Source organism: Pseudomonas sp. VEM90 (genome assembly GCF_054611535.1).
Genome location: NZ_JBTRAR010000018.1, coordinates 1 through 57,671, shown reverse-complemented (window position 1 = coordinate 57,671; position 57,671 = coordinate 1). Strand labels below are relative to the sequence as shown.

The following is a 57,671-nucleotide window of genomic DNA, read 5'->3' as shown; positions in this document are numbered from 1 at the left end:
GTAGGCCATCAGGTAAGCCTCTCGCCGGATGGTCGCCGCCAACGCTTCCAGCATTTGCTGCTGATGCGGCAGCCAGCTTTGCACCGTCTGGTTGATGCGCGCCTGCACGCTTGGCTCGAACAGCGTCACCTGCTCGTGAATGCGCTCACTGTGAAAGCGTTCACGGGTCGCCACCAGTTGCGTCAACCCGGCCGTACCGATAGCGCCACCCAGGTTGCGCAACATCGAGAACACCGCTGAGGCTGAGCCGGCTTCACGCTTGTCCAGCCCGGCCACCGCCAGCACTGATAACGCGACCATGATGAAAGGCTGGCCAATACCGCGTACCACCGTGGACGGGATGATGACGTTGTCGGCACTGTCGGCGCTCAGGCTAGCCCCCAGCCAGCAGCCCAGCGCCATGATCAAAAAGCCGCTGGCGACCATGAACTTGGCACTGGTCCAGCCCATCAGCCTGGGCATCAACGGCGCCAGCAGCAACTGCACCACGCCATAGGCGATCAGCGCCACGCCCACGTCGTGTGCGCTGAACCCCTGCAACTGCGACAGGTAGTTGGGCACCAGGAATACCAGGCCGAACGTGGCAGCGCCAAAGATGAACATCGCCACGCTGGCAACCCCGAAGTTGTAGTGCCCGAGCAAGCGCAGGTTGATGAACGCGCGCTGGCCGAACAGCTGGGTCACCACGAACACCATCAACGCAATGGCGGCGACCACGCTCATGCCGACAATGAGCGGAGAGCCGAACCAGTCCAGCCGACCGCCTTCTTCCAGCACGATCTGCAAGCCGCCCAGGCCGATCACCATGGCCGCGATACCCAGCCAATCACCTTTTCGTAGCAGTTCGAGCTTCATCGGTTTGGCCTCGATCGACCAGGCGATGGCAAGCAGCAGGGCAATGCCGGGGAAAAGTTGCAGATAGAAGATCCAGCGCCATGAATGGGCATCGGTCAGCCAGCCGCCAATCGACGGCCCGGCGGCCTGCGCCACGCTGTTGGCCAGGCTGAACAGTGCCATACCCATGGCCATCTTGCTGGCCGGCAGTTCGGTGATGATCAGCTGGAAGGACAGGGGAATCAGCACCGCGCCCGCAGCACCCTGGATCACCCGAAGTACAATCATCGCCTCCAGGTTGGGCGCCCAGGAACAGGCCACCGAGGCGATCAGAAAGATGAGCGAGCCGGTCCACATGACCCGACGCAGCGAGAACACGTCCACCAACCATGCAGTCAGCGGAATCATCACGATTTCTGCCACCAGGTAGGCGGTGGAGATCCATGAGCCTTCCTCGAAGCTTGCACCCAGCGAGCCGCGGATTTCCGGCAGTGCGGCGCTGGTGACATGCACGTTCATACCCGCCATGAAGCAGCCGAACAGGCCGCCAAGCACCGCCACCCAGGCACGCAGCGAGACCGTTTGCTCAGTGCGCATCGGCAACCTCTGCAGGGCGTGTGTCGACTGTACTCACCACCGACATGCCGGGCAGTACCTGCGGGCCATCCAGCGGTTTGTCGAGCAAAATGCGCACAGGGAAACGCTGGACGATCTTGGTGAAGTTGCCTGTGGCGTTGTCCGACGGCAGCAATGCGAAGACATTGCCCGAGGCTGGCGAAAAACTGGCCACATGGCCCTGCAGTGGCTGGCTGGCGAAGCTGTCTACACGTATTTCTACCGGTTGCCCGGGGCGCATGCGGGCCAGTTGGGTTTCCTTGTAGTTGGCCACCACATAGGCCTGCTGCAGCGGCACCACGGCCAGCAGTGGTTGGCCCGGCACCACGTACTGGCCGGTGCGCACCCGGCGTTGGCCGACCACGCCGGTGATCGGCGCACGAATCACGGTGTCCTGCTCGTCCTGCTCGGCGAGCCGTTGGTGGGCCTGGGCACCTGCCAGCGCCGCTGCGCGTTGTTGCAACTCGGCCTCGGCCTGGACTGACCGGGCCTTGGCCATGGCCAGTTGTGAGCGCTGTTGGCGCAGCGCGGCCCGGGCACCTTGCAGCGCGGCTTGTGCCTGGGTGGCATGGGCACTGGCGGTTTCCAGACGCTGCATGGTCGCTGCGTCGTCACGCACCAGGCCACGGTAGCGTTGGACATCCAGTTCACTGCGGCGTTGTTCGGCGGTGGCGCTGCGCACGACGGCCTCAGCCTGCAGGATGGCTTGCTGTTGCTGGTCGATGCGTGCGGTCGCTACCTGTTGGCTGGCTTGGGCGGCGGCCAGTGCCGCCTGTGCGGCGGTCACGCCAGCCTGGGCCTGGTCGAGGCGGGCGCGGTAGTCGCGGTTTTGCAGGCGCACCAGCACATCACCGGCTTTCACCGGCTGGTCGTCAGCCACCTCGACCTCGGCTACGTAGCCCGCCACGCGTGGGCTCAGGGCCACCCAGTCGGAGCGGACGTAGGCATCGTCGGTGGTTTCCAGGTAGCGGCCGGTGCTGAACCAGTAACTGGTGAAGGCCAGCAGGGTGATTGCGGCCAGGCTGCCGCTGGCGGTGTATGCCAGGCGGCGATGGGTTTTAGCGCTCGGCCGCTGTTCAGTTTCGGAGGGTGAGGGTTTGTCTACGGCGACATTCATGGTTGGTTTCCATTCTCGAATTGGGGCTGCTGGCTGTCCGTTGTGGGAGCAACTGCCTTGCTCAATTTCTAAAAAGCTGGCGCGATCCGTGTGAGAGCGGGCTTGCCCGCGAACACGGGCGAAGCCCGTGCCATCCACCACGGTGTATTCTTCGCGGGTAAACCCGCTCCTACAGTGGGCGGTGCTCGCTGTTGGTCTTGCTTCTCGCTACCACCGCCCGCCCAGCGCGCGGAACAGGTTTACCTGCGCTTGCGCCAGGCGCCCTCGGGCTTCTGTGTGGCTGGCCCGCAAGCTGATCATTTCGCGCTCGCTGTCGAGCAGGGCCAGCCCGTCCACGGTGCCGGCACGGTAGTTACGCTGGGCCAGGGCAAAGCTGTGCTGGCTGTGCGCCAGGGCTGCGTCCAGCGCCTGCAACCGTTGTCGCTCGCCGTCGTAGCGGGCCAGTGCCTGGCGCACGTCTTTCAGCGCGCTCAGCGCCACGCCGTGGTAACGGGCGAGCTGCGCCCGCTGCAATGCCTCGGCTTTGCTCACCCGTGCGCGATTGGCCTTCAGGTTGGGAAACTCCCAGCGGACCAGCGGGCCAATGCTGAACATCACCGCGCGGCTGTCGCCGAGGTTGGCAAGGTGATGGTCCGAAGACGTCAACGAAGCGCCGAAGCTGACCTTTGGGTAAAGGTCGGCCCGCACGATGTCGGTCTCCAGGGTGGCCGCCTGCAGTTCCCGTTCGGCCTGGCGCACATCTGGCCGGCGTTCGAGCAAATGCCAGCCATCGCCAGCCGGCAGCGGCACCGACAGCGTGGGGATGGCTACGCAGGTCGTGGCCTCGGCCACCGAGGCCTGGCCACTGAGCATGCTCAGTTCGTACAGCGCCATTTGCCGCCGGGCTGAGAGCATCGGCAGTTGCGCACGCACCTGCTCCCGCAAGCCCAACAGGCGCTCGCTGTCGAGGGCAGTGGCCACACCGGCCTGGCGCTGGCGCTGGCGGAGTTGCACGCTGTGGTCGAGGGTTTGCAAGGCCTGCTTTGCTGCCTCCAGACGCGCCGCGTAGGTGCACTGGTCGATGTAGGCGCGGGTGGCCTGGGCGACCACCTGCAGGCGTACCAGGTCTAGCGCCGCAGCACTGGCTTCGGCTTGCACCCGGGCACGTTGAATGGCGGCGCGTACCTGGCCCCAGATATCCACCTGATAGGCCAGTTCGATGCCCGGGTTGAATTGCCATTGTGACGGTGCGTTGCTGTCGGTCGCCTCGGCCAGCGTCTGGTCATCGGCGCGCTTGCCATAAGTAGCGGCAACGCCCATGGAGGTGGACGGCCAGCGCCTGGCGTCGAACTCGCCGATAGCGGCCAGCATGGCCTGCACGTTGGCCTCGGCCTGTGCCAGGCCTTGGTTGTGCGCCAGGGCTTGCTGTACCCAGCGGTTGAGTTGGGGGTCTTGATACAGTGCCCACCAGCGTTCGGGCAGGGGCTGTTTGCTGACGCCGGCCGGCATATTCGTCAGCGGGGCTGCCTGCAGCGCTACAGGTGGTTCGGCAGGTGTCGGTTGGTGGCCGCACGCGGCGAGTGCAGCGAGCATGCCGAGGGCTGTGGCAAGCCGGGCAGGGCCGGGAAATGAGTGCAGTAAGGGCATCACGATTGTCGCTCAAAGGTCGTGATGCGAGGTTAACGAGGCTTGCATGGGCGTCGCTGTCGCAAGCGGGACAACCCTGCGCGCAAGCGGGACAACCTGAGGCTCAGTACTCGCGCACGGTACCGTTTTGCCACTCACTCGGCGCATAGCCGAGGATGCGCTTGAACATGGCAGCAAAGGCGCTGGCGCTCTGGTAGCCGTGCTCCAGCGCAACGTTCAGGATCGGCTGCCCATCGGCCAGGCTCCGCTGGCTGAGCATCACCCGGGCACGGGCGCGCCATTGGCCATACGACATGCCCACCTCGCGCTGGAAAAGCCGGGCCACGCTGCGGGCACTCATGTTCAGTTGCGCGCCGCATTGCTCCAGGGTCAGGTCCTGGGCCGGGTCCTGCAGGAAGCGCTCGCACCAGGCACGCAACCGTGCGTGCTGCGGCGTCGGGACGAAGGCATCGATGCGCCGGGCGGCGGCGAGTTCATGCAGGATCAGCGCCCGAGCATGCGCGCCGTCGCGCAGGTTCAGCATTCGTGACGCAGTCAGGATCAGTTCGCGCAGCAGGCCGGACACGACGATGACCTGGCAGCGTTCGATGTGGGCATCGAGCAGCAAGGTCCGCATGCTGACCACGCCCTCCATGCGGATGGCATGGCTGACCCCGGCAGGCATCCACAAGGCATGCCCGCCGGGGATCACCCAACTGCCGCCCTCGCTGCTGACCCGCATCACGCCACTGGCGGCGTAGATCAGCTGGTCTTCGGCGTGGCAGTGGCTGGCCACTTCATCGCCGTGTCCGTAGTCCCTTTCCAGTGCTTGCATGCAGGCCACCCTCGTTATTGGATCCAATTATATCGAGGCGAACCTGTGCCGGGTTGCGAAGTGTGGGCTGCGAGCGAATTGCCATGGTTACAAATGGCTGTAAGGCGATTATTTATGGTTAATTATTGCTGTGAGGTCAGCTACTACAGCTTTAAAGTGGTGAATGTTGTTAAATCCAGACATCGCTCTCTGCTGTGCGATCCCCCCCTTCATGACCGGTATTCAGAATGCCCCGCGGTTCGATCATCATCAGTTTCGCTTCGCCTTGCGCGGCGGTCCGGTGCTCGACGCCGCGTGGTACAACATAGAGTTCCCCGGGGTTCACATGCACGCAGCCATCCGGCAGGTCGATACGCAGAGTGCCTTCCAGCACCAGGAATGCTTCGTCGGTCTCCGGGTGCGCGTGCCAGATGAATTCGCCTTCGATGCGCACGACCTTGAACTGGTAATCGTTCATTTCAGCAACGACCCTGGGGCTCCATTGCTGTTCGATAAGCGCTGCCTTGTGGACCAGGTTCACTGGCAGGGAGGGATGTGGGTGACGGGCTTCAGGCATGACAGTTCCTCGGAAAGTGGAGTGGTCAGCCTATCGCTCCGGGTGAGTCCGGTTCTTGTACGATCCTGCAAGCCTGTTCCCACGGGGCACGCGGGCGACTGTGGTCTCTCAGCGTGACGCTCGCAAACGCTCCAGCCAGCGTAAAGGCGGTACGCCGTAGCAGCGGGTGAAGTGCCGGGTCATGTGGCTCTGGTCATGAAAGCCTGCAGCAAGGGCAGCCTCGACCAAGGTGAAGCCATCCAGGATCATCCGGCGAAAGCAGTCGAGGCGGCGCAGGGTGACAAAGCGATAGGGGCTGGTGCCGTACAGCGTGCGAAAGTCCCGCGACAGGCTCCAGCGTTCGCGGCCGCTGGCCTGTTCCAGCATGTCCAGTGTTATGCCCACATGCAGGTGTTCCATGATGAAGGCCCGGGCGCGTTCGGCTGCCTGGTAATCCAGGCGCTTGCGCCCGCGCGGCTTGCCGCCGACAGCCCGCAAGGCGATCGCCAGGTCATACAGGGCGTCCTGTTCTTCCAATGGCTCCAGCGCGTGGTCCACTGTCTGCACGAACGCTTCGCTGGCGTGGTACAGGCGCGGGTCGCTGGACAGCCCACCCGCGATGAAGGGCAAAGGCTGGCCACCCAGCACGTTCTGGATCAGTGCCGGGTCGACGTAGGCCATGCGGTAGCGAAAGCCTGCGTCGGTGCCCGCCATGCCGTCATGCAGTTCGTCCGGGTGCAACACCAGCGTGTTGCCCGGTATGCCGTGGCGCAGCGAACCTTTGTAGTGGAAGCTTTGCACGCCGGCCAGCGTGCGGCCGATCGAATAGGTATCGTGGCGATGCGGGTCGTAGCCGTGGCTACCGAACCAGGCTTCGATACGCTCGATACCGCCCGGTTGGGCGCTACGGATGACCCAGTCGGATGGCGGTACGGGCTTCGCTTTGCGGGCCATTGCAGTGCGTGCCTCCTGCTCACGTCCGAGAGGGCAAGCTCATATGCAGCAAAGGGAACGGGCGACCTTCGCCATCCAGCGGTGAACGGCCGGTCTGGACGAAGCCATAGCGCAGGTAGAACCCTGTTGCCTGCGGGTTCTGCTCGTTGACATCGACACTCATCGCACTGCGTGACTGGCGGCCGAAATCCAGCAATGCACGGCCAATGCCCTGGCCGTGACGCGCTGGATCGACGAAGAGCATTTCCACATGGTTTTCATTGAAGCCGATAAAGCCCAGTGGCTGGTCATCGGTGTCTACCGCAACCCACAGCTCGACGGCCGGGAAGTACACGTCGCGCAGCTGTGGCAATAGTGCGTCGATGTCGGAGGGTTGCAGAAAGTGGTGCGTCGCGCGAACAGCGCGCAGCCAGATGTCGAGCAGCTGCGGGTAATCTGCAGCGATGCCTTGGCGAATGATCATGTTGTCATCCTGAGTGCATTGATGGCGGATGGGCGCGCCAGTGAGCGGCGGCCATGCAAGTGTCGGCATCATGAATGACCGCTTCGCGAGTCAACGCCTGGGCGGTGCACGGCAGGGGAGGCCGGAAGGGAAGAAAGCGGAAGATTACCCCGGTCGCTCAGTAGAGGGCAATGGCGATTGGGTAGGGTGCAGTGCAGGTTTCGACTCGGCTAGGATGCATGTCGATGCTGGTATTGAACCCGAACAACAAGCACGGCCCGGGAGCGCCCATGAACCGCAACGAACTGCGCAAAGCCGATATCAACCTGATGGTGGTGTTCGAAGCGCTGATGCAGGAACGCAACCTCACCCGTGCCGCGGAGAAGCTGTTCGTCGCCCAGCCCACGGTCAGCGCCGCGCTGGCCAGGTTGCGTGCGATGTTCAACGACCCGTTGCTGGTTCGAGTGGGCAACCGCATGGAGCCCTCGGCCAGGGCCGAAGAGGTGATCAAGTACCTCACGCCAGCCTTGGATGCGATGTCCGTCGCCCTCAGCATGACCCATGATTTCGACCCGCTGACCAGCAAGATGACCTTCCGCATCGGCTTGTCCGATGATGTCGAGTCGGGCCTGCTGCCGCCGCTGTTGCGGGCGCTGCGGGTGGAGGCGCCAAACGTGGTGGTGGTCGTGCAGCATGTGGACTACTGGCGCATTCCGGACCTGCTGGCGGCGGGCGACGTGACGGTGGGTATCAGCCAGACCAAGGGCCTGCCCGCCAATGCCAAACGCAAGGTGCTACGCACCCTGCAAGCCAGGGTAGTGCGGGCCGACAAATCCACCACGCCGCTTTCGCTGGATGAGTTTTGTCAACGCCCGCATGTTCAGGTCTCGCCGACCGCCAACACCCAGGGTGTGGTCGACGACTGGTTGAAAGACATCGGCCGTGAACGCAAGGTGGTGTTGTCGGTGCCGCAGTTCAGTTCGCTGCCGGCGATTCTGGCCGGTACCGACCTGCTGGCCTGCTGCCCGGACTATGCCGCACAAGGCATGGAGCGTTGGGGCAACCTGCAGGCCGAGACGCTGCCGTTCGAGACCGCTGCACTGGAGCTGGCCATGGTCTGGTTGAGCACCACCGACAGCGACCCGGCCGAGCGTTGGCTGCGTAGTCGCCTGGAGCACTACATGGGCGGACTACGGGAAGCGGTCATGGGATGATGTCGGTCTCCAGGCTCAGCAGATCCTGCACCGTCTGCCGCCGGCGGATCATCCGCAACACCCCGCCCTCGATCAGAAACTCCGGCAGCAGCGGCCGGCTGTTGTAGTTCGACGACATCGACGCGCCATAGGCGCCGGCATCGTGGATCACCAGCAGGTCGCCTACCTGTGCCTGAGGCAGGTCCTGCGGGGTCAGTTCCTGGTCATTCTGAGTGAACACGTCACCCGATTCACACAACGGCCCGGCCACCACCGTCGGTTGCCGTGGGCGGTCCACCGGCTGGCCGTTGGCATCGAGCAGGGTCATGCCGTGGTAGGCGCCGTACATCGCCGGGCGCATCAGGTCGTTGAAGCCGGCGTCGATCATGACGAAGGTATTGCGGCCCACTTGCTTGACGGCGCGCACTTCGGCCACGAGGTAGCCCGACTCGGCCACCAGGAAGCGCCCTGGCTCGATTTCCATGCGCACGGGGTGGCCAAGCATCGCTTCGATTTCCTTGCGCGCTACCGCCCAGGTCTGCGCATAGCGCTGCAGGTCGACCGGTTTGTCGGTGCTGCGGTAAGGGGTAGAAAGCCCACCGCCAATGGAGAACGCCTCGATGTCCACGCCCAGGCGGCCGATCAGCTCGATCATCGAGCGGGCCACCTGTTCCAGGTGCTGGTAATCCACCCCGGAGCCAATGTGCATGTGCACGCCCACCAGGTGCAGGCCATGGGTCTTGATGCACGCCAGCGCCTCGTCCAGTTCTTCGTGCCAGATGCCATGCTTGCTGTTTTCGCCGCCGGTATTGGTCTTGCGGCTGTGGCCATGGCCGAAGCCTGGGTTGATGCGGATCCACACGCGGTGGCCGGGCGAGCGTTCACCCAGTTGGCGCAGCATGTCGATGGAGCCGGCGTTGACTTCGATCTTCGAGGCCACCACCCGCTCCAGGGTGGGGCGGTCCAGTGCGTCACAGGTCAGCACCACGCCGGCAGGGTCACCGTCAACGCTCGCGCCGGCGGCGAAGGCCCGCTCCATCTCACCCAGCGACACTGCATCCAGCACCAGGCCATGGGCGCGCATCAGGCGCAGCACATGCACGTTCGGGTTGGCTTTCTGGGCGAAACGTACGGTGTCGAATACGTTCAACTGCTCGACGCGATCGGCGATGGTGCGGGTGTCGTATGCCCATAGCGGCGAGCCGTGCTGGCGAACAGCCTCGGCCAGGAGGGTGAAAGGTGCGGTCATGGTGGCGTTACTCGTATGAGGAAGGCCACGAGGATGCGCCAAAGGGTGAATTCAGAAAAATAGCTATTCTTCTGCATGCTATTCATATCTGATATACCCATTGTCGACTCTCTGGGTATTGCCGTGAAACTCTCCGTTCGCCACATCGAAGTGTTCCGCGCCATTATGGCGGCCGGTAGCGTCACAGGGGCGGCGCGCCTGTTGTTCACCTCGCAGCCCACCGTCAGCCGCGAGTTGGCGCGGTTGGAGCAGGTGACTGGCTTGAACCTGTTCGAACGCGAGGGAGGGCGTCTGGTGGCCACAGCCCAGGCGTTGCTGCTGATCGAGGAGGTCGAGCGCGCCTACGTCGGGCTGGAGCGGATCGATCGCTTTGCCCAGGCCATCCGCAACTTCGAGCAGGGCCGGCTGGCCATCACCTGCCTGCCGCTGTTCTCGCAAACCTTGTTGCCCAAGGCTTGCCAGCGCTTTCACCAGCAGCACAGTGGCGTGAGCGTGAGCATTCTGGCGCAGGAGTCGCCTTTGCTGGAGGAGTCACTGGTTGCCCAGCAGCATGACCTTGGCCTGACTGAAGTCGAACAGATACCACGTGGCGCCTATGGTGAATTGCTGTTCAGTGCCAACATGGTGTGCGTGTTGCCCGAGCATCACCCGCTGCAGGTGAAGGCTGAACTGGAGCTGAGTGATTTCCATGAGGTCGATTTCATCAACCTGGCCAGCCTGGATACCTACCGGCAGCGTCTTGATCAGCACTTTCGTGCGGCCGGGGTCAACCGCCGCACGGTCATCGAGACCACCAGTGCCGCGTCGGTGTGCGCCATGGTCAGGCAAGGCCTTGGGGTGGCGATCATCAACCCGCTGAGCGGGCTGGAGGCGGCGCAAGGCGGGTTGCCGATCCGCCGGTTACGGGTATCGGTGCCCTATCAGGTGATGCTGATACGCCCGGACCATCGGCCGGCATCGGCAGCGGTGGAGCCGTTTTGCGAGGCGTTGCGGGTGCAGGCGCAAGAAATGCAGGCAGCATTGGGCTAGGGCTTTCCGGGGCACTCAGATTCCATGCCACCCACCGCTGTGCCTGCTTCGCGGGTAAACCCGCTCCTACAGCTCGCAGACCAAGGTTCCAGTACCGGCCAGGATGTTTTCAAGGGTTTCCTTCACTTCATCCATGTCACTCAACTCGCTGGTCAGGTTGATCTCCAGCACTTCATCCCCCTTCAGCGCGTCCCGGTCGCCGGCCGCCACTTCGATCAGCAGGCGCTTGGCGCTCAGGGTCACTTTAAGGCCATCCAGCGTCGACGGCTCGTCATCCAGGGTCAGGTCGACGGTGTCCTCGTCCGGGTAACGGGTAAGCAGGAACATCTGACCCTTGTCGCTGTGGCAGCACAGGGTCGCCATGTTGTCTTCCTCGTCATCGCAAGGGGTGGCGAACAGCAGGGCGGTGTTGATTTGCATGAGCAGGCTCGGGTCAAAGGAAACGGAAGGGAATTCTGACAGTCTTGCGTACAGGCATAAACGTAAAGTTACCGCCCCTTGACCGAAATTGTCGCAGCGCTGCAAGCGTAGATGACCGATCAGTCGTTAAGCTTCGGCGAGCCCTGAGCGTGCCTGCGCACGTTCAACGTCTGGTTTTTTACCGTCCGCCATGCCACGGGTTGGCTATCGTTGATCCGAACACGGCGCACGCAGCGACGCTTCAATTATTACAAAGCCCAAGCGGAGTACCACAGATGGCGTTCTTCACCGCAGCCAGCAAAGCCGACTTTCAGCATCAACTGCAAGCGGCCCTGGCGCAGCACATCAGCGAGCAGTCCCTGCCACAAGTGGCGCTGTTCGCCGAGCAGTTCTTCGGCATCATCTCTCTGGACGAACTCACCCAACGCAGGCTTTCCGACCTCGCCGGCTGCACCCTGTCAGCCTGGCGCATCATCGAGCGTTTCGACCCCGAATATCCGCAAGTACGGGTGTACAACCCTGATTACGAACGCAATGGCTGGCAGTCGACCCATACCGTGGTCGAAGTGCTGCACCATGACCTGCCGTTCCTGGTCGATTCGGTGCGCACTGAGCTCAATCGCCGTGGCTACAGCATCCACACCCTGCAAACCACCGTACTCAGCGTGCGCCGTGGTGCCAAGGGCGAGCTGTTGGAACTGCTGCCCAAGGGTACCCAGGGCGAGGGCGTGTGCTACGAGTCACTGATGTACCTGGAGATCGACCGCTGCGCCAACGCCGCCGAGCTGACAGTGCTGACCCGCGAAATCGAGCAGGTGCTGGCCGAGGTACGGGTGGTGGTGGCCGACTTCGAACCGATGAAGGCCAAGCTGCGTGAAGTGGTGGCGCAGGTGGAGCAGACTGCCTTTGGCCCTGCCCAAAACGAGAAGGGCGAAGTCAAGGCCTTCCTCGAGTGGCTGCTGGATAACCACTTCACCTTCCTGGGCTATGAAGAGTTCACCGTCAAGGGCGACGCCGATGGCGGCCAGATGGTCTACGACGGGCAGTCGTTCCTCGGCTTGCCGCGTCGCCTGCGCGTGGGTTTGAAGGCAGAAGAGCTGCGCATCGAAGACTATGCCGTGGCCTACCTCAACGAGCCGCTGTTGCTGTCGTTCGCCAAGGCCGCGCTGCCCAGCCGCGTGCACCGCCCGGCCTACCCGGACTACGTGTCGATCCGTCAGCTGGACGCCGATGGCAAGGTGATCAAGGAGCACCGCTTCATGGGGCTGTACACCTCGTCGGTGTATGGCGAAAGCGTGCATGCCATTCCGTACATCCGCGTGAAGGTGGCCGAAGTCGAGCGCCGTTCGGGCTTCGATCCCAAGGCCCACCTGGGCAAGGAACTGGCCCAGGTGCTGGAAGTGCTGCCGCGCGACGACCTGTTCCAGACGCCGATCGACGAGCTGTTCAGCACAGTCATGGCGATCGTGCAGATCCAGGAGCGCAACAAGATCCGCGTGTTCCTGCGCAAAGATCCGTACGGCCGCTTCTGCTACTGCCTGGCCTACGTCCCGCGGGAAATCTACTCCACCGAAGTGCGGCAGAAGATCCAGCAGGTGCTGATGGAGCGTCTGAAGGCCAGCGACTGCGAGTTCTGGACCTTCTTCTCCGAATCGGTTCTGGCCCGTGTGCAACTGATTCTGCGGGTCGACCCCAAGAACCGCATCGACATCGACCCGCAGCAGCTGGAACGCGAAGTCATCCAGGCCTGCCGCTCGTGGCATGACGATTACTCGGCACTGGTGGTAGAGAACTTCGGCGAAGCCCAGGGCACCAACATCCTTGCCGAGTTCCCCAAAGGCTTCCCGGCCGGGTACCGCGAGCGCTTCGCTGCACACTCGGCGGTGGTCGACCTGCAGCATGTGCTGAGCCTGTCGGAAAGCAAGCCGCTGGCAATGAGCTTCTACCAACCATTGACCCAGGTTGGCGAGCGCACGCTGCACTGCAAGCTGTACCACGCCGACACCCCGCTGGCGCTGTCCGATGTGCTGCCGATTCTGGAAAACCTTGGCCTGCGCGTGCTCGGCGAGTTCCCGTATCGCCTGCGCCATGCCAATGGCCGGGAATACTGGATTCACGACTTCGCCTTCACCTACAGCGAAGGCCTGAGCCTGGAGATCCAGCAACTCAACGACACCCTGCAGGACGCTTTCATCCACATCGTCCGTGGTGACGCCGAGAACGACGCCTTCAACCGCCTGGTACTGACTGCCGGCCTGCCATGGCGCGACGTGGCCCTGCTGCGCGCTTACGCCCGTTACCTGAAGCAGATTCGCCTGGGCTTCGACCTGGGTTACATCGCCAGTACCCTGAACAACCACACCGATATCGCGCGCGAGCTGACCCGGTTGTTCAAGACCCGCTTCTACTTGGCACGCAAGCTCACCCAGGACGACCTTGACGACAAGCAGCAGCGCCTGGAACAGGCCATTCTGGCTGCGCTGGACGACGTTCAGGTGCTCAACGAAGACCGCATCCTGCGGCGCTACCTGGACCTGATCAAGGCCACCCTGCGTACCAACTTCTATCAGCCCGACGCAAACGGCCAGAACAAGTCGTACTTCAGCTTCAAGTTCAACCCCAAGCTGATCCCCGAACTGCCCAAACCGGTGCCAAAGTTCGAGATATTCGTCTATTCGCCACGCGTCGAGGGCGTGCACCTGCGCTTTGGCAACGTCGCCCGTGGCGGCTTGCGCTGGTCCGACCGGGAAGAAGACTTCCGCACCGAAGTGCTGGGCCTGGTCAAAGCCCAGCAAGTGAAAAACTCGGTCATCGTGCCGGTCGGCGCCAAGGGCGGCTTCCTGCCACGGCGTCTGCCGATTGGCGGTAGCCGTGACGAGATTGCCGCCGAAGGCGTGGCGTGCTATCGCATCTTCATTTCCGGCCTGCTCGACATCACCGACAACCTCAAGGACGGTGGCGTGGTGCCGCCGGCCAACGTGGTGCGTCATGACGATGACGACCCGTACCTGGTGGTGGCGGCCGACAAAGGCACCGCGACGTTCTCCGACATCGCCAACGGCATTGCCATCGACTACGGCTTCTGGCTCGGCGACGCCTTTGCCTCGGGCGGCTCGGCCGGTTACGACCACAAGAAAATGGGCATTACCGCACGCGGCGCCTGGGTGGGCGTACAGCGTCACTTCCGCGAGCGTGGCATCAACGTGCAGGAAGACCCGATCACCGTCATCGGGGTGGGCGACATGGCGGGCGACGTGTTCGGCAATGGCCTGCTGATGTCCGACAAACTGCAGCTGGTGGCAGCGTTCAACCACCTGCATATCTTCATCGACCCCAACCCCGAGCCAGCCGCCAGCTTTGCCGAGCGCAAGCGTTTGTTCGATCTGCCGCGTTCGGCCTGGAGCGACTACGACACCAGCATCATGTCCGAAGGCGGCGGGATCTTCCCGCGCAGTGCCAAGAGCATCGCCATCAGTGCGCAGATGAAGGAGCGCTTCGCCATCGAAGCCGACCGCCTGACCCCGACCGAGCTGCTGAACGCGCTGCTCAAGGCCCCGGTGGACTTGCTGTGGAACGGCGGCATCGGTACCTACGTGAAGGCCAGCACTGAAAGCCACGCCGATGTCGGCGACAAGGCCAACGATGCGCTGCGGGTCAACGGTAACGAACTGCGCTGCAAGGTGGTGGGCGAGGGTGGCAACCTGGGCATGACCCAGCTCGGCCGGGTCGAGTTCGGCCTGAACGGCGGCGCCACCAACACCGACTTCATCGACAACGCCGGCGGCGTGGACTGCTCCGACCACGAGGTCAACATCAAGATCCTGCTCAACGAAGTGGTGCAGGGTGGCGACATGACCGAGAAGCAGCGCAACCAGCTGCTGGGCAGCATGACCGACGAAGTGGCCGGCCTGGTGCTGGGTAACAACTACAAGCAGACCCAGGCGCTGTCGTTGGCCGCCCGCCGCGCCCGCGAGCGGATTGCCGAGTACAAGCGCCTGATGGCCGACCTCGAGGCGCGGGGCAAACTTGACCGCGCCATCGAATTCCTGCCGTCCGAGGAGCAGTTGGCCGAACGCCTGGCTGCCGGCCATGGGTTGACCCGCGCCGAGCTGTCGGTGCTGATCTCGTACAGCAAGATCGACCTCAAGGAGCAACTGCTCAAGTCGCTGGTGCCGGACGACGATTACCTGACCCGTGACATGGACACCGCTTTCCCGCCGTCCCTGGTCAGCAAGTTCGCCGAGGCCATGCGCCGCCACCGCCTGAAGCGCGAAATTGTCAGCACCCAGATCGCCAACGACCTGGTCAACAACATGGGTATCACCTTCGTTCAGCGCCTGAAGGAGTCGACCGGCATGAGCCCGGCCAACGTGGCCGGCGCTTATGTGATCGTGCGCGACATCTTCCACCTGCCGCACTGGTTCCGCCAGATCGAGGCACTGGACTATCAGGTACCAGCAGAAATACAGCTCACCCTGATGGACGAGCTGATGCGCCTGGGCCGCCGTGCCACCCGCTGGTTCCTGCGTAGCCGCCGTAACGAACAGGACGCTGGGCGCGATACCGCGCACTTCGGGCCGAAGATCGCGCAGTTGGGTCTGAAACTTGATGAGCTGCTCGAAGGCCCCACCCGCGAACGTTGGATGGTGCGCTACCAGGGCTTTGTCGAGGCCGGTGTGCCGGAGTTGCTGGCGCGTATGGTGGCAGGTACCAGCCACCTGTACACCCTGCTGCCGATCATTGAAGCGGCCGACGTTACCGGCCATGAGCCGGCGCAGGTGGCCAAGGCATTCTTCGCCGTGGGCAGCGCGCTGGACCTGACCTGGTACCTGCAGGAAATCAGCAACCTGCCGGTGGAAAACAACTGGCAGGCGCTGGCCCGCGAGGCATTCCGCGACGATATCGACTTGCAGCAGCGGGCGATCACCATTTCGGTCCTGCAGATGGTTGATGCACCGGAAGACATGGATGCTCGTGTGGCGTTGTGGGCAGAGCAGCACCGGGGAATGGTGGAACGCTGGCGCGCCATGCTCGACGACCTGCGCAATGCCACGGGTATTGACTATGCGATGTACGCGGTGGCCAACCGCGAGCTGGTCGACCTGGCCATGAGCGGGCAGGCGGCGGTGGTGCCGTCCTGAGCCTTGTGGTGAGGTAAAACAAAGCCCCGGCAGTGATGCCGGGGCTTTTTTGTATGCCTGGGCTGGCCCTTTCGCGGGTGAACCCGCTCCTACGACGGCCTTCGCCCAACCCCCGACATGGGTCCCTACGGATCGGGTGTAGGAGCGGGTTTACCCGCGAATACGGTAGCGGCGGCAACGGTGGGCGGCCGGGGAGATTGGCCAGCAGGGCCGGCCCTTTCGCGGGTGAACCCGCTCCTACAGGGGAGCGGGCCCGGACAGGTTTACTTGAACCGCCTTTCCACGCCTTTTTCGACCAGGATCTTGGCGGAAATTTCTTCCACCGAAAAATGCGTGGAATTGATGTTGGGAATGTTCTCCCTGCGGAACAGGCTTTCCACTTCACGTACTTCGAACTCGCACTGGGCAAAGCTGGAATAGCGGCTGTTGGGCTTGCGCTCGTGGCGGATGGCGGTGAGGCGGTCGGGGTCGATGGTCAGGCCGAACAGCTTGTTGTGGTGCTTTTTCAGCACCGCCGGCAGTTGCAGGCGCTCCATGTCGTCCTCGGTCAGCGGGTAGTTGGCGGCACGGATGCCGAACTGCATGGCCATGTAAAGGCAGGTTGGGGTCTTGCCGCAACGCGACACGCCAACCAGAATCAGGTCGGCTTTGTCGTAGTAGTGGGTGCGTGCACCGTCGTCGTTATCCAGGGCGAAATTCACCGCCTCGATGCGTTCCATGTAGTTGGAATTGCCGCCGATCGAGTGGGATTTGCCCACGGAATACGACGAATGGGCAATCAATTCCTGCTCAAGTGGGGATAAAAACGAAGAAAAGATGTCGATCATGAAGCCATTCGAGGTCGCCAGGATCTCGCGGATGTCCTGGTTGACGATGGTGTCGAAGATGATCGGACGGACCCCATCCCGCTCGGCCGCAGCGTTGATTTGCTGGACCATGGCCCGCGCTTTGTCCGGTGAATCGATGTAGGGACGGGTGAATTTGTTGAAGGGAATGCTCTCGAATTGCGCGAGCAAACTCTGGCCCAGGGTTTCGGCAGTGATACCCGTGCCGTCGGAGATGAAGAACGCGGTTCGTTTCATTTGCGATCTGGGCCTTAAGCTGATGACGATTCTTGGATATGATAAGTTCGGTTTGCCGAATGCGGCTGTCGACATTCTGCCACATTTGCAGAGCCTATTTTCCAGGTACAGGCCACAAACGCCCGGCCAAGTCAAAGAAGACAGGCGGGCGCCTTTTGAGCTTTTCCAACACAGTTAGTGGAGAGATCACCTTGGTAGAGTACGTAGTTTCCCTCGATAAGCTCGGCGTCCATGATGTGGAGCATGTGGGGGGCAAGAACGCATCCCTGGGCGAGATGATCAGCAACCTTGCCGGTGCTGGTGTATCGGTGCCGGGCGGCTTTGCCACTACGGCGCAGGCGTACCGCGATTTTCTCGAACAGAGTGGTCTGAACGACAGGATTCACGCTGCGCTCGACGCACTGGACGTAGATGACATCAACGCCCTGACCAAGACCGGCGCGCAGATTCGCCAGTGGGTCATGGAAGCCGAATTCCCGCCGCGTCTGGATTCGGAAATCCGTACGGCCTTCGCCGAAATGGCCGCCGGCAATGACAACATGGCCGTTGCCGTGCGTTCCTCGGCTACCGCCGAAGACCTGCCGGACGCCTCGTTCGCCGGCCAGCAGGAAACCTTCCTCAACATCCGCGGCGTCGATAACGTGATCCGCGCGGCCAAGGAAGTGTTCGCTTCGCTGTTCAACGACCGCGCCATCGCCTACCGCGTGCACCAGGGCTTCGATCACAAGCTGGTTGCCCTGTCTGCCGGTGTGCAGCGCATGGTCCGCTCCGAAACCGGCACCGCCGGCGTCATGTTCACCCTCGACACCGAGTCGGGCTTCCGCGATGTGGTATTCATCACTGGTGCCTATGGCCTGGGCGAAACCGTCGTACAGGGTGCAGTCAACCCTGACGAATTCTACGTGCACAAGAACACCCTGCAGGCCGGCCGTCCGGCCATCTTGCGCCGCAACCTGGGCAGCAAGGCGATCAAGATGGTCTATGGCGACGAAGCCAAGGCCGGCCGTTCGGTCAAGACCGTCGAAGTCGACCGCGCCGAGCGCGCACGCTTCTGCCTGACCGATGCCGAGGTCAGCGAGCTGGCCAAGCAGGCCATGATCATCGAACAGCACTACCAGCGCCCGATGGACATCGAGTGGGCCAAGGACGGTGACGACGGCAAGCTGTACATCGTCCAGGCCCGCCCTGAAACGGTGAAGAGCCGTTCCAGCGCCAACGTCATGGAGCGCTACCTGCTCAAAGAGAAAGGCACCGTGCTGGTCGAAGGCCGTGCCATTGGCCAACGTATCGGCGCTGGCAAGGTTCGTGTCATCAACGACGTATCGGAAATGGACAAGGTCCAGCCGGGCGACGTACTGGTCTCCGACATGACCGACCCGGACTGGGAACCGGTGATGAAGCGCGCCAGTGCCATCGTCACCAACCGCGGTGGCCGTACCTGCCACGCGGCGATCATCGCCCGTGAGCTGGGTATTCCGGCGGTAGTCGGTTGCGGCAATGCTACCCAGGTACTGAAAGACGGCCAGGGCGTGACTGTTTCCTGTGCCGAAGGCGATACCGGCTTCATCTTCGAAGGCGAGCTGGGCTTCGACATCAAGCAGAACTCGGTCGATGCCATGCCGGAACTGCCGTTCAAGATCATGATGAACGTCGGCAACCCGGACCGCGCCTTCGACTTCGCCCAGTTGCCCAACGCCGGTGTCGGTCTGGCACGCCTGGAGTTCATCATCAACCGCATGATCGGCGTGCACCCCAAGGCGCTGCTGAACTATGCGGGCCTGCCTGCCGACCTGAAAGAAAGCGTCGACAAGCGCATCGCCGGCTACAACGACCCGGTCGGCTTCTACGTCGAGAAGCTGGTAGAAGGCATCAGCACCCTGGCGGCGGCCTTCTACCCGAAAAAGGTCATCGTGCGCCTGTCGGACTTCAAGTCCAACGAGTACGCCAACCTGATCGGCGGCAAGCTGTACGAGCCGGAAGAAGAAAACCCGATGCTGGGCTTCCGCGGTGCTTCGCGTTACATCAGCGAATCGTTCCGTGACTGCTTCGAGCTCGAGTGCCGTGCACTGAAGCGTGTGCGCAACGAGATGGGCCTGACCAACGTCGAGATCATGGTGCCGTTCGTGCGCACCTTGGGCGAAGCCAGCCAGGTTGTCGACCTGCTCGCAGAAAACGGCCTGGCCCGCGGCGACAACGGCCTGCGCGTGATCATGATGTGCGAACTGCCGTCCAACGCCATCCTCGCCGAAGAGTTCCTGGAATACTTCGACGGCTTCTCGATCGGCTCCAACGACCTGACCCAGCTGACCCTGGGGCTGGACCGTGACTCGGGCATCATTGCCCACCTGTTCGACGAGCGAAATCCTGCGGTGAAGAAGCTGCTGGCTAACGCCATTGCCGCGTGCAACAAGGCCGGCAAGTACATCGGCATCTGCGGCCAAGGCCCATCGGACCATCCGGACCTTGCCAAGTGGCTGATGGAACAGGGCATCGAAAGTGTATCGCTGAACCCGGACTCGGTACTCGAGACCTGGTTCTTCCTGGCCGAAGGCCAAGGCGCGGCCTGAGGCTGTAAAACGCAGGGGGACGTCTGGCGTCCTCTTGCCTGGTTTTTTCCAGGGCGAGCTCCAGCAATGGATCCCGCCCTTTTTTGTGCACCAAGCAACCTTATGCAAAGCAGCAGCACTCTATTCCCCGTGGCCCTGCTCAGTGCCGAGCGCCGCGGCGATCTCAGCGAAGACGTGTATCGGATCAAGGCCGGTAATGGCCCGGACCCCAGCGTCGAGCTCGCCATCACCCGTCTGGGGCTGGCCGACCAGGGTCAGGCCCAAGGCGTGCCGGTCATTCTCCTGCACGGCAGTTTTTCCAATCGGCGCTTCTGGTATTCGCCCAAAGGGGTTGGCCTGGGTGCCTATCTTGCGCGCGCCGGTTTCGATGTCTGGATCCCGGAAATGCGCGGCCATGGCCTGTCGCCGCGTAACCAGGACTGGAAGCACAACAGCGTTGCCGCCTACGCCCGTGATGACCTGCCGTTGATCAACGCATTCGTGCGCGAGCAGTCGGGCCAGGCGCCGCACTGGGTTGGCCATTCCTTGGGTGGCACCACCCTGGTAGCTGCGCTGGGCGGTGGTTTTCTGGCTGCCGAGCAAGTGGCCAGCGTGGCGTTGTTCGGCACCCAGATCAGCCGTGTCTATTGGCCGTTGAAAGTGCCACCGCTGGCTTGGGGTGCGAAGCTGGTGCTCAAGCGTTGGGGGCAGATATCCGGGCCACGCTTCAAGCGTGGGCCTGAAGACGAGCCGATAGGCCTGGCCCTGGAGAGCATGCGCTGGCACGGCCTGTTCGGGCGCTTTGGCGACAAAAAGCACGATTGGTGGGCGGGGCTGGCAGAGGTGGATGTGCCGCTGCTGGCGGTGGCCGGCGCTGGGGACTTCCAGGACCCGGTGTGGGCCTGTCGCAAGCTGTTCGAGCAGTTGGGCGGCGAGCGCAAGCAGTTCCTCCGGCTGGGGCGTGAGGAGGGCTTCGAGGCCTTTGGGCATGTCGACATGCTGGTGAGCAAGGCCGCGCAGGTGCAGGTGTGGCCGCTGGTGGAGCGCTGGCTGCGCAATCCGCTGCTGCCGGTGCATGCGTCCACTGTGGTTGCGGAACCTGTGCCTGCCAGCTGACTTTGCTGCACCTGTCATGGCCTCTTCGCGGGTGAACCCGCTCCTACACAGATTGGTGGTGGACACAGGCCGTCGTAGGAGCGGGTTTACCCGCGAAAGGGCCGGCCCTGCTGGCCAATTTCCCCCCGCCGTTCACCGTTGACGCCGCCACCGTATTCGCGGGTAAACCCGCTCCTACACCTGGATAACGGCGTGTTCCTGTGCAGGCGCGGGTCTCGCGTGAATGGGCCGAGACAGGATGAATACAAATGACTGCCCGGTCCCGGATGACTGCGACAGCCTCCAAGGTGTAGCCTTGGCCGATACCCGCTTTCGTTGTGACTGACAGGAGCTTCCCATGCAGCATTACGTAACGCCCGACCTGTGTGACGCCTACCCGGACCTGGTACAAGTACTGGAGCCGATGTTCAGCAATTTTGGTGGCCGCGACTCGTTCGGTGGCCAGATCGTCACCATCAAGTGTTTCGAGGACAATTCGCTGGTCAAGGAGCAGGTTGAACTCGACGGCAAGGGCAAAGTACTGGTAGTCGATGGCGGGGGGTCGCTACGCCGTGCGCTGCTCGGCGACATGCTCGCCGAAAAAGCCGCAAAAAACGGTTGGGAAGGCTTGGTGATCTACGGCTGTGTGCGTGATGTCGACGTGCTGATCCAGACCGACGTCGGCGTGCAGGCCCTGGCCAGTCACCCCATGAAGACTGACAAACGCGGTATTGGCGATCTCAACGTGGTGGTGACCTTCGCCGGGGTAACCTTCCGCCCGGGCGAGTATGTATATGCCGACAACAATGGCGTGCTGGTTTCGCCGAGCCCGCTGAAAATGCCGGAGTAATGCGCTGCACGCGCTGATGGAGCTTTGATGCTGGAGGAAGACAACGCGCAGTGGGGGCTGGTGCATGCCCTGGTGCTCGATGGCAAAGGCGGCGCGCGCTCGATTGCCCGTACCGAACTGGATGACCTGCAGCTGCAACCGGAGCAGAGCCTGTGGCTGCACTGGGACCGCAGCCATCCGCAAACCCGTACCTGGTTGTTGCACGACAGCGGCCTGAGCGAGTTCGCCTGCGAGCTGCTGCTGGAGGAAAACACCCGGCCGCGCCTGCTGCCCTTGGCGGACGAACAGCTGTTGCTGTTCCTGCGGGGCGTCAACCTCAACCCGGGTGCCGAGCCCGAAGACATGGTTTCGGTACGCATCTTTGCCGAGGCGCAGCGGGTTATCTCGCTGCGCCTGAGGCCGTTGCGCGCCAGCGATGAAATTCTCCAGCTGCTGGAACAGGGCAGGGGACCGAAATCGGCCTCGGAACTGTTGCTGTTGATGGGCGAGTTGCTGACCGAAAAGGTTCAGGGCCTGGTCAGCGACCTGGCCGAGCTGGTCGACCTGGAGGAAGAAAAGGTTGAATCCGACGAGCGGTATACCCCGGAACAGGGCAGCCTGCAGCAGATCCGCCGTCGCGCCGCTGGCTTGCGCCGCTTTCTCGCCCCGCAACGGGAAATCTACGCGCAGTTGTCGCGCAGCAAATGGAGCTGGTTCGCCAATGCCGACGCCGATTACTGGAATGAACTCAACAACAGCCTGATCCGTTATCTCGAAGAGCTGGAGCTGGCCCGCGAACGCGCTGCACTGGTGCTGGAAAGCGAGGACCGGCGGCGCAGCGAGCGGATGAACCGCACCATGTACCGCTTTGGCATCATCACCTGCATCTTCCTGCCCATGAGCTTTGTCACCGGGCTGCTGGGCATCAATGTCGGCGGCATCCCCGGGGCGCAAAACCCTTTGGGCTTCCTGTTCGCCTGCATCGTCGTGCTGGGGTTGGCCGTGGGGCAGTGGTGGCTGTTCCGGCGGTTGCGGTGGGTATAGCTGTGCAATTTGAAACATTCGTCCCAACGGGATGTGTGACCCGTTGCCCGGCCATCTCGTCTCTTGCTGACACTGCGCGAGGTGCCCATGCACGATCCGTTTGAAGAATCCCTGCGCGACCTGCTCAAGGCGTCACCCTCCGGCAATGACCGGGACGACCGGGATGACGCCGCTTGCCTGGGTCGCGTGCTGAAAACCGCCAACCGCCAGGTTGGCGCGGGTGATCTGTTCAGCTTGCTTGGCCGCTGGTGCCAGGCGCTGCTGATTGCCGTGAACAATGGCTCGGCGCACGTTGCGCCGGTGCGTCGACACTCTTCCCGCAACGCTGCCAGCGGCAGCAAAGCAGATAAGGCCGATTGAATATGGAACTCGATCTCTGGACCCAGAGCCTGGTCACCGCGATGACTGCCCTTTGGACCAAGGTAGCGAACTTCATCCCCAACCTGTTTGGCGCGCTGGTCGTGGTGCTGCTCGGTTTCGTGGTGGCCAAGCTGCTCGACACGCTGCTGTCCAAACTGTTGGCCAAATTTGGCCTGGACCGCCTGATGGCCGGCACCGGCCTCACCAAAATGCTCGGTCGGGGCGGTATCCAGGTGCCGATCTCGACCCTGATCGGCAAGATCGTCTACTGGTTCGTGCTGCTCATTTTCCTGGTCTCGGCCGCGGAATCGCTGGGCCTGGAGCGGGTTTCGGCAACCCTCGACATGCTCGCCCTGTACTTGCCCAAGGTGTTCGGCGCGGCCCTGGTGCTGCTGGCCGGCGTGCTGCTGGCGCAGGTGGCCAACGGCCTGGTACGTGGCGCTGCCGAAGGTATCGGCCTGGAATACTCGGCGGGCCTGGGGCGCATCACCCAAGGTCTGGTGATCATCATCAGCATCTCGGTGGCCATCAGCCAGTTGGAAGTGAAAACCGACCTGCTGAACCACGTCATCGTTATCGGGCTGATTACCGTTGGTCTGGCCGTTGCCTTGGCCATGGGCCTTGGCAGTCGCGAAATCGCCGGGCAGATCCTGGCCGGCATCTACGTACGCGAGCTGTACCAAGTGGGCCAGCAGGTGCGGATTGGAGAGGTCGAAGGGCATATCGAGGAGATCGGTACGGTGAAGACGACGCTGCTGACCGATGATGGCGAACTGGTGTCGCTGTCTAACCGCGAGCTGCTTGAACAGCGAGTCAATAGCCGCTAACCGCACAAAAGCTGTTAATGTATGCCGCCGCGAAATTCGACCCACGGGGTCGCGCGGCGACATTGACCTGACTGTCGGCCAGATCCGTTTTGAATAAAGTTCATTCGCCGCCCATGCGCTATGACCCCCGCGAGCTCACAGACGAAGAGTTGGTGGCGCGTTCGCATGAGGAGCTGTACCACGTTACCCGCGCCTATGAGGAGCTCATGCGGCGCTACCAGCGGACCCTGTTCAACGTCTGTGCGCGTTATCTGGGGAACGACCGTGACGCGGACGATGTCTGTCAGGAAGTGATGCTGAAAGTGCTGTACGGGCTGAAAAACTTCGAGGGTAAGTCGAAGTTCAAGACCTGGCTCTACAGCATCACCTACAACGAGTGCATTACCCAGTACCGCAAGGAGCGCCGCAAACGTCGGTTGATGGATGCCTTGAGTCTGGACCCTGTTGAAGAGGCGTCCGAAGACAAGGCTCCGAAACCGGAAGAAAAAGGCGGGCTGGACAAGTGGCTGGTGCATGTGAACCCGATTGACCGGGAAATTCTGGTGCTTCGTTTTGTCGCAGAGCTGGAGTTTCAGGAAATTGCCGACATCATGCACATGGGCCTGAGCGCCACGAAAATGCGTTACAAGCGTGCGCTAGACAAGCTTCGGGAGAAATTTGCCGGCCTTGATGAAACTTAGAGGCGTGCAAGTATCTCTAACGAACCGGCGAGTTCTGCTAGACTCGCCGTCGAGTTGTCCCTCTTGTTTGTGGTGGGACTGCTTAACTATCACCAGATGGGGATTTAACGGATGAAATTGAAAAACACCTTGGGCTTGGCCATTGGTTCGCTTGTAGCCGCCACTTCGATTGGCGCTATGGCACAAGGTCAAGGCGCCGTCGAGACTGAAATCTTCTACAAGAAAGAATTCTTCGACAGCCAGCGCGACTTCAAGAACGACGGCAACCTGTTCGGCGGTTCGATCGGTTACTTCCTGACCGACGACGTTGAGCTGCGTCTGGGCTACGACGAAGTGCACAACGCTCGTGGCGAAGACGGCAAGAACATCAAGGGCTCGAACACCGCCCTGGACGCCGTTTACCACTTCAACAACCCGTACGACGCTATCCGTCCATACGTTTCCGCTGGTTTCTCGCACCAGTCGCTGGGCCAGACCGGCCGTGGCGGTCGTGACCACTCCACCTTCGCCAACGTTGGCGCTGGTGCCAAGTGGTACATCACCGACATGTTCTACGCCCGTGCCGGCGTAGAAGCTCAGTACAACATCGACCAGGGCGACACCGAGTGGGCCCCGAGCGTTGGTGTTGGCCTGAACTTCGGCGGTAGCCCGAAGCAAGCTGAAGCTGCTCCGGCTCCAGTTGCTGAAGTCTGCTCCGACTCCGACAACGACGGCGTGTGCGACAACGTCGACAAGTGCCCAGACACCCCGGCCAACGTTACCGTTGACGCCGACGGCTGCCCGGCTGTTGCCGAAGTCGTTCGCGTTGAGCTGGACGTCAAGTTCGACTTCGACAAGTCGGTCGTCAAGCCTAACAGCTACGGCGACATCAAAAACCTGGCTGACTTCATGAACCAGTACCCACAAACCACCACCGTGGTTGAAGGTCACACTGACTCCGTGGGTCCAGACGCTTACAACCAGAAGCTGTCCGAGCGTCGTGCCAACGCTGTCAAGCAAGTCCTGACCCAGCAGTACGGCGTAGAATCCAGCCGTGTTGACTCGGTTGGCTACGGCGAAACCCGTCCGGTTGCTGACAACGCCACCGAAGAAGGCCGTGCTATCAACCGTCGCGTTGAAGCTCAGGTAGAAGCCCAGGCCAAGTAATTGGTGTGAAGCTTCATGAAAAACCCGGCCTCGGCCGGGTTTTTCTTTGCCTGGGTTTTAACCGACCTCAAAGGCTGCCCCCAGGTCAGCCTGCGATTGCGATGCGCCCCGGAGCCAGTTGCTCTCCGACCACCTCCCCAATCACCAAGATCGCCGGGCTACGTAAGCCAAACCCGCGCGCAGCTTCCACCATTCCCTGCACATCGCTTCTGCACTCCCGCTGCTGCGGCAACGAGGCATTTTCGATCATCGCCACCGGCATCCCCGGCGCCATGCCTCCCGCCAGCAATCCCTGGCGCACCTGCTCCAGCCGCGCTACCCCCATGTATACCACCAGCGTTGTTCCGCCCTGAGCCAAGGCCGCCCAGTTCAGCTCGCGATCGTCCTGTGTGTGGGCCGTCACCAGCGTCACCCCTCGGCTCACACCCCGTGAAGTCAGGGGAATCCCACATTGGGTGGCCCCGGCAAGGCCGGCGGTGATGCCGTTGATCACCTCTACCTCGATGCCATGCCCCTGCAACCACAGCGCCTCTTCACCGCCACGGCCAAAGATGCAAGGGTCGCCGCCCTTGAGTCGCACCACGCAACGACCCTGTCGCGCGTGGCGCAGCATCAGGCGCTGTATGAACGCTTGCGGTGTAGAGCGGCAACCGCCGCGCTTGCCCACGGTCATTACCCGGGCCTGCGGGCAATGCTCAAGCACTGCCGGGTTGACGAGGTCGTCGACCATGACCACGGCGGCTTGCTGCAACGCACGCACTGCCTTGAGGGTGAGCAGTTCAGGGTCGCCAGGGCCGGCACCGACCAGTCATACTTTTGCATTCATCAGGGTTTCCTCATCGGCAAGGTGCGGTCAGCCCTTGAGCAGGGTGAACAGCAGTATCAGGTTGATCAGCAACGACAGCAGGGCCAGGGTGCGCCACACCTTCAGCGGCTCGCGTTCCAGCAGCGGCCGTGGTCGGCTGGGCAGATCCTGGCGGTCGCCGCGCTCGAGCAGCAGCAACCAGTGTTCGGCGGTTTCGAAGCGCTGCGCCGGGTCGCTTGCCACAGCCTGCAGCAGATTGTGCTGCAGCCATTCCGGCAGGTCGGGTCGGTAGCGCGCGGCGTTGACCGGCTGGCCGAAGCGCGGGCGCTGGAAGGCCTCGACCTCGCCGTACGGGTAGTGTCCGGTCAGCAGGTGGTACAGGGTTACGCCGACTGCATACAAGTCCTGACGCGGGCTGGGCGGGTGGCCGTCGAATGCTTCCGGGGCGATGTACGAGGGCGTGCCGGGCAGCTCGTGCAGCGGGTCTTCGGACAGGCCCGGGCAATAGGCCAGGCCGAAGTCCAGCAGGCGCAGTTGCCCATCGCGGCCCAGGTGCAGGTTGTCTGGCTTGATATCGCGGTGCAGCAAGTTGCGCCGATGCAGCACGCCGACTGCCTGCAGCAGCTGCCGGGCGACCTCCAGCCATTGCGGCAGGGGCAGCGGGCCTTGTTCGGCCAGCAACGCCGCCAGGTTTTGGCCGGGATATTCGCGCATTACGTAGTACAGGTGCTGGCGCTGACTGGCGGTGTGTAGCTCGGGGAAGTGCCGGCCGGCGATGCGGCGCAGAAACCACTCTTCCAGCAACAGCCCTTGGGCCGCCCCCGGCTCCTGTTCGCGTGCAGTGGGGAGGGTCTTGAGCAGCCAAGGATGGTTCTGGCTATCGCGTACTTTGTACAGCAAGGACTGGCGGCTGTGCGCGTGCAGTGTTTCGACCTGCCAGCCGTCGATCACCTGGCCCTCGCGCAGGGGGCCGGGCACTGGCCACTGTTGCAGTTGCGCCAGGGTATCGCCCAGGTTGGCCGTGCCCAGTTGCTCGACTTGCACCAGCAAGGCGCTGGCGTTGTCCTTGCTACCGTTGAAGTGGGCGCTGGCCACCAAGGTGTCGGCGGCCAGTTGCAGGTCAGTTTGCTCGCGCAGCACGGCCTGTATGTGTTGTTCGCCCAGGCTGGCCCAGACCCCGTCGCTGAGCAGCAAGAAGCACTCGCCCGCTTGCAGCTCGCCCTCCAGGTAATCCACCAGCAGGTGCTGGTCCAGGCCCAGCGCCCGTTTCAGTACATGCTGCATGCCCGGTTGGTCCCATACATGGTCTTCGCTCAGGCATTGCAGGTGCCCCTCGTGCCAGCGGTACACCCGGCAGTCGCCGACATGGGCCAGGGTAAAGCGCCTGCCGCGCAACACCAGCGCGCTAAGCGTGGTCAGCAACGGCTGGCCGCTGCCCTGGGCGCGCAACCAGCGGTTCTGCGCCAGCAGCAGGCGGTCGAGGGCCTGGGCCACGCTCCAGGTGGCCGGGGTGGCGTAGTAATCCAGGGCCAGTGCCTGCAGGCTGGCCCGCGCCGCGAGGCCACCATCAGCACATTGGCTGACGCCGTCGGCCAAGGCGAACAGGTAGCCTTTGCTGGCGGCCAGCTCTGGTGCCGGCGTGACCAGGCGCAGGGCGTCCTGGTTTTCCGCGCGCGGCCCGGTGGCGCTGGCCTGGGCAAAGCTCAGTTGCAGACTCATCGGCGTGCCTCAGACCCGCGCTGCGGTGACTGCAGTCGAGCCCCAGGTGGTGCGCCAGCGCTGTTTCACACCGTGCAGGCCGAACCAGGCCAGCAGGCCCAGGCTGGCGAACAGCCACAACCCCATCTGGTAGTCACCGGTGTGCTGTTTGATGGTGCCCAGCCCGGCCGCCAACAGGAAGCCGCCGATGCCGCCGGCCATGCCGATCAGGCCGGTCATTACCCCGATCTCTTGGCGGAAGCGTTGCGGTACCAGTTGGAATACCGCGCCATTGCCCGCCCCCAGGCCGAGCATGGCGCTGACGAACAGCGCCAGTGCGGCCGCGGCAGAGGGCAGGTTGAAACCGACTGCGGCAATGCAGATGGCGGCCACGCCGTACATGCCCAGCAGGGTGCGGATGCCGCCAAAACGGTCAGCCAGGGCGCCGCCGAGCGGGCGCATCAGGCTGCCGGCGAACACGCAAGCGGCGGTGTAGTAGCCGGCGGTGACCGGGCTCAGGCCGTATTGGTCGCTGAAGTAGCCGGGCAGGGCGCTGGCCAGGCCGATGAAGCCGCCGAAGGTGACGCTGTAGAAGAACATGAACCACCAGCTGTCACGGTCGCCCAGTGCCTTGAGGTAGTCGGCCATGGCTTTCGGCTTGGGCCGTTGTGGGGCATTGCGCGCCAGCAGGGCGAACACCACCAGCGCCAGTGACAGCGGGATCAAGGCAAAGCCGAATACATTGTTCCAGCCAAAGGCCGCTGCCAGTGCCGGTGCCAGCACGGCAGCGAACACCGTGCCGGAGTTGCCCGCGCCGGCGATGCCCATGGCCTTGCCCTGGTGCTGTGGCGGGTACCACTGCGAGGCCAGCGGCAGCGAGACGGCGAAGGAAGCACCGGCAAAGCCCAGGAACACGCCTAGCAGCAGTGCCTGTTCATAGCTGTGCACGCCAAGGTGCCAGGCCGCAGCCAGGGCGACGATAACCACCACCTGGGCGATCAGGCCGGCAGTCTTGGGCGACAGGCGGTCGACCAGAACGCCCATGGCAAACCGCAGGAGCGCCCCGGCCAGGATCGGCGTGGCGACCATCAGGCCCCGTTGTTGTGCGCTCAGTTGCAGGTCGGCAGCAATCTGCACCGCCAGCGGGCCCAGCAGGTACCAGACCATGAAGCTGAGGTCGAAGTACAGAAACGCGGCGAACAGCGTGGGCACATGCCCGGATTTCCAGAAGCTGGTACTCATCGAACACCTCACTCGGTAGTACAACGGAACGAAAAAGACGTCGCCACCCGCTCCACGAGGTGGAGGGGCGAGCGACGTCTTTGTCGGGATTCAAGTGGGGTAACCGCCGTTGGCTACCGGTAGGATTTGTCGAGCAAGAGATGGGCCAACTTCTGGCGCGGCTGGCAAGAGATTTTCAGCGCGTCAGCCGAGCATCTCATGCATGGCAATGATCTGTTCGGCCACCTGGATCAGCTTCTGCTGCCGGCTCATGGCCTGGCGACGCATCAGGGTATAGGCCTGCTCTTCGTTGCAATCCTTCATCTTCATCAGCAAACCCTTGGCCTGCTCGATGCGCTTGCGTTCGGCCAATTGCTGGTCGCGCGCAAGCAGCTGCGCCTTGAGTGCCTGGTCGCTTTCGAAGCGGGCCATGGCCACGTCCAGGATCGGCTGCAGCCGCGCAGCGTGGATGCCCTCGACGATATAGGCGCTGACCCCTGCCTGAATCGCCTGGCGCATCATCCCGGGGTCGTGCTCGTCGGTGAACAACACGATGGGCCTGGGCTGGTCACGGCTGACCAGCACCACCTGTTCCATCACATCGCGGTCTGGTGAGTCGGTATCGATCAGCACCACGTCCGGGCGCACCGTTTCGACGCAGGCGGGCAGGTCGATGGTCAGGTCCGGGGCTTCGATGACCTCGAAGCCGGCCTCACTCAACGCCGCCCTGAGACGACCAAGCTTGCTCTGGGTATCGTCGATCAGCAGGATGCGCAACATGTTCGTCCCCCTCCCTTACGCGCCGACACGGGCATCGGGCAGGTCGCCCAAGGCATGCAAGCTGAAACTGCGGGCATAGCCGAAGGGGTCGCTGCCATCCCAGCGGGAGCCATCGATCAGCAGGCTGCTGCGCATCGGTTGGTCCGGGCAAGCGATGCCCAGGCTCTGTGCGGCCTCGCTGTACAACTGCAGTTGCTGGACCTGCCGGGCCACGCCGAGGTAGTCGGGGTCTTCGCGCAGCAGGCCCCAGCGGCGGAACTGGGTCATGAACCACATGCCGTCGGACAGGTAGGGCAGGTTGGCCCGGCCTTGGTCGAACAGGCGCAGGGCGTGTGGGTCTTGCCACTCATTGCCCAGGCCATCCTCATAGTGGCCGAGCAGGCGGGGGGCTATGCTGTCCAGCGGGGTGTCCAGGTAGGCGCTTGCGCTCAGCAGTTGCGCGGTGCTGCGGCGGTTTTCCGGGCTTTGCTCGATGAACCGGCTGGCGGTGAGGATCGCCTTGATCAGCGCACGGGCGCTGTTGGGATATTGCCCGGCAAAGGCGCGTGTGCAGGCCAGGACCTTTTCCGGGTGATCCGGCCAGATCGACTGGCTGGTGGCCAGGGTGAAGCCTTGGCCTGTGGCCACGGCGTCGGCGGCCCAGGGCTCACCGACGCAGAAGCCGTCAATGCGCCCGGCTTGAAGGTGTGCAGCCATCTGCGCCGGTGGCACCACGACGCTGTCGACGTCGCGCAGCGGGTGGATGCCGTGGCTGGCCAGCCAGTAATACAGCCACATGGCGTGGGTGCCGGTGGGGAAGGTCTGGGCGAACGTCAGGCGCGCGCCATGCTGGTGCACCAGGCGTGCCAGTGCCTCAGGGTTGGTCACGCCCTTGCGCTGCAGGGCAGGGGACAGGTTGATAGCCTGGGCGTTCTGGTTCAGCCCCATGAGCACGGCCATGTCGTTGGCAGGTACGCCGCCAATGCCCAGGTGCACGGCGTAGACCAGGCCATACAGGCAGTGCGCGGCGTCCAGTTCGCCGCTGACCAGCTTGTCGCGCAGCCCGGCCCACGAGCCTTGGCGCTTGAGGTTGAGGGTAAGGCCGTGCTGCTGGGCGAAGCCCTGGGTGGCGGCGACCACTACCGAAGCGCAGTCGGTCAGGGCCATGTAGCCGATGTTCAGGCTGGTTTTTTCCGGCGCGTCGCTGCCGTTGACCCAGGCCAGGGGCGTTGCTCGGGGTACAGTGTTCACAAGAGTCCTCGCCCTTACTGATAAGGCTGTGGGCTGAAAGGGTGCAACCGATGTGCCAAGCGCTCCACGATTTGCTGTCCTGCCAGCTCCTCGCTGGCTATAATCGCCCCCTCACTCACCCTGAGCCTTGCCCGCCCATGTATACCCTGGCCCGCCAGCTGCTGTTCAAGCTTTCCCCGGAAACTTCCCACGACCTGTCCCTGGACCTGATCGGCGCCGGTGGCCGTATGGGCCTCAACGGCATGCTGTGCAAGCAACCGGCGTCATTGCCGGTTTCGGTCATGGGCTTGAACTTCGCCAACCCGGTGGGGCTCGCAGCCGGCCTGGACAAGAACGGCGCGGCCATCGACGGCTTCGCCCAGCTGGGCTTCGGTTTTGTCGAAATCGGCACTGTCACCCCGCGTCCGCAGCCTGGCAACCCCAAGCCGCGGTTGTTCCGTCTGCCGGAAGCCACGGCCATCATCAACCGCATGGGCTTCAACAACCTGGGCGTTGATCACCTGCTCGAGCGTGTACGCGCTTCGCGCTACAAGGGGGTGCTGGGCATCAACATCGGCAAGAACTTCGATACACCGGTCGAGCGTGCCGTCGATGACTACCTGATCTGCCTGGACAAGGTCTACACCGCCGCCAGCTACATCACGGTCAATGTCAGCTCGCCAAATACCCCGGGCCTGCGCAGCCTGCAGTTCGGGGACTCGCTCAAGCAGTTGCTCGACGCCCTGGCCGAGCGCCGCGAGCAACTGGCCGGCACACATGGCAAGCGCGTGCCGCTGGCAATCAAGATTGCGCCGGACATGAGCGACGAAGAAACGGCGCTGGTGGCCGCCGCGCTGATGGAGTCGGGCATGGATGCGGTGATCGCCACCAACACCACGCTGGGCCGTGAAGGTGTCGAAACATTGCCGTACGGTGGCGAGGCGGGTGGCCTTTCGGGCGCACCGGTGCTGGAGAAAAGCACTCATATCGTCAAGGTGCTGGCAGGTGAGCTGGGCGGCAAGTTGCCGATCATTGCCGCCGGTGGCATTACCGAAGGCCGCCATGCTGCCGATAAGATCGCGGCCGGGGCGAGCCTGGTGCAGATCTACTCGGGCTTCATTTACAAGGGGCCGGCGCTGATTCGCGAAGCGGTGGATGCTATCGCGGCAATGCCGCGGTGACCTGACAAGCCCGCCCCAGCAGGGGCAGTGTGGGTACAGCTGATGAGATTTGCCAAGGCATAAAAAAGGGCCCCTTCAAGGGGCCCCTGGGCCTTCGCCCGCCGCCCGGATGGGGCGTGCATGGTAAATCGAATTCAGTGCCCTCGTTCAGCCAACGGCGTGATTTTCGTTGAGTCTATGGATGCCAGCGGTGCCAGTCATTCCGTCCCAGTTATCACCGCGACCTTCACGCCAGCCGTTGATCCAGGCTTGGCGAACAGAAGGAAGATTGAAGGGGCAAAGTTCGCGGGATTTGCCGGTGACCCCGTATTGGTAACCACGTGAATATGCTCTTTCCAACGGATCACGCTTAAGTCTTCTCATAGGGTGTTGCCCTCACTTGTTGACTGTAATGTCCCGTCGGCCTCTCCGAGGCCGGGCAGAGTCGTTCTGCCGGTTTTCGCTCGCTGCCGGCGTGGCGAGCTGAAAGTGCCGCCTCGTTGCGAAGTGGCCTGAGACCAGTTCTATCGAATGCGAGTCACGGTGTGAATGACCGATTTGTCATAAGCACGTAACCTTTCCAAGGGTGAGGGGATAAGTAAATAAATGCGACTCAACCTTGTTTGCTGTTTAGCCCCGTATTGATCGGGTTTTGCCGTTCTTTGACGTCATTTCGCCAGCGTTGATGCGGATGACAGAAATAATTTGAAATGCGACGAAGGGTCACATCGGCCCGCAGATCGCCAGAATTTCTCGTACTGCCTGATGATCTAAGCTGTCTTTGCCACTGGGCCAAGCACGGATCGGTCAGGCGGCCCGGCTTTTCTGCCGCACGTTGTGTGCCGCAGAAGGCCACCCGCACGCCTGCTGGAAAGGTGTACGGGCAAACATCGCGGGGCGATGCGTCGCCCCGTCAGTCAAATAGCCCAAGGCGCTGGAATACTCATGTCGGACCGTTTCGAACTTTACCTCACCTGTCCCAAAGGCCTTGAAAGCCTGCTCGCCGAAGAGGCCAAAAGCCTCGGCCTTGACGAGGTGCGCGAGCACACCTCGGCCATTCGCGGCGCCGCCGACATGGAAACTGCCTACCGCCTGTGTGTCTGGTCGCGGCTGGCCAACCGCGTATTGCTGGTGCTCAAGCGCTTCTCGATGAAGAACGCCGACGACCTTTACGACGGTGTGCACGCGGTTGACTGGGCCGACCACCTGGCCGCCGATGGCACCCTGGCTGTGGAGTTCAGCGGCCATGGCTCCGGCATCGACAATACCCACTTCGGTGCGCTGAAGGTCAAGGATGCCATCGTCGACAAGCTGCGTAACCGTGAAGGCCTGCGCCCGTCCGTGGAAAAGATCGACCCTGACGTGCGTGTGCACCTGCGCCTGGACCGCGGCGAGGCCATTCTGTCCCTCGACCTGTCCGGGCACAGCCTGCACCAGCGTGGCTACCGCCTGCAGCAAGGTGCCGCGCCGCTGAAGGAAAACCTGGCGGCAGCGGTGCTGATCCGTGCTGGCTGGCCGCGTATCGCGGCCGAAGGTGGTGCCCTGGCCGACCCGATGTGCGGTGTGGGTACCTTCCTGGTCGAGGCCGCGATGATCGCCGCCGATATCGCCCCCAACCTCAAGCGCGAACGCTGGGGCTTCAGCGCCTGGCTCGGCCATGTGCCGGCGCTGTGGCGCAAGGTGCATGACGAGGCTCAGGCCCGCGCGCAGGCCGGCCTGGCCAAGCCACCGCTGTGGATCCGTGGCTACGAGGCTGACCCGCGGCTGATCCAGCCGGGTCGCAACAACGTCGAGCGTGCCGGCTTGGGCGACTGGGTGAAGATCTACCAAGGCGAAGTCAGCACCTTCGAGCCACGCCCGGACCAGAACCAGAAAGGCCTGGTCATCAGCAACCCGCCCTACGGTGAGCGTCTGGGTGACGAAGCCAGCCTGCTGTACCTCTACCAGAATCTGGGCGAGCGCCTGCGCCAGGCCTGCATGGGCTGGGAAGCAGCGGTATTCACCGGCGCGCCGCAACTGGGCAAGCGCATGGGCATTCGTAGCCACAAGCAGTACGCGTTCTGGAACGGCGCATTGCCATGCAAGCTACTGCTGTTCAAGGTGCAGCCTGACCAGTTCGTCACGGGTGAACGCCGCGAAGCGCAGCCTGAAGGCACCGAAACCCGTCAGCAGGCGCCGCAGGCCAGTGAGCCAGCGCGGCTGTCGGAAGGGGCGCAGATGTTCGCCAACCGCCTGCAGAAGAACCTCAAGCAACTGGGCAAGTGGGCCCGTCGCGAGCAGGTCGACTGCTACCGCCTGTACGATGCCGACATGCCCGAATATGCCTTGGCGGTCGACCTGTACCAGGACTGGGTACACGTGCAGGAATACGCCGCGCCACGTTCGGTCGACCCGGACAAGGCTCAGGCGCGTCTGCTCGATGCACTGGTGGCCATCCCGCAGGCGCTGGGCATTTCGCCGCAGCGTGTAGTGCTCAAGCGTCGCGAGCGGCAAAGCGGTACCCGCCAGTACGAACGTCAGGCTACCGAGGGCCGCTTCCAGGAGGTGAACGAAGGTGGCGTCAAGCTGCTGGTCAACCTCACCGACTACCTGGATACCGGCCTGTTCCTCGACCACCGCCCGATGCGTATGCGCATCCAGCGCGAGGCCGCTGGCAAGCGCTTCCTCAACCTGTTCTGCTACACCGCCACGGCCACCGTGCACGCGGCCAAGGGCGGTGCGCGCAGCACCACCAGCGTCGACCTGTCGAAAACCTACCTGGACTGGGCACGGCGCAACCTGGCGCTCAATGGCTATTCCGAGCGCAACCGCCTGGAGCAGAGCGATGTAATGGCCTGGCTGGAAGGCAACCGTGACAGCTACGACCTGATCTTCATCGACCCGCCAACCTTCTCCAACTCCAAGCGTATGGAAGGCGTATTCGACGTGCAGCGTGATCATGTGCAACTGCTGGACCTGGCCATGGCCCGTCTGGCGCCGGGTGGCGTGCTGTATTTCTCCAACAACTTCCGCAAGTTCCAGTTGGACGAACACCTGATGGCGCGGTACGTGGTAGAAGAAATCAGCGCCCAGACCCTGGACCCGGACTTCGCCCGTAATAACCGCATCCATCGCGCCTGGCGTATGCAGCTTCGGTGAGGCGACGAGGTACATTGCGCGGCTAATGGCCAATAGCTATAACTGAGGGCAGGGCAAGATAATCCGCAGGACGCTGACGTGACGAGATGGGTGTATGTCAAAGTGTGGCGTGCGTGCGCGGTTGCTTGGCTTGTGCACAGAGAGGGCGTCCGCCTGGGTGATGGCGCTGATCGCACTGGTGGCCGGCGGCTTGTTGACCGCTGTCTTGGCATTTGCCGCGCACACCTTCTACAAGCAGCAGCTGCGCCAGCGCTTCGAGTTGCTGGCCAGCGAGCGCTTCAGCCGTATTGCCGAGCGCTTTGACGAACAGCAGCAGCGCCTGGATGGGCTTCGGCGGTTTTTCAGCTTTTCCAACGAAATCACCCCGCGCGAATTCGAAGGTTACGCTCGGCCATTGCTGCAACGCACTCTGGCCTATGCCTGGGCGCCCCGCGTCGAGGCTGCGCAACGCGCCGAATTCGAGCGTCTGGCCAGTGCCCATACCGGCCCAGGCTATGTGATCCGTGACCAGGACGCGCAAGGCCAATGGCGCCCGGCGTCGCAGCGCGACCATTACTTTCCGGTGCTCTATACCCAATCGGGCGAACGGCCTGGGTTGCCTTATGGCCTGGACCTCGCTGGTCAAAGCGGGCCCCAGGCGGTCCTGGCGCGGGCGCTGGGGCCGGGCAGCATGGCGGTGTCCGAGCCATTGGCCCTGTTCGATTCCCGCTCGGCAGAGCGCGGCCTGCTGATGGTGGCGCCGGTATTCTCCGATGCCGATCCTCGCGGTGCGGCAGCCGGTTATGTGGTGGCCTTGCTGAGCATGCGCGAGCTGGTCGGCGACGGTCGGCCGGTCGCGGCTGATGACAATCTTGTCGTGCGCATCACGGACCCGTCTGGGTTACAAGGCCCGGTCGTGATGTTCGATTCGCAAAATCCGGTCGCGCCCTTGGCCCTGGCCAGCAATCAGTTGTTGCGCCTGGCCGATCACCATTTCCAGCTGAGCATTCAACCGAGCCAGGCGTTCGTGCAGTGGAACCGCTCCTCGGCAGTGCTGGCGGTCGGTTTGTTGGGCGGATTGTTGAGCTTGTTGCTCAGCGTGCTGCTCTACAGCCTGTTCAGCCAGCGTCAGCGCGCCCTGGCCCTGGTGGCGCAGCGTACTGCAGAGTTGCAGGTCAGCGAGCAGTCGTTGCGTGGCACCCACAACCAACTGCGCAGTGTGCTGGATGCCGCGACCCAGGTGGCGATCATCGCCACCAACCTCAAAGGGGTGGTCAGCACGTTCAACGCCGGTGCCGAACGCATGCTCGGTTACGCGGCCAGCGAAGCGATCGGCCGGTTGCGCCTTGAAGACCTGGTACTGCCGGAGGAGCTCAACCTGCGTGCCCAGGCCTTGAGCTTGCGCTTTGGCCGCGCCATTGCTGGCGGCCAGGCGATGTTCGCTGAAACGGTGCAGGCGCATGGGGCCGAGCCCGGCGAGTGGACCTTGCTACGTGCCGATGGCAGCCAGCTGGTCGCCAACATGCTGGTGACTGCCATGCTCGACGAACAGGGGTTGTGGGTTGGCTACCTGGCCATCTGCATTGACGTTACCGAGCGGTGCCGGGTGCATGAGGCGTTGGCTGCACGTGACCGGTTGCTGGAAAAGCTCAGCGCCGAGGTGCCGGGCGGCATCTACCAATACCGCCTGGACGCCAATGGCCATTCGTGCTTTCCATACGCCAGCATGGGCCTGTATGACATTTACGAGGTCGACCTGATGCAGTTGCGTGAGGATGCCGCGGCGGTGTTCGAACGTATCCACCCTGATGACCTGGAGCGTGTGCGCCGCTCGGTGCGCTATTCGGCCGAACACCTGTCACCCTGGCGCGAGGAGTATCGTGTCTGCCTGCCACGGGCGGGGCTGCGCTGGGTGCGTGGCGAGGCAACGCCGGAAGTGGGCGAGCAGGGCTGCACCCTGTGGCATGGCTACCTGACAGACATCTCCGACCTGAAGGGCGTGGAGGAAGAGTTGCGGGCGCTGTCGGTCACCGACTCGCTGACCGGAATCCATAACCGTCGCTACTTCCAGGAGCGGCTCAAGATCGAACTGGAACGGGCCCAGCGCGATGGCTTGGCACTGTCGGTGATCATGCTCGACATCGATCACTTCAAGCGCATCAACGACCGTTTTGGTCATGCCGTCGGCGACCGGGTGTTGCGGAGCCTGTGCCAGCGCATCGGTCAGCGTCTACGCCGTACCGATGTGTTCTGCCGCTTGGGCGGGGAAGAGTTCATGGTGCTTTGCCCGGGCAGTGATGTCGACCAGGCGCGGCTGCTGGCGTTGGAGTTGTGGCAAGGGGTGCGCAATGTGCCGGTGGAAGGTGTGGGCCAGGTGACCGCGAGCTTTGGTGTGGCGCAGTGGCGGTCGGGCGAGGGCGCCGATGCCTTGCTGTTGCGCGCCGATGCCGGCGTGTACGCGGCCAAACAGGCCGGCCGGGACCGGGTGGAGGGAGAGCCGGTATAAAACAGTGCGCGCGGTCGGCGTAGGGGCCGCTTTGCGGCCCTTGCGCGACGCAAGGCCGCTCCCGCGTCGACCGCGGAAGCCGGCCCGGGTAATGCCGGTGGAGTCAGTTGGACGCTGTGCTGCCAGCCAGCTTCGGCTGGCGATACAGGTCAAGCAACACCTGGTCCAGCACCTGCGAGGCTCCCCACGGTTTCGGGTCGTTGAGGATCGCCGCCACCGCCCAGGTATGCCCGTTGCGGTCACGGCTGAAGCCGGCAATCGCACGCACAGTGTTCAGTGTGCCGGTCTTGATATGGCCTTCACCGGTCATCGCAGTGCGCTTGAGACGCTTGCGCATCGTGCCGTCCATGCCCACCAGCGGCATCGAGCTCATGAACTCGGCCGCGTAAGGGCTCTTCCAGGCGGCTTTGAGCATCTCGGCCATTTCCCGGGTACTGACCCGTTCGGCACGCGACAGGCCAGAGCCGTTTTCCATCACCAGATGCGGCGCGGTAATGCCCTTTTTCGCCAGCCATTGGCGTACCACGCGTTGGGCAGCACGGGCGTCGTCGCCATCGGCATCGGTGCGGAACTGCGCGCCAAGGCTCAGGAACAGCTGCCGGGCCATGGTGTTGTTGCTGTACTTGTTGATGTCGCGGATCACTTCCACCAGGTCGGGCGAGAAGGCGCGGGCCAGCAGGCGAGCACTCTTGGGCACATTCTCGATGCGGTCGCCGCCCTGGATGTTGCCGCCCAGCTCGCTCCAGATCGCGCGCACGGCACCGGCGGCGTAGGTTGGGTGGTCGAGCAGCGACAGATAGGTTTGCGAGTTGCAGCCGTCACCCAGTTGGCCGCTGACCGTTACACTGATGCCGTCGGCCTGAGGCACCGGGTTGTAGCGCACATCACCGGTGCATTTCTTCGAGGCTACCGCCTTGACCTGGTTGTCGATGCGGATGCGGGCAATAGGCGGCTCGACTGCGACGGTGACTTTGCCACCGTCATTGCGGGCCACGAAACGCAGGGCCTTGAGGTTGACCAGCAGCGAGTCGGGCTTGACCAGGAACGGCTTGTTCTCATCACCGCCGTCGTCGTTGAACTGCGGCAGGTTGGGTTGCACGAAGTGGCTGCGGTCCAGCACCAGGTCACCGGTGACGGTGCGCACGCCATTGGCGCGCAGGTCACGCATCAGCAGCCACAGCTTTTCCATGTTCAGTTTGGGGTCACCGCCACCTTTAAGGTAGAGGTTGCCGTTAAGCACGCCGTTGTTCAGGGTGCCGTCAGTGTAGAACTCGGTTTTCCACTGGAAGGTCGGGCCAAGCAGCTCGAGGGCGGCGTAGGTGGTAACCAGTTTCATGGTCGACGCCGGGTTCACCGACACATCGGCATTGAATACGGTCGGGGTGCCGGGGCCGTCCAGCGGCAGCATCACCAGCGACAGCGCTGTGTCCTGCAGTTTGTTGGCCTTGAGCGCCTGCTGCACTTTGGCAGGCAGGGTGGTATTGACGGCGGCGTGGCTGGGCAAGGCAAGCGGCAACAGCAGGCCGGCAAGAACGAGGGGACGAAGCATTTTGATCATAGTGAGCGAATACCCTGCGGCGAGGGAAAAGGGCTTTGGGGCTGTAAGAGATGATGGCCCCACGACGTAAACAGTACGCATTATGCCCCAAGCGCAGCCGCGATGCGTCACGTTCGACGGAAAAGCATCGTCAATAAAAAGGCCACCCGAATGGGGTGGCCTTTTCAGCAGTCAACCTTCTCAGCCCGAAGCTGACAAGTATCACTCAGCCTTGTTGATCGGCTTTTCCGGGTACCAGGCGTCCAGCAGCGGGCTGACTTCGACCTTGGTCAGTTCGCCACGGCCCTTCAGCCAGGCCTCAACGGCAGCGCGCTGTTCTTCGCTGACCGAGCCGCGCTTGACCGAGCACACCAGGCCGAAATCGTCACCGCCTACATAATCCAGGCCGTTGGCGTCCATGGCTTCTTCCAGGAACGCGTCGAGGAAAGCATCGATTGCCTGGTCGTCCAGATCTTCCTTGAATTCCAGGTTCAGCTCGAAGCCCAATTCCTGAAACTCGTCGACACACAGCTTCTTGCGCAGACGACGGGAGCGGTTTGTGGCCATGAAACAATCCTCTTAGGTAATAACGCCGCGCAGTCTACCAGTTAACATGGCTGGCTGCCTGCCTGAGTGTCTGTGCTTGTGGCCAATTCCTTGGCCAGCGCACGTTCCACTCGGCACATATGCCGTGCCAGTGCCTGGCGCCGCAGGCGCACCTGGGCAGTGGACAAGCCGCTGGCCTCGAGGGCTTCACAGGCCGCCATCAGGTCAGGGGCTTCCAGCATCCGCGCGGCGCTGAGCACCTTGTGGGCCTGCTCGGCAATGGCGCCGCTGTCATGCTGCGGGTGCAGCGCCATCAGGCTGGCCAGGTCGGCCTGAAGGCTCTGATGCAAGGCTTCCAGGAAGCGCTGACGGTCGACCGGGTCAGGCCCGACCACGGCGGCCAGGCCGTCCAGCTGGTACAGCCTGCGGCGGGGGCGGCGCTGGCGGCGCGGGCGAATGCCAGCCAGGCGCTGGCTGAGGGTGCTCAGGCTGATGGGCTTGAGCAGGCAGTCGTCCATGCCGGCGGTCAGGCACTTGCGGCGTACTTCGGGCTGTGCGTTGGCGGTATAGCCGAGGATGGTGCAGCGTGGCCGCTTGCCATGGCGTTCTTCGGCGCGCACGGCAGTCGCCAGCTGGTAACCATTCATGTGCGGCATGTTGCAGTCGAGTACCAGTACATCGAACTCGCCTGTGCGCCAGGCGGCCAGGCCTTCTCGCCCATCGCGGGCGCTGGCGTGCTCCAGGCCCAGGTAGCCAAGTTGTTGCGCCATCAGTTGCAGGTTGGCCGGGTGGTCATCAATGACCAGCACGTTCAGCCGTGGGTCGGGCACGTCGAGCTGCTCGGGCAGCGGTGTCGGCTGCGCTGCGCCATCAACCCGTTGCAGCGGCATCTTCAGGCGTACCTGGGTACCGACATCCTCCAGGCTTTTCATGGTCAGGCTGCCGCCCATCATTTCGCACAGGTTGCGGCAGATGGCCAGGCCCAGCCCGGTACCTGCACGGGCGCCCTGGCTGTGCGGGTTGGCCTGGATGAACGGGTTGAACAGGCGCTGCAGGTCATCGGGGTGGATGCCAATGCCACTGTCGCGCACCTCCAGCTCCAGTACTGCCGGTGTGCTGGTACCATCATCCAGCAAGCCGACGCAGATGCGCACCTGACCATGCTCGGTGAACTTGATGGCATTGCTCACCAGGTTGGACAGCACCTGCTTGAAGCGCAGCGGGTCAAGCAGGACATGGCAGCGTGCGGCCGGGGCTATCTGCACCTCCAGGACCAGGCCTTTCTGCCGCGCCTGGCCATCGAACATGCGCCCCACCGATTCGACCAGCGCCGCCAGGTCGACCACCTCCGGGGCCAGGGACAAGTGCCCGGACTCGATGCGTACGATGTCGAGAATGTCACCGATCAGGCCTAGCAGATCTTTGGCCGAATGGTGCGCCAGTTCCAGCGCGCTGCGGTCCACCCGGCCCTGGTCGGCGCGCTTTACCGCCAGTTCCAGCATGCCGATCACGGCGTTCATCGGGGTACGGATTTCGTGGCTGATGGTTGCCAGGAACGTGCTCTTGGCGCGGTTGGCATCGTCGGCCTGCTGCTTGGCCTGGCGCAGCTCCATGACCAGTTGGCGGCGTTCGCTGATGTCGATCCAGCCACCGATGATCCCCTGCACCTCACCCAGGGAGTCGCGGTACGGCAAGATCCAGTGGTAGATGGTCAGGTCCCGGCCCTTGATCCGTAATGGACGGTCCTTGATCAGCGGCGAGCCAGCAGCCATGACTTTCTGGTAATCAGCCTGGATCTGCAGGGCCTGCTCGGAATCGGCAAACAGGCTGTCGTTCAGTTTTCTGCCGATCACTTGATCGGAGCGGGCCTGCACCGCTTCAAGGTAGCTGTAGTTGCAACTTTTCAGGCAACCCTCGCGGTCACGCACATACATGGGGTGGGGCGTACCGTTGAGCAGGGCGCGCATGAATGCCAGTTGGTCGTTCAGCGCGCGTTCGGCGCGCTGGCGTTGGCGAATCTGCAGGCGCAGGCGGGCATTCCAGAGCAAGGCCAGCAGCAGAAGTACGGCCGTGGCCAGCACCACCTGCAGGGCAAGCCGGCTGTAGCCTTTGGTGTTGTCATCCTCATGCCTGCCAAAGCCGCGCCAGCGGTTGTTGATTATCCCCAGCTCCTCCGGTGAGATGCTCAGCAAAGCCTTGTCGAGGATAGACAACAGCGCCGGTGACGGGGCTGTGGTGGCCATGGCGAAGTTGGCGGGTTCGCTGTCGACCGAGGTGCGGATGACCAACTCGGGGTTGCTGGCCAAGGCGTGGTTGGCGTCGATCAGGGTGGTGATCACCGCATCGACGGCCCCGCTGTTGAGCAACGCCATGGCGTAGAACGCGCTTTCGGTCTCGACCCAGCTTATCTTTGGATAGTCCCGGGACAGCATGGCGTTCAGGGTACTGTAGCGGGTAATGGCGATGCGATGCCGCTGCAACTGCTCCAGTGAACTCAGTGTGTTGTTGCCCTTGCGGTTCACCAGCACATAGGCGCTTTCGAGGTAGGGGCGGCTGATTTGCAGATCGTCCCCTGCTTTCCCGGCACTGGCCAGTGCGGCGATGACATCAGCCCGGCCATCCTTGAGGCGGGCGACCATGTCGGCAATGCCATTGGCGCGCTGCACTTCGAAACGCAACCCGGTGCGCAGGCGAATGAGCTCCAGCAGGTCGGCGGTGATGCCTCGGAAATGCCCCGAATCATCGAAATAGGACAGAGGCGCAGCCGCGTCATCTGCCGCCACCCGCATCACGGGATGCTTCTGCAACCACTGTTGCTCGGCCTCGCTCAACTGCAGTTGGCGATCGCTCAGCAGCAGGTCGCTGCCAGCACTCCAGCGTTTGAAGATACTGGAGCGTATGGCCGGGCTCTGCCTGTCCAGGATGGAGTTCACCAGGTCCAGCAGCACGGTATCTTGCTGGCGCAAGGCAAAACCGAAGCCGATGGCCTCGTGCTTGCCGAAGTTGGCCATGCGCAGCCCGGGCAGATGGCCGCGGTTGAGCTGATAGTGCGTGGAGATGGTATCGCCGATGAACACGTCGGCCTGGCCGAACGCGACGGCATTCAGTGCCTGGCTGGAAGAACCGAAGGCCAGTAGGTCGGCCTTTGGGTAGACGCTGAGGACTTCCTGTCTGGGCAAATAGTGGTAGAGCATGCTCAGGCGCATGCCGGCAAGGTCCATGTCCAGCGCCCGGTTCTCGTCTTCACGCGTTACCAGTACGGGTTGGTCGACGGCATAGGGCTGCGACAGTACCAGGCCGTCACTGGCCGCTTCGTAGCCATTGGCGCTGCCCAGCAGGTCGATATCGCCGTGTCGTAGCGCCTCCACCGCTGCCTGCCGGCTGGAGAAACGCAGCACCCTCACTGGTAACTGCAAGGCCTTGCCGATCAGGCTTGCATATTCGGCGGTCAGGCCCTGGTAGTCGTTGCCGCCACCGGTGATGTCGAACGGCGGATAGTCGGGTGCCGAGGTGCCCAGCACCAGTTCCTGACGGTCTTCGAGCCATTGTCGTTGTTCGGACGTGAGCACGGGCTGGACCGGTCGGGCCGATGAGCGCGCGATCAACGTAAAGGAAGCGGCTTCGCGGTGGCTGGCCTGTGCTGCGCCGCTGAACAGCAGCAGGGCGAGCAGCAGACGATTGATAGATCGGGCCATGACCACGTTAGACCAGCGCGTTGCGCTTGGCCATCTCGATCAGGTCGACCAGCGTATTGACTTGCAGCTTGTGCATGAGGCGTTTTTTGTAGGTACTGACAGTCTTGCTGCTGAGGAACATGCCCTTGGCAATTTCCTTGTTGCTGCGGCCTTGGGCGAAGAGTTGAAGTACCATCAGTTCGCGGTCATTTACCTGGCGGAAAAGTTGCAGGTCACTGTCGGTCGCCTGGTTGTTTTTTATTGCCTGGCTGGGGAAGTAGTTATAACCGGCCAGTACGGCCTTTATTGCGCTGAGCAGTTCACTCAGGTCTTCCTGCTTGCAGACATAACCTGCTGCGCCCGAGTGCATGCAACGTACCGCAAACAATGCCGGGGACTGTGCAGTCAATACCAGAACCTTCAAGGGCAGGGCCATGCTCTGAAAGCGGGCCAGCACCTCCAGGCCGTCTAGCTTGGGGATGCTGATGTCCAGGATGACCAGGTCGGGGTTGCTCTCGCGGATCATCTGCATGGCGTCTACGCCGTTGTCCGACTCGCCGACAATCTTGTAATTCTGGTTTTCCAGCAACATACGGACGGCCAGGCGAATGACCGGGTGGTCGTCAACGATAAATATGGAGTGCATGTTCAACTTCCCTGCGATCGATTGAGGGTGACAGAAGGCACCTTATCGCAGTTGGAAGTCATCGGGCGTGCGAGGAATGGCTGTTAGGCTCATATGGGAAACGGCTTACAGGATAAAACAAAATAGACTACGTAATAGTCGCGTTTAACTAGATGTCAAAGCGATTTTGGTAACTTTTCATTAGTTTTTATTCGTGCTGTTTAGTCTGGCCCCCGTTGGTGTAGGAAGTTTCCTGCAAGTGTGGTGCAGCGTCTGGCCTGGCCCGCGCTGCACCTACGCGTTTCAGGTCGGGCTGGAGCGCCCGGTCATCTCCCGGGCCATTTCGCTGGCATAGCTGTCGGTCATGCCGGCGATGAAGTCGATCATGCGCAGGAAGGCGCTGTGCAACGAGGCATGCGGGTCTGGTGCATTGTTGCCGATCAGGTCCAGCACCCTGCGACTCTTGAACGATGGCGTACGTCCACCGTGCTGTTCCAGGGCTGCACCGCAGAACGTGTTCAGCAGAATCTCCAGGGTGGTGTAGGCGCCGATTTCGTGCAGGGTCTTGCGCTTGTCCTGGAAGATCTTGTTGCGTGCCATGTCCTTGGCTTGCAGTACGCAGCGTTTGGCTGGGCCATGCATGTGTTCCACCAGGTCGCCCGCCAGTTGCCCGGCCAGCAACGCCTGCTGTTGTTCGACGAAGGCGTGGGCGGCGGCGTTGGTCAGGTGTTCGATGGCCTTGCCGCGCAGGATGGCCAGTTTGCGTCGGCGGGAGTCGCGTGGGCCGAGCTGGCGGTAGGTTTCTGGCAGGTCATCGCCGACCAGATCGAGCAACAGCGCTTCGACTTCGGCGTATTGCAGCAGCTCCATTTCCAGGCCGTCTTCCAGGTCGATCAGCGCGTAGCAGATGTCATCGGCAGCCTCCATCAGATACACCAGTGGGTGGCGCGCCCAGCGCTGGTGTTCCAGCTGCGGCAGGCCGAGCTTGCGGGCGATCTGTTCGAGCAGGGGCAGTTCGCTCTGATAGCTGCCGAACTTGTGTTTCTTGTAGCCCAGGGCGTCGGCATGGCGGGCGCTCCAAGGGTACTTGAGGTAGGTGCCGAGGGTGGCATAGGTCAGCCGCGTCCCCCCATCGAACTGGTGGTATTCCAGTTGGGTGAGCACGCGAAAGCCTTGGGCATTGCCTTCGAAGTTGAGAAAGTCGGCCCGCTCGTCATCGCTCATGTCGTCCAGCCAGCCACGCCCGGCGGCCTGCTGGAACCAATGGCGAATGGCGTCCTCGCCGGAGTGGCCGAATGGCGGGTTGCCGATGTCGTGGGCCAGGCAGGCTGACTGCACGATCATCCCCAGATCACTGGGGGCGCACCAGTCCGGCAGGTTGTCGCGCAGGGTTTCGCCGACGCGCATGCCCAGCGAGCGGCCGACGCAGCTGACTTCCAGCGAATGAGTCAGGCGCGTATGGATATGGTCGTTGCTCGACACCGGGTGCACCTGGGTCTTGCGGCCGAGGCGGCGGAAGGCGCCGGAGAAAATGATGCGGTCATGGTCTTTGTGGAAGGGGCTGCGCCCGAGTTCATCGGCGCTGTACAGGGCTTTGCCCAGCCGTTCGCGGGTAAGCAAGGTGTGCCAGTCCAAGGCGCGTTCTCCTGTAGTTTGAAGGCAGCAGCATACCCCGCAGCAAGGGCATTGTGCTGCCGGGACGCGCACTGGTCAGGGGCGGCGGCTGCCTTGCAGGTACAGGCGTACCAGCGGCAGCAGGGTGCTGCCCAACCGTACCAGGCGCGTCAGGTTGCCGCTGCGTACGCCCTTGCCGGTGAGAAAGCCCAGCGCCACCACGGCGCCGATGCCCCACAGTGGCGCATGCTTGATACCCAGGCCTTCATGTAACGAGCTGCCCATACCGCGCACGCGGCGCAGTGGTTCAAGCAACTGCCCGGACTCATGGCGGATTTCCTGGCGGTGCATCTCCATGCGCAGGCGCAGCAGCGCCTTGCGCAGTTCGCGCGGGTTACGCGTGTTTGGCAGTTCTGGCAGGCTCATGGCAACAGGCGCTCCCTGTCCTTGGCAAGTTCTTCGAGGGTGGCGCCGAAGGGCGATGATTCGTCGAACACCGCCGCCTTCAGGCGCATGGCACAGTACAGTGCGGCAATGCCATAGAACACGCACAGGCCAATGATACCGGCCAGTCGATAGCTGTCCCACAGCAGCACCAGCAGCAGCCCGGACAGTGCGGTCAGCAGCAGCAGGGCGAACACCAGCGCCAGGCCAGCGAACAGCAGCAGGCTCAAGGTGCGGCCCTTCTGCTCCTGTAACTCGATACCGAACAGCTCGATGTGACTGTGCAGCAGCCCCAGCATGGCTGCGCCCAGGCGCTTGCCCGAAGCGCCGGCGCCGTTGGCGTCATTCTCCATGGGTTCCCCTTAGCGCCGGTTGGCCAGCAGACCGATCAACAGGCCGACACCGGCCGCGATGCCGATCGCCTGCCACGGGTTTTCCTGCACGTACTGCTCGGCGCTGCCCAGCGCCGCCTGACCGCGTTCTCGTACCGAGTCCTGGGTCAGCTGCAGGGTTTCGCGGGCCTGGGCCAGGCGCTCGTGAATCTGCTCGCGCAATTCGTCGGCCTGGTCGCCGGCCAGGTTGGCGGTGTCGGCCAGCAGCTTCTCGGTGTCGCGCACCAAGGCCTGGAAGTCAGCCATCAATATCTCTTGTGCATTCTTTGCCGATTTGCTGGCCATGGGTCTCTCCCTGTCGATGAGTGTTGGTAGTTCGAGTGACAGCACGCATTGAAGGTTCAAGTGCGGGTGCTGGTATGGGCCTTGCTAAGTCTTTGCCACGTTGCGGAGCGCCTGTGACCGGTTTTGCGCCGATTCAGGGCGCCCACTCAGCGGATACCGATAAACCTTAACCCAATCCACGACAAACCCAAGAAAAAACCACGCAGGCTTCACCCCGCTCACCTGAACAGGGTAGGGGCTGGCACCGTTTCGGTGCAGGGATGCAGGTTCTTGAACTGTCCTGGTGCCTTTTTCAGCAGGTCTGCCTATTTCATGGAAAACATGCACAGCGCTATGGACTCTCTGGTCCACGGTTCCAATACCCTGTTCATTCTCATGGGCGCCATTCTGGTGCTGGCCATGCATGCCGGCTTTGCGTTTCTTGAAGTGGGCACGGTGCGCCACAAGAACCAGGTCAACGCCTTGTCGAAGATCCTCAGTGACTTTGCCATCTCGGCGCTGGTTTACTTCTTTATAGGCTACTGGATCGCCTATGGGGTCAACTTCTTCCAGCCGGCGACGACGCTGGCTGTCGACCATGGCTATGCGCTGGTCAAGTGCTTCTTCCTGCTGACCTTTGCGGCGGCGATTCCGGCGATCATTTCCGGGGGCATCGCCGAGCGGGCGCGATTCGTGCCGCAGTTGTGCGCCACGGCGTTGATCGTGGCGTTCGTCTATCCGTTCTTCGAGGGTGTGGTGTGGAACGGCAACCTGGGCGTGCAGGCTTGGCTGCAGGCACGCTTCGGCGCACCGTTCCATGACTTTGCCGGGTCTGTCGTGGTACATGCCATGGGGGGCTGGCTGGCGCTGGCGGCGGTACTGCTGTTGGGAGCGCGCCGTGGGCGTTACCGCGATGGCCGCTTGGTGGCGTTCGCGCCGTCGAGCATTCCCTTTCTGGCGCTGGGCTCGTGGATCCTCATCATCGGCTGGTTCGGGTTCAACGTCATGAGTGCTCAGACCTTGCAGGGCGTCAGCGGCCTGGTGGCGATCAACTCGCTGATGGCCATGGTGGGGGGGACCCTGTCAGCGTTGCTGGCCGGGCGCAACGACCCGGGCTTCCTGCATAACGGCCCGCTGGCCGGGCTGGTGGCGATCTGCGCAGGTTCCGATCTGATGCACCCGGTTGGAGCGCTGGTCACCGGCCTGGTGGCGGGGGCTCTGTTTGTCTGGACCTTCACCGCAGCGCAAAATCGCTGGAAAATCGACGATGTCCTGGGTGTGTGGCCGTTGCATGGCCTGTGTGGCGTGTGGGGGGGCATCGCCTGTGGTGTGTTCGGCCAGGTGGCGTTGGGCGGCATGGGCGGTGTCAGCCTGGTCAGCCAGCTGCTGGGCAGCCTGATGGGTGTGCTGGTGGCCTTGGCTGGTGGCTTTGCCGTGTACGGAGCAATTCGTGCGCTGCATGGCCTTCGCTTGAGCCATGAGCAGGAGTTCCAGGGCGCGGACCTGTCGCTGCACCGAATCGGTGCTACCAGCCAGGATTGAGCCAGGTCAGGTGCAGGGTGGGCGTAGCGGGCCTAGAATAGGCTTCTGTGTACGCCAACCCGGGACCTGCCCCATGCTGCCTGAATGTCAACTGTTCGGTACCCTCGGCTGCCACCTGTGCGAAGTGGCCGAGGCCGTGTTGATGCCTCTCGTCGATCATGGCCTGCTGGTAGAGCTGGTCGACATCGCCGAGAACGAGCTTTTGTTCGAGCGTTATGGCCTGATCATTCCGGTGCTGAGGCGCTGTGACAACGGCGCCGAGCTGCACTGGCCGTTCGATACCGAACAAGTGGTGGCCTTTCTTGGGCAATGATGGCTGCAGAGGAGTTGCAACCCTGCTCCATGATCTGTGAAGCGAGCTGATGATCGGGTGGAGGCGCACCGTCGCCGGTAACCTTCTCCATCATCGGAATAGCTCGCCATGTTGATCACTCCACATTTCACCTTCGATGAAATGACCGTCTCCCAGCTCGCTGCCCGGGACGGGTTCGATAATGCACCGCCCCTCGAAGCCAGGGCCAACCTGCAGTTGCTGTGCTGTGCGCTGGAACAGGTACGTGCATTGTTCGACGCGCCCATCATCATCAGCAGCGGGTATCGCAGTGAAAGGGTCAATCAGTTGATCGGTGGCGCCTCCGGCAGCCAGCACGTGCAAGGGCTGGCGGCGGACTTCACGGTGATCGAGGTCAGCCCGCGCGAGACCGCCCGGCGCATCAGCGAAAGTGCGGTGCCCTTCGATCAGTTGATCCTGGAATTCGACAAATGGGTGCATCTGTCGGTGACGCGCGGCACGCCGCGCAGGCAGGTGCTGACCCTGCGCAAAGGCAGCGGCTACCTGGCGGGTCTGCAATGAAGCGCATTGACGGCAGCAAGGGGATATTCGTATGCTGTATATAAATACAGTATCGAGGTAAAGCCATGCTCAATGTCGAGCAACTCAAGTACAGCGTCAACCGCATGCCCGTGGAGCGGGTGGCTGACGCCGTTCTGGAACTGCGCCTCGAAGGCCTGGTGACCGGCGACTGCACGCCGTTCGGCAAAGTCCACTTCAACACCTGCTTCGCCGAGATCGAGGCCTTGTTCCAGCGGGCCGGTTACCACCGAGGACTGGATGTGGTGGGCTATCAGGGGTTGCTCTATGCACTCTACGACCCTGGGCGCTGGGAGCCGGTGCAGGTGCTGCGCTGGCTGAAGGAACGCTGCGAGGCGATGGCCCGGGCTGGTTGAGGGGGCGGGCTTGGGCGATAATGCGCGGCCATGAACGTCTCGAGCCCAGCCATGATCACGCCTTTCGACCCTGCCCGCCAGCAAGCCAGTACGGTGTGCCTGCCACCTGGTAACTGGGTGACGGTGCTCGATTGTTTGTGTGACCATTTCAAGGCCATCGACCGCGCCCAGTGGCTTGACCGTTTTGCCCGTGGCCGAGTGCTGGATGCCGCGGGGCAGGCAGTTGCCGCTGACCTGCCTTACAAGCGTGGCATGCGTTTGCATTACTTTCGCGAGGTGCCGAACGAACGGCCGATCCCGGTGCAGGAGGTGGTGCTGCATGTGGACGAGCACCTGGTGGTGGCCGATAAACCGCATTTCCTGCCGGTGACACCGACCGGTGAATACGTCGAGCAGACCTTGTTGCGCCGCCTGATCCGTCGCCTGGACAACCCGCACCTGGTGCCATTGCACCGCATCGACCGGCACACCGCGGGGCTTGTGCTGTTCTCCGCCAACCCGCACAGCCGCAGCGCCTACCAGCGGCTGTTCCCCGAGCGGCGTATCGACAAGCGTTATCAGGCCATTGCCGCTGCCATGCCGCAGCATGCCTTTCCGCTGGTGCACAAAAGCCGCCTGGTGCATGGCGAGCCATTTTTCCGCATGCATGAGGTGGAGGGTGAGGCCAACAGTGAAACCCTGGCCGAGGTGCTGGAGAAGAACGGTGAACGATGGCGCTATGGGCTGTCGCCAGTGACCGGCAAGACCCATCAGTTGCGTGTGCACATGGCAGCCTTGGGGGCAGGGATCAGCAATGACCCGTTCTATCCGCAATTGCTCAACGAAGAGGATGACTACCAGCGGCCGCTGAAACTGCTGGCGCAAAGCCTGCGTTTCGAGGACCCGCTGAGTGGCGAAGAGCGCTACTTCGAGAGCCGCTTGCGGTTGGACTGGTAACACAGCAAGCGGGCTTGCCTGCGAAAGGGCCCGACCTGCGGGCCAATCTCCACCCGCCGTTCACCGTTGCCGGCGCTACCGTATTCGCGGGTAAACCCGCTCCTACATACGTACGGTGGTTCGGCACAGCTCACCCGCGAATGGGCCGGGCCTGCTGGCCAATCTCCACCCGCCGTTCACCGTTGCCGGCGCTACCGTATTCGCGGGTAAACCCGCTCCTACATGCGTACGGTGGTTCGGCACAGCCGTTGTAGGAGCGGGTTCACCCGCGAATGGTCCGGGCCTGCGGGCCAATCTCCACCCGCCGTTCACCGTTGCCGGCGCTGCCGTATTCGCGGGTAAACCCGCTCCTACATACGTACGGTGGTTCGGCACAGCCGTTGTAGGAGCGGGTTCACCCGCGAATGGTCCGGGCCTGCGGGCCAATCTCCACCCGCCGTTCACCGTTGCCGGCGCTACCGTGTTCGCGGGTAAACCCGCTCCTACATTCGCATCGGTGGTTCGGCACAGCCGTTGTAGGAGCGGGTTCACCCGCGAATGGGCCGGGCCTGCGGGCCAATCTCCACCCGCCGTTCACCGTTGCCGGCGCTACCGTATTCGCGGGTAAACCCGCTCCTACATACGTACGGTGGTTCGGCACAGCCGTTGTAGGAGCGGGTTCACCCGCGAACACCGGCAGAGCCGGTGTCACCCCCAGCGGAAGTCTCGAGCTTCAGCGGTTGAAGCGCTCCACCAGCGAATACTGGCTGCCCGCCGTGCTGGTCAGTTCCTCGCTCAGCAGTGCCGAGTGCTGCGCCTGTTCGGCGGTCTGGTCGGCCAGTTCGGCAATGGTGCTGATGTTGCGGCTGATCTCGTCAGCCACAGCGGTCTGCTCCTCGGTTGCAGCTGCAATCTGCGTGGCCATGTCGGTGATATTGGCCACCGCTTCGCTGATGCCTACCAGCGCCTCGTCAGCCTGCATAACCCGATCAACACCTTCCTGTGCCTGGCGGTGGCCGGTTTCCATGGTCAGCACTGCGTTGCTGGCGGTCTGTTGCAGCTTGGCGATCAAACCGTGAATCTGCCCGGTGGATTCGGCGGTGCGCTGGGCCAACTGACGCACTTCATCAGCCACCACGGCAAAACCACGGCCCATTTCACCGGCGCGCGCCGCTTCAATGGCTGCGTTCAGCGCCAGCAGGTTGGTCTGGTCGGCGATGCCCTTGATCACGTCGACCACGCCTCCAATCTCGTCGCTGTCTTTGGCCAGTTGCGTAACCGTCTGGCCGGTCTCGCCCACAGCCGCCGACAGACGTTCGATGGCCTCGCGGGTTTCTCCGGCAATCTGCCGGCCCTGGCTGGTCAGGCGGTTGGCTTCCTGGGTAGCATCGGCGGTGCGCTGCACATGGTTGGCCACTTCCTGAGTGGTGGCAGCCATCTGGTTTACCGCAGCGGCGACTTGCTCGGTCTCCACCCGCTGGCGCTCCAGCCCCGAAGAGCTCTTGTGCGCCAAGGCATCGGACTGGCGTGCCTGGTCGCTCAGGTGTTCGGCACTGTCTTGTAGGCGCGTCAGGCAGGTTTTCATGCGTGCGTCCTGGCTGAGCATCGCCATTTCCAGGCGCGCCTGCACGCCACGGCTGTCGGTGTACATCTGCGCGATCAGTGGGTCGGAAGTGGTTTGCTCGGCCAGTCGCAGCAGGCGCTTGAGGCCGCGTTGCTGCCAGCTCAGACCAAGCAGGCCCAGTGGTACCGAAAGCCCTGCGGCCAAGGCAAAGCCCCAGGAATGACCCAGCCAGTTGCCGATCAGGAAGCCCATCTGGCTGATCAGGATGAACGGTAGCCAGTCCTGCAGCACCGGCAGCCACTTGTCGCGGCGCGGTACCGGCGGCTTGCCCTGGTTGATGCGCTGGTACAGGGCCTCGGCGCGGCGGATCTGCTCGGCGGTGGGCTTGACCCGCACCGACTCGAAGCCGACTACCTGGTTGTTATCGAAGATGGGGGTAACATAGGCGTTGACCCAGTAATGGTCACCGGACTTGCAGCGGTTCTTGACGATACCCATCCACGGCTGGCCCTGCTTGAGGGTTTGCCACATATGGGCAAACACGGCAGGCGGTACGTCGGGGTGGCGCACCAGGTTGTGCGGTGCGCCAGTCAGCTCCTCGCGGGTGAAACCACTGATTTCGATAAAGGCATCGTTGCAGTAGGTGACCACACCCTTGGCGTTGGTGGTGGAGATCAACCGCTGCTGGGCAGGGAAAGTCCGTTCTCTCTGGGTAATCGGCTGGTTGTTACGCATGGGTGATAGTCCGCAGGGCTTTCGACAGGTATCGGCAAGCCGCTGGTTTTATTGAATGGATATTTGGTTCATTGATTGCCATCAATGACGGGTGAGTCAGATGATGACCGAGTGGGTGGCCAAGGGCCAGCCCTGTCGCGCGGGACTTGGACGCTTGCGGCTGTGGGGCATCGGCGCCCATGTAACCAAGCGCCGCCCGCGCGGCGCTTGGTTTAGAGAACGGCACAAATCTTGTGCCAGGCTATCCGTCTCAGTCAGCGATCATCTGGCGCAACACATAATGCAGAATTCCCCCCGCCTTGAAGTACTCCACCTCGTTCAGGGTATCAATCCGGCATAGCACCTCGATCTGTTCCTGCTGGCCATCCTCGCGGGTAATGCGCAAGGGCAGGCTCATGCCGGGGCGGATATGTGCGCCGTCCAGCCCCAGTACGTCGATCTGCTCCTTGCCGGTCAGCCCCAGCTGTTTGCGGTTGTGCCCGGCCTTGAATTGCAGCGGCAACACGCCCATGCCTACCAGGTTGGAGCGGTGAATACGCTCGAAGCTTTCTGCCAGCACGGCCTTGACCCCCAGCAGGTTGGTGCCCTTGGCTGCCCAGTCGCGGCTCGAGCCGGTGCCGTACTCCTGGCCGGCAATCACCAGCAGCGGGGTGCCTTCCTGCTGGTAACGCATGGCTGCGTCGTAGATCGACAGCTTCTCGCCAGTGGGCACATGCAAGGTGTTGCCGCCTTCTTCACCTGGCAGCATTTCGTTGCGGATACGGATGTTGGCGAAGGTGCCGCGCATCATCACTTCATGGTTGCCACGACGCGAACCGTAGGAGTTGAAATCGCGTGGCTCCACACCCTGTTCTCGCAGGTAGCGCCCGGCCGGGCTGTCGGTCTTGATGTTGCCGGCGGGGGAAATGTGGTCAGTGGTCACGGAGTCGCCCAACAGTGCCAGCACCCGTGCGCCGTGAATATTGGCAATTTGTGGCGGCGGCCCGCCGATGCCGTCGAAGAACGGTGGGTGCTGGATGTAGGTGGAGTCAGCCTGCCACACGTAAGTGGCGGCCTGTGGCACCTCGATGGCCTGCCATTGCGCATCACCGGCAAACACTTCGGCGTATTCCTTGTGGAACATCGCCGTATCGACCTTGGCCACGGCCTCGGCAATTTCCTGCTGGCTCGGCCAGATATCCCGCAGGTAGACCGGTTGGCCGTCCTTGCCTGACCCCAGCGGGTCGCGCGTCAGATCCAGGCGCACGCTGCCGGCCAGGGCGTAGGCCACCACCAGCGGGGGCGAGGCCAGCCAGTTGGTCTTGACCAGTGGGTGCACGCGGCCCTCGAAGTTGCGGTTGCCCGATAGCACCGAGGCCACGGTGAGGTCGGCGCTGCCAATGGCTTTTTCGATCGCCTCGTCCAGCGGGCCGGAGTTGCCGATGCAGGTGGTGCAGCCATAGCCGACCAGATCAAAACCGAGTTGGTCGAGGTAGGGCGTGAGCCCGGCTGCCTTGAAGTAGTCGGTGACGACTTTGGAGCCCGGCGCCAGCGAACTCTTGACCCAAGGTTTGCGTTGCAGGCCCTTTTCCAGTGCTTTTTTCGCCACCAGCCCGGCAGCCATCATCACGCTGGGGTTGGACGTGTTGGTACATGAGGTGATCGCAGCAATCACCACGGCCCCATCGCGCAGGGTGTGGGTCTGGCCCTGATGGCTGTAGTCGATTGCGCCGGTCTGGTCGGCGTTGCCCACCGCCACACCGCCGCCGCCCTCGCTTTCCAGGCGGCCAACTTCTTTGGCCAGCGGTTTGGGCTGCAGCTCGATGAAGTGGTCGAAGGCTTGGCTGACCTGGCCCAGTGCTACGCGGTCCTGCGGCCGTTTGGGCCCGGCCAGGCTGGCTTCGACCTCGTCCATGTCCAGTGCCAGCGTGTCGCTGAATGACGGCTCATGGCCGGGCAGGCGCCACATGCCCTGCGCCTTGCAGTACTGCTCCACCAGCTGCACGGTCGCTTCGGGGCGGCCCGAAAGGCGCAGATAGTCCAGGGTGACCTGGTCGACCGGGAAGAAACCACAGGTGGCGCCGTATTCCGGTGCCATGTTGGCGATGGTCGCGCGGTCGGCCAGGGGCAGCTCGGCCAGGCCGTCACCATAGAATTCAACGAACTTGCCCACCACGCCTTTCTTGCGCAGCATTTGCGTCACGGTCAGCACCAGGTCAGTGGCAGTGATGCCCTCCCGCAGCTTGCCGGTCAGCTTGAAGCCGATCACTTCGGGGATCAGCATCGATACCGGCTGGCCGAGCATGGCCGCTTCCGCTTCGATGCCGCCGACACCCCAGCCGAGTACGCCCAGGCCGTTGATCATGGTGGTGTGCGAGTCTGTGCCTACCAAGGTATCGGGGAAGGCATAGGTGCGGCCATCAGCCTCACGGGTCCACACCGTGCGGCCCAGGTATTCCAGGTTGACCTGGTGGCAAATGCCAGTGCCCGGGGGGACCACGCGGAAATTGTCGAAGGCGCTCTGGCCCCAACGCAGAAAGGCATAGCGCTCACCATTGCGCTGCATTTCGATGTCGACGTTTTCGGCGAAGGCGTGCGGCGTGCCGTAGCGGTCGACCATTACCGAGTGGTCGATCACCAGGTCGACCGGTGACAGCGGGTTGATCCGTTGCGGGTCGCCGCCAGCCTTGGCCATGGCGGCGCGCATGGCCGCCAGGTCGACCACGGCGGGTACGCCGGTGAAGTCCTGCATCAGTACCCGCGCCGGGCGGTACTGGATCTCGCGGTCGGAGCGCCGTTCGCCCAGCCAGTGGGCAATGGCGCGCAAGTCGTCGCCGGTGACGGTCGCACCATCCTCCCAGCGCAGCAGATTTTCCAGCAGCACTTTCAGCGACATGGGCAGACGCTGCAGGTCACCCAGCTGGCGGGCGGCCTCGGTGAGGCTGAAGTAATGGTAGGTCTGGTCGCCGACCTTGAGGGGCTTGAGGGTGTTCAGGCTATCGAGCGAGGGCATTGCCAACTCCTTCTGCACCGGTGCCCGGCAAATATTCACGGTTTGCCGGCAGCACCGCTCTATATCGGTCCGCACGGCACGGACCTGGCTGAATGGTCAGGTTAGACCGGTTTACGCTACCTGACCCTTTTCTGGACCGGCGGGGCGTGTCGCAGGTTCCGAACTTCCTTTATCATCGCCGCCCTGCCGGCGCCTGTGGTGCGCCAGCCGTAGTGGAGTGAGAGATGAATACCCTGTTCATGCATTGCCGGCCCGGTTTCGAGGGCGAGGTTTGCGCCGAGATCAGCGAACATGCCGCCCGCCTGGGTGTTGCCGGCTATGCCAAAGGCAAGCCGCAAAGTGCCAGTGCCGAGTTTGTCTGTAGCGAGGAGGGCGGTGCCGAGCGCTTGATGGGGGAGCTGCGCTTCAACCAGCTGATTTTCCCGCGGCAGTGGGCACGTGGCGGTTACGTCGAACTGCCGGAAAGTGACCGCATCAGCGTACTGCTGGCGCAGTTGGCCGATCTCCCGGTGTTCGGTAGCTTGTGGCTTGAGGTGCTGGACAGCAACGAAGGCAAGGAATTGTCTACCTTTTGCCGAAAGTTCGAAGTGCCGTTGCGCAAGGCCCTGGAGAAGGCCGGCCGCCTGGTCGACGACCCTGGCCGCCCACGTTTGCTACTGACCTTCATCAGCGGCCGGCGGGTATTTGTCGGCGTTGCATCGGCCAGCAACAGCGCTTTGTGGCCCATGGGCATCCCGCGCCTGAAGTTCCCTCGCGAGGCACCTAGCCGTTCGACACTCAAGCTGGAAGAGGCCTGGCACCAGTTCATTCCGCGTGAGCAGTGGGAGCAGCGCCTGGGTGATGACATGACCGGTGTCGACCTGGGAGCCTCGCCGGGCGGCTGGACCTACCAGCTGGTGCGCCGTGGCATGCTGGTGACAGCCATTGACAACGGGCCGATGGCCGAAAGCCTCATGGACACCGGCCTGGTCCAGCACTTGATGGCCGATGGGTTTACCTGGCAGCCAAAGCAGCCGGTAGACTGGATGGTGTGCGATATCGTCGAGAAGCCGGCGCGTACCACCTCGCTGATCGAAACCTGGCTGGGTGAGGGGTTGTGCCGCGAGGCAGTGGTCAACCTGAAGTTGCCGATGAAGCAGCGTTATGCCGAAGTACGGCGCCTGCTCGACCGTATGGAGGCAACATTCAAGGCACGCAAGATCAGGGTGTCGATTGCCTGCAAGCAGCTTTACCACGACCGTGAAGAAGTAACCTGCCACCTGCGGCGGCTCGATTTGAAGCCACGCTGAGGCCAGCGCGTCGTTCTGTTTCTGTTTCTGTTTCTGTTTCTGCTTTTGCTTCTAAGCGCGCGATAGTTCAGGCGACGCAGATTGCGACTTCAGGAGGCCGAGTGCAGGGTTTGCGAAGGGAGGTGACGGGCATGGATGCCCGTCAAGCGCTGGGCCCCAGGATGGGGCCTGCAGCGCGGTCCTCCCGGGAGCAAGCCCGGAGCGAGGGGACCCCGGAGCGCAGCGCAGGGGCCGGAT

Annotated in this window: 46 protein-coding genes (1 of these 46 running past the window's edge); 20 read left to right on the top strand and 26 right to left on the bottom strand. The window is 62.9% G+C overall.

Annotation, left to right across the window (positions count from 1 at the left end; genetic code table 11):
- The 7 genes from ACYCCG_RS17700 to ACYCCG_RS17670 all read right to left on the bottom strand — a co-directional run.
- On the bottom strand, positions 1-1,431 hold the 5' portion of the coding sequence (locus ACYCCG_RS17700) for a DHA2 family efflux MFS transporter permease subunit (protein WP_209964556.1). 84 nt of this gene lie to the left of the window's left edge; only the first 1,431 of its 1,515 coding nucleotides appear in the window; its start codon is at positions 1,429-1,431; the stop codon falls past the left edge of the window.
- Positions 1,421-2,566, bottom strand: a complete 1,146-nt coding sequence (locus tag ACYCCG_RS17695) for an HlyD family secretion protein (RefSeq protein ID WP_209964558.1) — start codon at positions 2,564-2,566, stop codon at positions 1,421-1,423. The genes ACYCCG_RS17700 and ACYCCG_RS17695 overlap by 11 nt, the downstream gene beginning before the upstream one ends.
- Before the next feature lie 207 nt (positions 2,567-2,773).
- Positions 2,774-4,192, bottom strand: coding sequence for an efflux transporter outer membrane subunit (locus ACYCCG_RS17690; protein WP_209964560.1), 1,419 nt, complete (start codon positions 4,190-4,192; stop codon positions 2,774-2,776).
- Positions 4,193-4,295: 103 nt separating this feature from the next.
- Complete coding sequence (locus tag ACYCCG_RS17685) at positions 4,296-5,006, bottom strand: AraC family transcriptional regulator (RefSeq protein WP_209964563.1); 711 nt, start codon at positions 5,004-5,006, stop codon at positions 4,296-4,298.
- 169 nt (positions 5,007-5,175) lie between these two features.
- Positions 5,176-5,562, bottom strand: a complete 387-nt coding sequence (locus ACYCCG_RS17680) for a cupin domain-containing protein (RefSeq protein ID WP_209964565.1) — start codon at positions 5,560-5,562, stop codon at positions 5,176-5,178.
- Positions 5,563-5,670: 108 nt separating this feature from the next.
- Entirely contained in the window at positions 5,671-6,495 is an 825-nt protein-coding gene (locus ACYCCG_RS17675; protein ID WP_209964566.1) for an AraC family transcriptional regulator, read from the bottom strand.
- 19 nt (positions 6,496-6,514) lie between these two features.
- Complete coding sequence (locus tag ACYCCG_RS17670) at positions 6,515-6,958, bottom strand: acetyltransferase (RefSeq protein ID WP_209964568.1); 444 nt, start codon at positions 6,956-6,958, stop codon at positions 6,515-6,517.
- A gap of 269 nt (positions 6,959-7,227) precedes the next feature.
- On the opposite strand from ACYCCG_RS17670, the gene ACYCCG_RS17665 reads away from it, so the two are divergent.
- The gene (locus tag ACYCCG_RS17665) at positions 7,228-8,151 is read left to right on the top strand and encodes a LysR family transcriptional regulator (protein WP_209964571.1); all 924 of its coding nucleotides are present in this window, start codon (positions 7,228-7,230) and stop codon (positions 8,149-8,151) included.
- On the opposite strand, the gene lysA is transcribed toward ACYCCG_RS17665, so the two are convergent.
- Positions 8,141-9,379, bottom strand: coding sequence for a diaminopimelate decarboxylase (lysA, locus tag ACYCCG_RS17660; RefSeq protein ID WP_252459545.1), 1,239 nt, complete (start codon positions 9,377-9,379; stop codon positions 8,141-8,143). The genes ACYCCG_RS17665 and lysA overlap by 11 nt on opposite strands.
- 123 nt (positions 9,380-9,502) lie before the next feature.
- Here lysA and ACYCCG_RS17655 point away from each other — a divergent pair, with 123 nt between their 5' ends.
- Complete coding sequence (locus ACYCCG_RS17655; protein ID WP_021785504.1) at positions 9,503-10,408, top strand: LysR family transcriptional regulator; 906 nt, start codon at positions 9,503-9,505, stop codon at positions 10,406-10,408.
- Between the two features lie 66 nt (positions 10,409-10,474).
- Here ACYCCG_RS17655 and ACYCCG_RS17650 read toward each other — a convergent pair whose 3' ends face one another.
- On the bottom strand, positions 10,475-10,828 hold the full coding sequence (locus tag ACYCCG_RS17650) for a hypothetical protein (protein WP_014591821.1): 354 nt from the start codon (positions 10,826-10,828) through the stop codon (positions 10,475-10,477).
- A 275-nt stretch (positions 10,829-11,103) separates the two neighbouring features.
- Between ACYCCG_RS17650 and ACYCCG_RS17645 the strand changes: the two genes are divergently transcribed.
- Positions 11,104-15,969 (top strand): NAD-glutamate dehydrogenase, encoded by a 4,866-nt coding sequence (locus ACYCCG_RS17645; protein WP_339534359.1) that lies wholly within the window; start codon positions 11,104-11,106, stop codon positions 15,967-15,969.
- Positions 15,970-16,232: 263 nt separating this feature from the next.
- Here ACYCCG_RS17645 and ppsR read toward each other — a convergent pair whose 3' ends face one another.
- Positions 16,233-17,051 carry a posphoenolpyruvate synthetase regulatory kinase/phosphorylase PpsR gene (ppsR, locus tag ACYCCG_RS17640; RefSeq protein ID WP_021785502.1) on the bottom strand — a complete coding sequence of 273 codons (819 nt, stop codon included), beginning with the start codon at positions 17,049-17,051 and terminating at the stop codon, positions 16,233-16,235.
- A 191-nt stretch (positions 17,052-17,242) separates the two neighbouring features.
- Here ppsR and ppsA point away from each other — a divergent pair, with 191 nt between their 5' ends.
- From ppsA to ACYCCG_RS17600, 8 genes are all read left to right on the top strand, one after another.
- Positions 17,243-19,618, top strand: coding sequence for a phosphoenolpyruvate synthase (gene ppsA, locus ACYCCG_RS17635; RefSeq protein WP_020193548.1), 2,376 nt, complete (start codon positions 17,243-17,245; stop codon positions 19,616-19,618).
- Positions 19,619-19,720: 102 nt separating this feature from the next.
- Positions 19,721-20,713, top strand: a complete 993-nt coding sequence (locus ACYCCG_RS17630) for an alpha/beta fold hydrolase (RefSeq protein ID WP_392514755.1) — start codon at positions 19,721-19,723, stop codon at positions 20,711-20,713.
- A gap of 337 nt (positions 20,714-21,050) precedes the next feature.
- Positions 21,051-21,542, top strand: a complete 492-nt coding sequence (gene rraA, locus ACYCCG_RS17625) for a ribonuclease E activity regulator RraA (protein ID WP_003248652.1) — start codon at positions 21,051-21,053, stop codon at positions 21,540-21,542.
- A 27-nt stretch (positions 21,543-21,569) separates the two neighbouring features.
- Complete coding sequence (locus ACYCCG_RS17620; RefSeq protein WP_176684436.1) at positions 21,570-22,565, top strand: zinc transporter ZntB; 996 nt, start codon at positions 21,570-21,572, stop codon at positions 22,563-22,565.
- Between the two features lie 87 nt (positions 22,566-22,652).
- Positions 22,653-22,925, top strand: coding sequence for a hypothetical protein (locus tag ACYCCG_RS17615; protein ID WP_028697557.1), 273 nt, complete (start codon positions 22,653-22,655; stop codon positions 22,923-22,925).
- A gap of 2 nt (positions 22,926-22,927) precedes the next feature.
- Positions 22,928-23,752: a mechanosensitive ion channel family protein gene (locus ACYCCG_RS17610; RefSeq protein ID WP_003248659.1), complete on the top strand. Its 825-nt coding sequence runs from the start codon at positions 22,928-22,930 to the stop codon at positions 23,750-23,752.
- 113 nt (positions 23,753-23,865) lie between these two features.
- Positions 23,866-24,432, top strand: a complete 567-nt coding sequence (gene sigX, locus ACYCCG_RS17605; protein WP_003248665.1) for an RNA polymerase sigma factor SigX — start codon at positions 23,866-23,868, stop codon at positions 24,430-24,432.
- A gap of 111 nt (positions 24,433-24,543) precedes the next feature.
- Positions 24,544-25,578, top strand: a complete 1,035-nt coding sequence (locus ACYCCG_RS17600; protein ID WP_176684435.1) for an OmpA family protein — start codon at positions 24,544-24,546, stop codon at positions 25,576-25,578.
- Positions 25,579-25,663: 85 nt separating this feature from the next.
- On the opposite strand, the gene cobA is transcribed toward ACYCCG_RS17600, so the two are convergent.
- From cobA to ACYCCG_RS17575, 5 genes are all read right to left on the bottom strand, one after another.
- Complete coding sequence (cobA, locus tag ACYCCG_RS17595) at positions 25,664-26,386, bottom strand: uroporphyrinogen-III C-methyltransferase (protein ID WP_459671375.1); 723 nt, start codon at positions 26,384-26,386, stop codon at positions 25,664-25,666.
- A gap of 45 nt (positions 26,387-26,431) precedes the next feature.
- Positions 26,432-28,102 carry a protein kinase domain-containing protein gene (locus ACYCCG_RS17590; RefSeq protein WP_459671316.1) on the bottom strand — a complete coding sequence of 557 codons (1,671 nt, stop codon included), beginning with the start codon at positions 28,100-28,102 and terminating at the stop codon, positions 26,432-26,434.
- Between the two features lie 9 nt (positions 28,103-28,111).
- Entirely contained in the window at positions 28,112-29,323 is a 1,212-nt protein-coding gene (locus ACYCCG_RS17585) for a nitrate/nitrite transporter (RefSeq protein ID WP_209964586.1), read from the bottom strand.
- A 183-nt stretch (positions 29,324-29,506) separates the two neighbouring features.
- A complete protein-coding gene (locus tag ACYCCG_RS17580) occupies positions 29,507-30,082 on the bottom strand; it encodes an ANTAR domain-containing response regulator (protein WP_176684431.1) in 576 nt (191 codons plus the stop codon).
- A gap of 15 nt (positions 30,083-30,097) precedes the next feature.
- The gene (locus tag ACYCCG_RS17575; protein WP_209964588.1) at positions 30,098-31,312 is read right to left on the bottom strand and encodes a CmpA/NrtA family ABC transporter substrate-binding protein; all 1,215 of its coding nucleotides are present in this window, start codon (positions 31,310-31,312) and stop codon (positions 30,098-30,100) included.
- A 137-nt stretch (positions 31,313-31,449) separates the two neighbouring features.
- On the opposite strand from ACYCCG_RS17575, the gene ACYCCG_RS17570 reads away from it, so the two are divergent.
- Positions 31,450-32,472 carry a quinone-dependent dihydroorotate dehydrogenase gene (locus ACYCCG_RS17570; protein WP_176684429.1) on the top strand — a complete coding sequence of 341 codons (1,023 nt, stop codon included), beginning with the start codon at positions 31,450-31,452 and terminating at the stop codon, positions 32,470-32,472.
- Between the two features lie 147 nt (positions 32,473-32,619).
- Here the strand turns inward: ACYCCG_RS17570 and rmf are convergent, their stop codons facing one another.
- Positions 32,620-32,835, bottom strand: a complete 216-nt coding sequence (gene rmf, locus ACYCCG_RS17565; protein ID WP_003248687.1) for a ribosome modulation factor — start codon at positions 32,833-32,835, stop codon at positions 32,620-32,622.
- A gap of 561 nt (positions 32,836-33,396) precedes the next feature.
- Between rmf and rlmKL the strand changes: the two genes are divergently transcribed.
- Positions 33,397-35,589, top strand: a complete 2,193-nt coding sequence (gene rlmKL / locus ACYCCG_RS17560; protein WP_459671311.1) for a bifunctional 23S rRNA (guanine(2069)-N(7))-methyltransferase RlmK/23S rRNA (guanine(2445)-N(2))-methyltransferase RlmL — start codon at positions 33,397-33,399, stop codon at positions 35,587-35,589.
- A 94-nt stretch (positions 35,590-35,683) separates the two neighbouring features.
- Entirely contained in the window at positions 35,684-38,074 is a 2,391-nt protein-coding gene (locus ACYCCG_RS17555) for a sensor domain-containing diguanylate cyclase (RefSeq protein ID WP_459671309.1), read from the top strand.
- A 103-nt stretch (positions 38,075-38,177) separates the two neighbouring features.
- Here the strand turns inward: ACYCCG_RS17555 and dacB are convergent, their stop codons facing one another.
- From dacB to ACYCCG_RS17515, 8 genes are all read right to left on the bottom strand, one after another.
- Positions 38,178-39,632 (bottom strand): D-alanyl-D-alanine carboxypeptidase/D-alanyl-D-alanine endopeptidase, encoded by a 1,455-nt coding sequence (gene dacB / locus ACYCCG_RS17550; protein WP_176684426.1) that lies wholly within the window; start codon positions 39,630-39,632, stop codon positions 38,178-38,180.
- Between the two features lie 201 nt (positions 39,633-39,833).
- Positions 39,834-40,178, bottom strand: coding sequence for a YggL family protein (locus ACYCCG_RS17545; protein ID WP_176684425.1), 345 nt, complete (start codon positions 40,176-40,178; stop codon positions 39,834-39,836).
- A 41-nt stretch (positions 40,179-40,219) separates the two neighbouring features.
- Positions 40,220-43,852: an ATP-binding protein gene (locus ACYCCG_RS17540; protein WP_459671307.1), complete on the bottom strand. Its 3,633-nt coding sequence runs from the start codon at positions 43,850-43,852 to the stop codon at positions 40,220-40,222.
- A 7-nt stretch (positions 43,853-43,859) separates the two neighbouring features.
- A complete protein-coding gene (locus ACYCCG_RS17535; RefSeq protein WP_176684423.1) occupies positions 43,860-44,477 on the bottom strand; it encodes a response regulator transcription factor in 618 nt (205 codons plus the stop codon).
- Positions 44,478-44,759: 282 nt separating this feature from the next.
- On the bottom strand, positions 44,760-46,091 hold the full coding sequence (locus tag ACYCCG_RS17530) for a deoxyguanosinetriphosphate triphosphohydrolase (RefSeq protein ID WP_176684422.1): 1,332 nt from the start codon (positions 46,089-46,091) through the stop codon (positions 44,760-44,762).
- 75 nt (positions 46,092-46,166) lie between these two features.
- Entirely contained in the window at positions 46,167-46,496 is a 330-nt protein-coding gene (locus ACYCCG_RS17525; RefSeq protein WP_014591805.1) for a hypothetical protein, read from the bottom strand.
- Complete coding sequence (locus tag ACYCCG_RS17520) at positions 46,493-46,867, bottom strand: phage holin family protein (protein ID WP_021785454.1); 375 nt, start codon at positions 46,865-46,867, stop codon at positions 46,493-46,495. Before ACYCCG_RS17520 ends, ACYCCG_RS17525 begins: the two co-directional genes overlap by 4 nt.
- A gap of 9 nt (positions 46,868-46,876) precedes the next feature.
- A complete protein-coding gene (locus ACYCCG_RS17515) occupies positions 46,877-47,191 on the bottom strand; it encodes an ElaB/YgaM/YqjD family protein (RefSeq protein WP_021785453.1) in 315 nt (104 codons plus the stop codon).
- 312 nt (positions 47,192-47,503) lie between these two features.
- Between ACYCCG_RS17515 and ACYCCG_RS17510 the strand changes: the two genes are divergently transcribed.
- From ACYCCG_RS17510 to ACYCCG_RS17490, 5 genes are all read left to right on the top strand, one after another.
- Positions 47,504-48,712, top strand: coding sequence for an ammonium transporter (locus tag ACYCCG_RS17510; RefSeq protein ID WP_176684421.1), 1,209 nt, complete (start codon positions 47,504-47,506; stop codon positions 48,710-48,712).
- A 73-nt stretch (positions 48,713-48,785) separates the two neighbouring features.
- Positions 48,786-49,025 (top strand): glutaredoxin family protein, encoded by a 240-nt coding sequence (locus ACYCCG_RS17505; RefSeq protein ID WP_176684420.1) that lies wholly within the window; start codon positions 48,786-48,788, stop codon positions 49,023-49,025.
- Positions 49,026-49,133: 108 nt separating this feature from the next.
- On the top strand, positions 49,134-49,565 hold the full coding sequence (locus ACYCCG_RS17500) for a D-Ala-D-Ala carboxypeptidase family metallohydrolase (protein ID WP_176684419.1): 432 nt from the start codon (positions 49,134-49,136) through the stop codon (positions 49,563-49,565).
- A 65-nt stretch (positions 49,566-49,630) separates the two neighbouring features.
- The gene (locus ACYCCG_RS17495; RefSeq protein WP_103443928.1) at positions 49,631-49,939 is read left to right on the top strand and encodes a transcriptional regulator; all 309 of its coding nucleotides are present in this window, start codon (positions 49,631-49,633) and stop codon (positions 49,937-49,939) included.
- Positions 49,940-49,990: 51 nt separating this feature from the next.
- Positions 49,991-50,875 (top strand): pseudouridine synthase, encoded by an 885-nt coding sequence (locus ACYCCG_RS17490; protein WP_176684418.1) that lies wholly within the window; start codon positions 49,991-49,993, stop codon positions 50,873-50,875.
- Positions 50,876-51,587: 712 nt separating this feature from the next.
- Here ACYCCG_RS17490 and ACYCCG_RS17485 read toward each other — a convergent pair.
- A complete protein-coding gene (locus tag ACYCCG_RS17485) occupies positions 51,588-53,153 on the bottom strand; it encodes a methyl-accepting chemotaxis protein (protein WP_176684417.1) in 1,566 nt (521 codons plus the stop codon).
- Positions 53,154-53,403: 250 nt separating this feature from the next.
- Positions 53,404-56,145: an aconitate hydratase AcnA gene (acnA, locus tag ACYCCG_RS17480; RefSeq protein WP_209964598.1), complete on the bottom strand. Its 2,742-nt coding sequence runs from the start codon at positions 56,143-56,145 to the stop codon at positions 53,404-53,406.
- Between the two features lie 224 nt (positions 56,146-56,369).
- Between acnA and rlmM the strand changes: the two genes are divergently transcribed.
- Positions 56,370-57,434, top strand: coding sequence for a 23S rRNA (cytidine(2498)-2'-O)-methyltransferase RlmM (gene rlmM / locus ACYCCG_RS17475; RefSeq protein ID WP_252459822.1), 1,065 nt, complete (start codon positions 56,370-56,372; stop codon positions 57,432-57,434).
- Positions 57,435-57,671: the final 237 nt, after the last annotated feature.

Bases quoted from the DNA above. Each gene is read 5' to 3' on its own strand.
- rraA (WP_003248652.1), top strand. From the start codon at position 21,051: ATGCAGCATTACGTAACGCCCGACCTGTGTGACGCCTACCCGGACCTG.
- ACYCCG_RS17675 (WP_209964566.1), bottom strand. From the start codon at position 6,495: ATGGCCCGCAAAGCGAAGCCCGTACCGCCATCCGACTGGGTCATCCGT.
- ACYCCG_RS17520 (WP_021785454.1), bottom strand. From the start codon at position 46,867: ATGGAGAATGACGCCAACGGCGCCGGCGCTTCGGGCAAGCGCCTGGGC.
- ACYCCG_RS17515 (WP_021785453.1), bottom strand. From the start codon at position 47,191: ATGGCCAGCAAATCGGCAAAGAATGCACAAGAGATATTGATGGCTGAC.
- ACYCCG_RS17540 (WP_459671307.1), bottom strand. From the start codon at position 43,852: ATGGCCCGATCTATCAATCGTCTGCTGCTCGCCCTGCTGCTGTTCAGC.
- dacB (WP_176684426.1), bottom strand. From the start codon at position 39,632: ATGATCAAAATGCTTCGTCCCCTCGTTCTTGCCGGCCTGCTGTTGCCG.
- ACYCCG_RS17670 (WP_209964568.1), bottom strand. From the start codon at position 6,958: ATGATCATTCGCCAAGGCATCGCTGCAGATTACCCGCAGCTGCTCGAC.
- ACYCCG_RS17690 (WP_209964560.1), bottom strand. From the start codon at position 4,192: ATGCCCTTACTGCACTCATTTCCCGGCCCTGCCCGGCTTGCCACAGCC.
- ACYCCG_RS17490 (WP_176684418.1), top strand. From the start codon at position 49,991: ATGATCACGCCTTTCGACCCTGCCCGCCAGCAAGCCAGTACGGTGTGC.
- ppsR (WP_021785502.1), bottom strand. From the start codon at position 17,051: ATGAAACGAACCGCGTTCTTCATCTCCGACGGCACGGGTATCACTGCC.
- rlmKL (WP_459671311.1), top strand. From the start codon at position 33,397: ATGTCGGACCGTTTCGAACTTTACCTCACCTGTCCCAAAGGCCTTGAA.
- ACYCCG_RS17500 (WP_176684419.1), top strand. From the start codon at position 49,134: ATGTTGATCACTCCACATTTCACCTTCGATGAAATGACCGTCTCCCAG.
- ACYCCG_RS17610 (WP_003248659.1), top strand. From the start codon at position 22,928: ATGGAACTCGATCTCTGGACCCAGAGCCTGGTCACCGCGATGACTGCC.
- ACYCCG_RS17505 (WP_176684420.1), top strand. From the start codon at position 48,786: ATGCTGCCTGAATGTCAACTGTTCGGTACCCTCGGCTGCCACCTGTGC.
- ACYCCG_RS17600 (WP_176684435.1), top strand. From the start codon at position 24,544: ATGAAATTGAAAAACACCTTGGGCTTGGCCATTGGTTCGCTTGTAGCC.
- ACYCCG_RS17620 (WP_176684436.1), top strand. From the start codon at position 21,570: ATGCTGGAGGAAGACAACGCGCAGTGGGGGCTGGTGCATGCCCTGGTG.
- ACYCCG_RS17695 (WP_209964558.1), bottom strand. From the start codon at position 2,566: ATGAATGTCGCCGTAGACAAACCCTCACCCTCCGAAACTGAACAGCGG.
- sigX (WP_003248665.1), top strand. From the start codon at position 23,866: ATGCGCTATGACCCCCGCGAGCTCACAGACGAAGAGTTGGTGGCGCGT.
- ACYCCG_RS17525 (WP_014591805.1), bottom strand. From the start codon at position 46,496: ATGAGCCTGCCAGAACTGCCAAACACGCGTAACCCGCGCGAACTGCGC.
- ACYCCG_RS17615 (WP_028697557.1), top strand. From the start codon at position 22,653: ATGCACGATCCGTTTGAAGAATCCCTGCGCGACCTGCTCAAGGCGTCA.
- ACYCCG_RS17650 (WP_014591821.1), bottom strand. From the start codon at position 10,828: ATGCAAATCAACACCGCCCTGCTGTTCGCCACCCCTTGCGATGACGAG.
- ACYCCG_RS17630 (WP_392514755.1), top strand. From the start codon at position 19,721: ATGCAAAGCAGCAGCACTCTATTCCCCGTGGCCCTGCTCAGTGCCGAG.
- ACYCCG_RS17555 (WP_459671309.1), top strand. From the start codon at position 35,684: ATGTCAAAGTGTGGCGTGCGTGCGCGGTTGCTTGGCTTGTGCACAGAG.
- rmf (WP_003248687.1), bottom strand. From the start codon at position 32,835: ATGAGAAGACTTAAGCGTGATCCGTTGGAAAGAGCATATTCACGTGGT.
- ACYCCG_RS17680 (WP_209964565.1), bottom strand. From the start codon at position 5,562: ATGCCTGAAGCCCGTCACCCACATCCCTCCCTGCCAGTGAACCTGGTC.
- ACYCCG_RS17570 (WP_176684429.1), top strand. From the start codon at position 31,450: ATGTATACCCTGGCCCGCCAGCTGCTGTTCAAGCTTTCCCCGGAAACT.
- ACYCCG_RS17495 (WP_103443928.1), top strand. From the start codon at position 49,631: ATGCTCAATGTCGAGCAACTCAAGTACAGCGTCAACCGCATGCCCGTG.
- ACYCCG_RS17535 (WP_176684423.1), bottom strand. From the start codon at position 44,477: ATGCACTCCATATTTATCGTTGACGACCACCCGGTCATTCGCCTGGCC.
- ACYCCG_RS17580 (WP_176684431.1), bottom strand. From the start codon at position 30,082: ATGTTGCGCATCCTGCTGATCGACGATACCCAGAGCAAGCTTGGTCGT.
- ACYCCG_RS17665 (WP_209964571.1), top strand. From the start codon at position 7,228: ATGAACCGCAACGAACTGCGCAAAGCCGATATCAACCTGATGGTGGTG.
- ACYCCG_RS17585 (WP_209964586.1), bottom strand. From the start codon at position 29,323: ATGAGTACCAGCTTCTGGAAATCCGGGCATGTGCCCACGCTGTTCGCC.
- acnA (WP_209964598.1), bottom strand. From the start codon at position 56,145: ATGCCCTCGCTCGATAGCCTGAACACCCTCAAGCCCCTCAAGGTCGGC.
- ACYCCG_RS17510 (WP_176684421.1), top strand. From the start codon at position 47,504: ATGGAAAACATGCACAGCGCTATGGACTCTCTGGTCCACGGTTCCAAT.
- ACYCCG_RS17545 (WP_176684425.1), bottom strand. From the start codon at position 40,178: ATGGCCACAAACCGCTCCCGTCGTCTGCGCAAGAAGCTGTGTGTCGAC.
- ACYCCG_RS17645 (WP_339534359.1), top strand. From the start codon at position 11,104: ATGGCGTTCTTCACCGCAGCCAGCAAAGCCGACTTTCAGCATCAACTG.
- ACYCCG_RS17485 (WP_176684417.1), bottom strand. From the start codon at position 53,153: ATGCGTAACAACCAGCCGATTACCCAGAGAGAACGGACTTTCCCTGCC.
- rlmM (WP_252459822.1), top strand. From the start codon at position 56,370: ATGAATACCCTGTTCATGCATTGCCGGCCCGGTTTCGAGGGCGAGGTT.
- lysA (WP_252459545.1), bottom strand. From the start codon at position 9,379: ATGACCGCACCTTTCACCCTCCTGGCCGAGGCTGTTCGCCAGCACGGC.
- ACYCCG_RS17685 (WP_209964563.1), bottom strand. From the start codon at position 5,006: ATGCAAGCACTGGAAAGGGACTACGGACACGGCGATGAAGTGGCCAGC.
- ACYCCG_RS17590 (WP_459671316.1), bottom strand. From the start codon at position 28,102: ATGAGTCTGCAACTGAGCTTTGCCCAGGCCAGCGCCACCGGGCCGCGC.